Below are 57,460 nucleotides of genomic sequence, written 5' to 3'. Positions count from 1 at the left end.
AGACGTCGACCATCCGTGTGAGCTCGGTGAGATCACGCCCGGTGTCGGCCGGCGCGTACCGGTACAGCAACGCGCGCTCCTGCGCTTTCGCCCACTGCCGCTCGAGGCGGGAGGTCGTGTCTTTCCTCGTGCGAGGAGTCCGGGGGCCACCGGAGGGGTTGTGCTTCGTGCGGTAGTACTCCATGCCGGGGTAGGCCTGTGCAGCGTGGGTGACGTCGCGCAGCGTCCATCCGGCGACCGCGGCCGCCAACAGGCACATGTACCCATTCCGGGACGGGTCAGGGCCACCACCTGGCGCTGCCATGTGCTTCTCGCCCCATGCCGGCAGCGGGCGATGCGTCCGCAGAGACGCCGGCGCCGCGATCGCGGCTGCCTCGTCGACGGCGCTCCACATCGGGGAGGGTGTGTTGGGGTCGACGGCGGGGCGTAGCTGTCGGAACCCCGCGATCACCCGCAACAGGTCAGCGGCGGTGACCGTGGGGGAGAGGAGCAGGGTCGGGTCCCCTTCCATCACGATCGACTGACCTCCGGCCGCGTGAGGTGCCCCCGGGGGGCGAATCGCGCCCTTCGCGGCATTGCGCAGCAGACCGTGGTCAAGGCTCGGCAACACCGCCTTCGCCGCATCCGCGAGCTGCTCCATCACCGACAGCTCCACGCCGTCAAGTGGTACGAAGACATGGAACCCACCCGCCGGCTTCGGGCTCGACTTACACACCACATACGGGACACCCGCGTCCCGCAGCACCCTCACCACCACGCCGAGATCCTCGACCGCCTGCTCAAAGTCCTCCGGCTGCTTCGCATCCAGATCAAACGGGGCCAACCAGAACCGGCCCTCAGCGTCCGCGATGTCAATACACCACGGCGTCGACGGCGGGACAGGTGATGCCACCGGATAGTTCACCGGGTACCGGTTCGAACGGACCACCCCATCCGCCTCCGCCACCATCCGGTGCACGAACGGCCTCCGAGCAAGAGCCCGAGCCAACCACCACGCATCCGCCACAGACAACACCGGAACATCACGATCACCAGACGACGACCCGCGGGCGCCAACAGGAGCATCCGAGGCCCGGGAAAGGACCTCCGCAGCCGGGCTACCAGGCTCCAACCACACCGCCCACCCAGGCGCGCCACCATCGTCAGAAACACCCGTATCGGGCGCGACACGCCGAGAAATCATCGCAGCTGACTGGAAAACCGCATCATCGCGTCGTATGATGACATCACCTCCTCCTCACAGAGTGGGTACACCGAAGCCCCGGTACCACCGGTTCTTCACTTACTCGATCCGACGCGACTGGCATCTCAGCGGATCGAGAGACTTGGGAGAAGCCCGCCGCACACGCGGCGGGCTCTTTCGTTAAGCGGCTGCTGTTCTGCGGCCCTCCTCTGGGATCGGAAGTTCGTTCCCACGGTCACGCGACGGAGTCGGGGCATACTCGAGCATGTCGAGTCGCTCAGCCGCGAGCAGTACTAGATACTCCCCGTACGACAGACCCACACTCTTCGCGTTCTCTCTGAGGATTGCGCCGAAGGGCATAGGGGGTTTTGCCGTGACAGCATCACGGATTCCCTTACTTGGCCGTCCAACCTTGCTCATAGTCCGATCATCCCTGGAAATTCGTTTTATCAAAGGAAATTGGGGGGGTGTGTCGGCATGGATCCCCTCTCCGAAAATCCATGACAAGAGTTCATTTACACCATCGGCGCTAGAGTAGCACCTGATATAAACAGTCGCGGGTGGCGCGCGCGTCCCGTCCAGCTTGTCGGTGCCGCAACAGCTCGACCACTCGACTAGTTTTGAGTCGTGGGTAAACGGGCAAGCGGGGCTGCAGGCGGGCTGAGCCAGAGCGTTGCAGCGGCTGTAGCACAAGCCCGCAAAGAACGCGGGTGGGACAACCAGAGGTTGTACAGCGCGGCCGACATGTCGGAAAGCTATTACTACGTCCGCATGAGGGGCGACCAGCCCTTTAACCTGAACGATCTCGAAAAGCTCGCCAATGCTCTCGGAGTGCACTGGTTTGAGATCTGCCGTCGTGCTGTGATGCTAGGAGGTCTCGACGGTGGGGACATCGCGCCGTCGCTCGACGTTGATCCTGGCGAACTGTCGACGCGCATTCAGCGTGTGATCGCAGGCCTCAGAAGCAACGGAGCCGCATACAGCTGGGGTGATCTGTTGGCGCTGGCCGAGCTGGAAGGCGTCCCTCTGAGCTCTGAGCAGTTCGCTGCTCTTCAGGGCGGCACTGTTTCAAGCGAAGTGTCCGCACGGGTACCCGCACTTCTGGCGAAGTTCTGGGATGTGCCCGTCGAGTACTTCACTGACTTTGACAATGCAGAAGCGAACGAAATGACAGATGCCCTGCTGGAGTTCCGTCAGGCGATGCAGGATACCGGGGCGCTCTCTATTGCCGCTCGCACACTAGGCGATATCACGCCGGCCGCATTGCGAGCGCTCACACGCACCCTGCGTAGCATCAGCTGACGAGCCGTCGCACCCACTCCAGGGCTGCCGCCCGGAAGCCTTCGGGGTCGACGTTGTATTCCCGCGTATGGGGTGCGCGACGCAGCTCGACCAATTCAACCCACGGATCGTTTGCCTGCAGGAATCGCCTCGTCGCCTCCAGCGGTGATGTCATGTCGCCGGCCGAGTGAATCACAAGTGTGGGAACGCCAACCCGAGCCGCGCGAGTCCAGTCGATTGAGGGAAAGTTGATTGGGGCTCGTACACCAGCAAGGCGGCATCCGATGCGTGAGCTCAGCAACAGCACGCATAGCGCGGTGAGGGCGCGTGGCGCGGGAATCCCCATTCGCCGAGCACTGGTAGTCATGATGGCTCGCCAGTCCGTGGCCGGGCCCACAAAGACGTTTCCGATAATCATGCTTCTATGACGGCTGCGTTCCTCAAGAAGTAGCGCGATGCTCGCTCCCATCGACCAGCCCACCATCACAACACGCTCAGCACCGTGGTCAACTGCAAACTCCAGAGCCGCATCCACATCGCGCCATTCGTCCAGCCCCAAGCGGGTTGTGTTGTTCGGAGAGGCCGGAGCGTCTCCGTCACCTCGGTAGGAGACCACCAGATGCGTTGAGGGGATCTCGTGCAGCACGGAAACCGTTCGTAGCGCATTGAGTCGGTTGGCTTGGTAGCCGTGGACATGGATGATCCACAGCCGGCTCTCCCCCCCGCGATCGAATCGCCAGGCAGGCGCCGGTCCGTGTTCCGTAGGAATCTGGACGTCGACATACGCACCTAGCACGCTCGGGCTTGCGATGACATCACCATCAAACGTGACATCGGTCGCGGCGTAGACGTCACCCGTGACTTCCAACAGCTCACGGGTGACTGTGCGATCGGTGACTTCCAGAATCTTGCCTGCGCGCGCATAGCCTCCGGACGATCGCAGGGCATACTCCCCGTCATAGCGGGTTAGCGGCGTCGAAGGCAGAGTCACTCGATCCCGTTGCATCGATAGAACCCGGACTAGTGGAGGCCTTGGCCACCGAACAAGCATCCTGGACGCGTAAGTCCCTAGCCCTACGATTGTGACCGTCAGAATGATCCCGCTGAGGATGAGTCCGACGATCACCGATGCTCCTCGTCAAGAAGTCGGTCAAACTCAACGACTTGAGGAAGAACGTCGCGAACCCAATCTGCGGCCTCTCGCAACTCGACCTCTTCTTCCTTCGTGATGGTCACCATGCCGCGCTGGTACGCGTCACGGACCTTGACCAGGAGCTCAATAAGTTGGTCGATAGGATCCGTGGCCATGTGACTCGCGTCGATGCTGTGCCTCTCGAGGATTTGACGGGGGGTCCGAGCTCGACTTCGCGCGCCGTTCTGTCGAACTCGCCGAGTCGCAGCGAACAGCAGCAGCCCAACCGCCATGAGCACCACGCCGGGGTAGAACAGGACGTCGAACCCCAAGTACATCCACAGAATCGCAGCCCGTCGGAGGTCAAGCGCATGATGGATCACGATTGCCACGGACCAGAGGGTGCTTCCTCCGGCGACGGCGGCTGCTCCGAGCTTCAGCGCCCAGTGTCCTACTGTCCTTCTTCCTCGCAATCGGTGAAGGAGAGTTAGACAAATTCCAATGACCCCGGCCATGTAGAGCACGCCACAGAGCACGGCCGCAAGATCATCGACATGAGCATCAATGAAGAAGAGTTCAGTTGGGGTTCTCTCTGCAATGAAGAAGAACGGGATCGTATACCCAGCAGACCACAGCAGCGGGACGCGGAAGTCTAGCTTGACGGGATCGCGACTCCCAAGGTCGTTATCGCGGTTGCCCGGAAGCAGACGAGCTGCTTCGCCGATAGCCCAGAACGCGAAAGTTGCGCACCAGCATTGGATGAGGAAAATGATGTTCTGGCCGCCGACCCAAGCATCGAGAGTGTCGATCGGGATCAGGGCCCCGCGGGAGAGCAGAGCCGGGATGGCGATGACAGTCGCGAGCCAGGCAGGGAAGGCTTCTGCGTTCTGGAAAGCAGAGTGAGCCCGAACAACCACCGCAACAATCAACACAAGGGTGATCGGCATGTACAGCTGATCCATGGTCATCCGAACACCACCTCATCACGTCGCCACCGCGACTTGAGAAGGTGTCTCCCAACCAACAATGCCAGGGCCTCTGCTTCCAGCTCCTGGAAGCCTTTCCCAAAGTGAGCGTGGCGGTTCCTACGGACGAATTGTCTCCAGTCGTCGTCTTCAGCGTTGGGGCTCCTGTACAGCGCCGAAAGTGCCGAGCATCTGTGCCCAAAGATGAGGTGTCCCACTTCGTGAAACAGGCCCCAGAGCTGGTAGAAGGAGTGGTCGCTCTCACGGACAACGATGACCGATCTATCCGGGAAATTGTAAGTGAACGCTGAGCCGTAGTTGTCGTACGTCTCCTCCCGTTGGACAGCCCTCACCGGCCTCCCCGCGGCGGCGGAAGCGATCTCGACCACATCTGCAACCGTCGTCGCAGAAGCGAGTCCGTGCTTCCGGAAGAGTGCCCGTGCACGAAAGAGGGCCACCGCAAATTGGGGGCCGTTGCGGTCTGGCGAGGGACGACGTTGGGCATGGCTGGCGAACTGCACGATCAATGAGACTCCTGAGACCATGCACGATCACGCCCACAGCTTGAGCCAGAGGAATGCCTGGCTGCTGAGCAACATCGGCACCCTGACCTCACTCCGTAATTGAATAGTCGTCCAGATTCCCCTAGTGTGGTGATGACTGTTGAAATAGACAGTTAGCTGTCGAAGGCTCCTCCTCCGACAGAAACCCCATCGGAATGAGGAATGGATGAAGACCGGCATGAGAATCCGCAAGCCGTCGGAGGCGCGCGGCAGGAGCGCGTTCGGCAGTTCGCCTGGCGCACACATGGGTAAAGGGCTGGCCGTTGGTGTCGGGATGCTGTTGATGCTTCCGTCGCTGACGGCGATGGCTAGCGTCCCGGATTCGCCCTCGGATGAGGCCGGGGATGAGGTGGTTATTCAGCCTCGTTTCGCACCTGGTGGCCCTGGGTACGGGACGACCGACGAGAGCATCGGCATGCAGGGAGGATTCCTGGCTGAGGACGGCTCGATCGTGTACTGCATCGATCCGGGCACGGATAACCCGTGGGGGACGAGTACCGATGGGGGATGGCAAGACGGGGTTACGTCGAACTCGCCTTACGGCGATCGGACGTTGACCGCGAATGACCAGGCTCGTATTGGTCGGATCGTCACCGAGTACGGGCAGACCTGGGACAACCGGGAAGCGTCCGCTGTGAGCTTCGCGGTGAAGGTGGTCGCGAACGCTGAGGCGATGTACCGATCGCACTCCTACACCGGCGACCACAACCTGCGGGACTACGTGAACTGGGTCCTCTACAGCTCCGTAGGCGGTGCGGAGGCTCGCGCTGTTGCCGATCGCGCTCAGGCAATCCTCGATGCGACCGCCGGCACTACCGCGGGCCCGACTATCAGCTCTGGGTCGGTGAATTTCACCGTCAACCCTTCGAACAACTACAACGGCACTGTCTCCGTGACGGTCCCCGGGAACCCCGCGGGTGCCATCGCGACCATCACCCTCACGAATGGTGTGTTCGTGACCACGGGTACGAACACGCTCGCTGGGGCGTCGCTGGGTACCGAGTACGAGGTGAAGGGTGTTGCTCCTGATGATGGGGCGGACTGGAAGATCAGCGGCACGTCGCAGATCAGCTCCGGGTATTCGGGTCAGCTGCATGTGTGGCTGACCGGCGACAAGCAGAAGACTGCTGGTCCCGGTAAGGCTTCGTCGTACACGGCGACCGGTGAGGACCCTGCCCTGCGCTCACCGGACTTCCAGCCGGAAGCGATTTCGAACGCGCCCCGCTTCGTGAAGCCGGGGACGCCCCTGAGCGACACGGCAACGTTCCGGCTCGCCGCGGACGAGAATGGCCGCGTCAACGAGTGGAAGAAGAACTCGAAGGGAGAGTTCGCGCCGACGGAGTGGACGATCGACGCGTACGCGGTTGACAAGGCACCGGAGAAGCCGACCAACAAGGTCCCCGCCGGTGCTGAGTTGATCGCGTCGACGACGTACAACACCGGCACCGCGGGTGCTGCTGCCAAGGGTGTGGCGACGTTCGGAGATGCTGTGATGCCCGCTGATGGGCGCGCCGTTGTCTACGTGTGGAAGTTCGAGGCCGCAGCGCAGCCTGAGCGGCTCCGCTCCGTGTTCCCGGAGGGATACCTGTGGACGGACCTGTTCGGTCTGTACGAGGAGACCACGTTCGGCGTCGACGTCACCACGAAGGCTCAGGTCGGCACGAAGAAGGGTGCGACGAGCCAGGACACGGCGATCGTGACCGGTGTGCTGCCCAATGAGGGTCTCGAGCTCACGTTCGAGAAGTACCTCGTTCCGACGGTCCAGGACGAGTCCGGCAAGTGGGTGCCAAACGCTCCCGCCGGCACCGAGCCTGGGGACCTGTCCTGGGTGTGCACGGCCGACAATCTGATCAGTGACAACCTTGACGACCCGCAGCACATCACGAAGGCGGGGGAGTACAAGTCGCCGGAGTTCGCGGCTGATGAGTATGGCACCGAGCTGTGGGTTGAGCAGCTGCTTTCCGTCCCCGGCGACGACGGAAAGCAGGAAGTCGTTGACCGTGGTGAATGCGGGGAGCCGTCGGAGACGTCGCACGTCATCGATGTGAAGACGCAGGCGCACTCGGACTCGGGCGCGGGGACCTCCAAGCGTGGTGACCAGTTGTGGGACACCGCAGAGATCCGCGGTTCCGTCCCTAAGGGTGCAACGGTCACGTTCCGTGCCTACCAGGTACCTACCGGGTCCGATCTGGTGTGCACGGAGAAGACCCTGGTGTGGACGTCGCAGCCGGTTGCGCTCGAGGAAGGTCTGTACAAGGACGACGCGCAGCTGGTGTCCAGTGGCAAGTTCACCCCGCCGTCGAAGCCCGCAGGGATGACGACGACGTTCGTGGAGACCACGAACACGGAAGACGGTGGCGAACTGTCCAAGGGCGAGTGCGGCGAGCCGTCTGAGACCCTCACCACGCCGGCCGCCGGCAATCTGGCCCAGACCGGTGGGGACCTGAACCCCGCCTGGTTCTTTGCTGGCGGCGCCCTCCTCGCAGGAGGCCTCGCGGCCTACCTGCGCCCGATTCTTCGTCGCCGACGGGCGACGGAGACGGTCGACGCACCCGCCGTCGACTAACCCCACGGGGGTGGGCCTGGTTCTCCATTGCCAGGCCCACCCCCCTGATCAATGGAGAACATCATGGACAACACCCCCAACTTTCCCCCCGTCGACGATGTCGACGAGACGATGACCGCACCGGCAGCACCTACCCGGAAGAAGCGGCCCGGTCGTCGCACCTGGACCCTCCTCACGGCCGCCGTGCTCGTGACCGGTGGCGCCGCATACGGCATCCCCACCGCCGTCCGCGCGGTCGAGCACCAAGCCGCAGCCGACGCCTTCGAGATCGCCGTCGCGCAACGCGAAGGCACGTACACGTCGATGGATAAGGCCGTTGACGGTCTGCACGCAGCCGAAGACGCTCTGACCGCCGATTACCCGTCGTATCTGGCGATTGCCACCACGCTCACGGACAGCACTGTCGCTGACCCCGCCACCCGCGCTGACCTTCTGGCTAAGACCGCCGCGTACGCAACCACTGACCTCGCGTTGGACAGCACGGGCGCGTTTGTCGTTGATCGCCCGCACGCCTTTAAGACGTTCACGCACAAACCTGTTGTCCCCGCCGAGACGCGACCTGTGGGGGACTTCACGGCGGACGAGCTCCGAGCTCAGACCGAACGCCTGGAGTCGGACACGAACCAGAAGCGCTACTACATCGACCTGGTCGAGAAGGTTGAGCACGAAATCACCCAAGCAGCGGTCGCTGCCGCAGGGAGCGCGGATGTCGCGATCGCGTCCGCAGCGGAGAAGGGCGCGACGCTGACATGGGAGAAGGCCCCTACAGAGACGGCAGCGGTCACTGCTGCCGCGGCCTCACTCGCGGCTGACGGCGCCGCAGACATCCTCCTCGAGGAGCGCGCGGCACTCGTCGGTGCGTACATCACCTCCGTGAACGCTGCAGGGACAGCCCACCAGGCGGTCCTCGACCAGGAAGCAGCAGAGGCCGCCCGCCAGGCCGAAGAACAACAGCGCTCCAACAGCGGCACATCGAACGGATCCCGCGACTCGTCGAACGGTTCCCGTGGCAACACCAACCCCGGCGGCGGGACGAACCCCGGCACTGGCACGAACCCAGGCACTGGCACGAGCCCGGGTACTGGTGGCAGCACCCCGGGCGGCTCGCAGAGCAACTGGCAGCCGTACAAGCAGGCAGCGATGGGCTCCTGCTCTGACCCCGGCCGGAGCGCCGAGGGCGGTTCCCGGGTGACATATGGCTCGACCAACACGTATCCGCAGGGAGCCCATGGGGTGACTCATTGGGAAATCCCCGGATACGGCTGGGGCATCTCCTGGAAGTGCGACCTGTGGTGACGCGCCACGCTCCGCACCGAGGGCAGCGGCGGCGAGTCGGGAAGTGGTCTCCCACGCAAGCCATCAACTTGCGTCACCCGCAATCGCACCAGCCCCTCTGAACCGAACCGATCTGCTGACAGGAGCCCACTCGTGGCCACCACACTCCCATCCGTCTCCGCTATCGACGACTTCCTCGATCGGCTCCTCGACATCATTCTCACCACCGAGGATCACGTCGACCGGGACTGGGCGATTCTCACTGTGCAGGGTGGAAACTGATGACGATCCGGCACAGGGACAAGGCTCATCAGTTGCTGAGCTTCAACGTCGCGGTGGGCCGCGGAGCGAGTTTCTGCATCTCCGATGTCATGGATGAGGCCCAGTGGGTTGACGCGGTCGTCGCGGGCGACGGTCCCCTGATTCTCGGTGGTGCGCTTTCTGGTGCTCTTGAAGGTTTGCGGCGCCGCGAGGCGACACCCGTTGATGTCCTGCCCTGCTCCGTTGCACCTTTCGGGACTGTGATGACGGTCGACGATATGGAGACGGCCGGGAGGTGGTTGTCGACGGGCCTCCTGCAGGAGGCCGATTCGATGCTCGAGCAGAGCCTGGTCACGACGGAGCTCCGGCACCGCGGTTGGGCCGCGGATCCCGCCCGGGTCACCTCCCTTGTCCTGGCGATCGCGATGGTCGCTGGTCACGCGGGAGATCACGACCGTGGCTAGGGGCGTGGCGGCCCACCCAGCCGGGACCTGGGCACGTCTCACCGCCGATGCCATCGGGGTGCACTTGAAGCGCTCCGGGCTGACCGCGAAAGCTCTCTACGAGTCGGCGGGAATGAGTCCCGCCATGTACCACTCCCGCACGTCGGGACGTGTGTCGTTCACGCTGAACGAGGTCGAAGCGCTCGCTGATGCTTTGGAGGTCACCCCTCTTGAAATCGCGCAGATGGCGGCGAAGCTCGGCGAGCTCACCCCGAACCGTGTGGGGGTGCCGGCGTGAGCGCGGTGATGGTCCCGACGTGCCGACAGCGGGTTGAGCTCATGCCGCCCTGCGTGTCCTGGGCGCGATTGCGGGCCTTCGCACCCGATAGCTCCCGCGTCTAGACGCGGGTACCTACGGGGCCTGCACCGGCCACCGTCCCCCCGGTCGGTGCAGGCCCACTTTCGAATTCGACCTCATTGACCACTGATCCCGTAGAAGGGCTGCTGATGTTCCTGGAAGACGCGCACCGCTCGTTGCCGGCGTGCACCTCTGATGTGGTTCAGGGTCGTGCCGCTGCAGCTGAGCCGTCCATCGCGCCTCGGGTTCCCCTTCCCGTTCAGGTGACTCGCCGGCAGTTGCGTGAGGCCGCTGCTCGGCGGCCGAAAGTGACGGTCGCCGGGGCCGTGGGGGAGGTTGTCTTGACGGCCGGGGTGGTGGTGATGTTGTTCGTCGCGTGGCAGATGTGGGTTGGTGACGTCATCATGGCCGCGGCCGCGAACGATCGGGGCCATCAGGTGACGGAGGCATGGGCTGACGCCCCTGCGCCGGCTCTTCCACCGGTTCTCGATGACACAGTCGGGTCCGTTGAGGTGTTCGAGCCGCCGCAGATGGCGGATCCGGAGAACGGTGTCCCGTGGGGTGCGCAGATGCGCGTTCCTCGGTTCGGTGCGGACTACAACGTCACGATCGCTGGCGGCGTCACCCGCGCGGCGACGCTTGATCAGGGGTGGATCGGGGTCTATCCGAAGTCGGGTATGCCCGGTCAGGTGGGCAACTTCTCGGTGGCTGCGCATCGCACCACCTGGGGGAAGCCGTTCCATCAGATCGATCAGCTGCGCCTGGGGGATGCGATCGTGATTGAGACCGCGGACGGCTGGTACACGTACCGGTTCCGGACCCTTGAGTACGTCACACCCGAGACGGTGAGTGTCCTGGAGCCGACCCCGCAGGCCTCTGAGCGGGGTGGTGCGTCCTCGGATGGTGGGCGGTACATCACGTTGACGGCCTGCTCGCCCCTGTACTCCCTCGCCGAACGCATCGTCGCGTACGGCGTGTTCGACGGATTCCAGCCGCGGGCGCTCGGCGCACCGGCGTCTCTGGAAGCGGTGACCGACTGATGTACGCGGCGTTGTGGAGGGTTCTGCCGGGCCGTTGGTGGGTGCGGGTGTTGCTCGTGCTCGTCGTGGCCTCGGCCGTTGTGTACGGCCTGTTCTGGTGGGTGTTCCCGTGGGTGAGCCCTCTGGTCTTCCCCACTGATGTCGAGATCATCAGCCCGCTGTCTTCGACGGGAGGCGCGTCATGAGCCGGATCTCGATCGACCGGCCCCTGGGTCGGACCGGTGCCATGAGCGTGTTTGCGACGACGTTCGCCACGGTCGCGGTTCTTGTGTCGGGTTGCGCTGCGGGTTTGTCGACGCCTTCTGCGAGTTCGGCGCCGGTGCCGAGCGCGGCACCGGTGTTGCAGCCGGACGGGACCGCGGGGGAGAACCTCGCATACTTCGCCGGGATCGTCGACGAGGTGTGGGGTGGCCCCGCGCATGCGGTGAGCCGGGCGTACGTCGACGCCCTCACGGACGCCGGCTTCAACCGTTCAGACATGCAGATAACCGCGGACCTATCAACGGTGGGGAACCCGGCAGAGAGCATCCAGTTCTCCGTGCGGTGGGGCGAGGGGGAATGCCTGGTGGGTCAGGTCGGTCCGTCGACCGGGACCCCGATCGCCATGGTGCTGCCTCAGCTGGCTGACGGGGCGTGCCTGATCGGTGTAACCCCGGCTCTTGATGGAGACCAGGAATGAGCAAGGAATTGAAGGAGAACTTGGTGCCTCAGATCGTGTGTGCGACGTGCAAGTCGGAGGTGCCCGCTGGGCCCTACTGCGGCCGTTGCGGGGGAGTGCTGCTGGGTGCCGCTGGTGTGTTCACGGAGGCGGCCGCCGTTTCCACATACTCGGAAGCTGATCACGACCAGGACTCGGGCGACGAGGACGTCCTCGCACTCTTGGGCCTCACCGATGCCGTGCCCGCGTCCGACGCAAACTCGCCGACAGTACAGCCGGACTCCGCCGATGCAGAGGGGGAACCCGGGGACGCGCACGAACCCCCGATGGCCGAAGCCAACGCCACGTCACCGGAGCCCCAGGCGTCCATCTCCGAGGCCCTGGCCACAGAGGCGGCGGTGTCCGAGGGGGACGAGCTCGACGCTGCCCTGGCGCGCACCGCGTCCGACCCGCACGTCCCGGCCGATGCGGTACCAGCCGAAGAGACGGCCGCGGTGCGCGCCCGTCCGGGATGGTGGCCGATCGTCGTCCGCTGGTGGTGGGTAGGCGCGGTAGGGGTCCTCCTGCTCCTGGTCGCTGGTGGGCTCGCGATCGTCAGCGCCTCAGCGTCGACGGCATCGCGGGAGCAGCCGCGCCCGTCTGCGGTTCCGTCTGCGCAGGCGGGGACCGTACCGGGTTACGTGTCTGAACCCGGGTGGGAGGCGGCGGCCGAGCGTGCGGTCGTGTCTGCCGATGGTCGCCGTGTGCTGGTCGTGTTCTCGACCACGGACGGCACCACCGCGGTGGTCCGTGACATCAAGAACGGGAAGTCGCTCTCGTCCACGGATGTCGCCGCGGATGCGGCACCGTTCGTGGCCGGCGAGATGCTGTTGGTGCGCTCCGCCGGGACGGTGTTGGCGTGGGGCCCGGACGCGTCGGAGGCGGTTGAGGTTCCAGCCCCTGAGGGGTCGGCTCTGCTGGTGCGGTCGGGTACGGCGTTCCTCGTCGACGGGGGAGCGGTGACCGTGTTCTCCGACAGCGGCGTGGTGAGTGTGACCGCACCCCGGGCGGGCATGGTCCCGCTCGGGTACCGGTCCGAGACGCAGACGGTCGTGTGGGCGTCTGCGACCGGGCACGCGGTGACCGGCGCGGTGACCGGCGCGATCGTGCACGACGTCGCGCTGGCCGCCCCCATCGCAGACGCGGCCCTGTCGGGGTGGATCGCCGCGAATGACACGTTCGCGTTCATCACCTGGACGACCCCAGCCGGAACGGTTCTGGCCGTGCACGACCTCGAGGACGGAGCCGTCACCGGGCACGCACTGATCGCGGGCGATCCGATCGTGTCGCCCAGCGGCACGATGATCGCGGCCGACGGCGTGCTCGTCTCAACCGGTTCGGGCGACCTCGTACCCCAGACGGAGTTCGTGCCGGCTGTGTTCCTCAACGACCAAGACCTCTACGGCACGACGAAAACCGGGCTTCCCGCGTTGTGGCTTGACGGCAAGGCCACCGAGGTGACGGCCGGCATGTGGCAGCCGCTCGCCCTGACGCCCAAGTGGCTGCTCGCCGCTGACACGAACGGCATTGCGCTGTTCCCGAAGATCCAGAACTGACTTTCCTCCCCGGGGGCCGTCAACCGGCGTCCCCTCCACCTCCAGATCAGGAGAACTCATGAGAACCTTTCGACCGCTGACCACGATGGCGGGCACCGCGATCGCCACCGCAATCCTGCTCGCGGGTCCCGCGATCGGCGCGAACGCCAGCACCGATCCCGAGAGCGAACCGGTGACGGTGTCCGTCGCAGACCCTACAGAGCCCACCGATCCCGACCCGGTGGAGCCGACCGACCCGGTAGAGCCCACCGACCCGGTAGACCCGGTGGAGCCGATCGATCCCGTTGATCCGGTGGAGCCGACGGACCCGGTCGCGCCTGTCGGACCGATCGATCAGGGGACGCCGACGGACACGGCCCCAGCCCCGGTTACGCAGCCGGGAAACAGCTCGAACTCAAGCAGGGACAAGCGGGCGTCGTCGACGGGGCAGTCACGCCCGCAGCTGGCGGCGACCGGTGCCGACTCGACCCTGTGGCTCGCGGCGGGTGGCGTGCTGCTCACAGTGGGCGCCGGCCTGGCAGTGACAGGTGCGCGACGGGGTCGTGCGTCGGGTGAGGGGGCACAGCGATGATCGGCGAGCAGATTCTCACGCTGCTGGCTGCCTCGAGCATCACGAACCCGTTCGAGGGGGTCAGCATCAACTTCTCGTGGCTGACGGGGAAGAACGCCGCGGCGTTCGCGATCGGTATCGGCGTCATCTGGGGTGTGCTGCTGGTGTGGGCCGGGATCAAGCTGCTGCCGGCGGTGTTTCATATCCGGGATGCGATCAAGAAGAACATGTCGCACGAGGTCGAGCATGCCCGCAAAGAGCTGATGGGCGCGGCGCTCGTGTTCATCGTGATGGGTTGCATCATGGTCGTGATCTCGTTGCTGTTCATCGTCATCAATCTCGTCGCGGGTGCGGCCGGCTGATGACTGTTCAGCGCAACCCTCGCCGGGTGTGGGCATGGATCGGGGGGATCGCCGCTGCTGCGGTGGTCTCCTCGGTCCTCACCGGTGTTCTCCTCGTCGCCACACAGCCCGCCGACGACACTCCCGTGACGCCGGCTGCGACGTCGACGTCACGGCCGGTGGATCCGGAGGCGTCCGCCTCACCGAGTGATGCGGGTGTGGTCGCGTCTGGGTGCACCGCGGTTCCGATCTCCGTGCGGTCCGTGCTGGCGTTGCGTGCCTCGCGCGACCTCACCCCGAAGGGTGCTGCCGAGTTCGCCGGTGCCGTGGTGCAGCTGGTGGGGCTGACCCCGATGGACGCAGACCTGGGCCGGTTCCTGCAGCAGGCGACGACGGGGAAGGGGACTGAGCAGGTAGGGGTGGTCGTGGAGCGCGGCGGCATGGACTCCGTGGCGGGGTCGGCGAGCCTGTGGGGCGGGTCGTACATCGTCGAGGAGCACACCGCTGCGCAGACGGTCGTACTGCTGGTGTTCACCCCGCTGGAGAACGGTGTCGCGGAGACCAACGATCAGGGGCAGACGCATCAACGTGTCGTCGACGTCGTCCTGCAGCCCTCCGGAGACGGCTGGGTGCTCGCCGAGCTCCGCGGCGCCACCCCCAAGCAGGAGGCCGCGATCTTCGGTGAAGACGCGATCCCGTTCCGGGGGGCGTGCTGATGAACCCCGAAGGGTGGGAGTCGATCCTGGGGGCGGCGGGCTCGGTGTGGAGCACGATCACCGGTGCCTTCAACGCGGCTGGCGACGCCCTGGCGGGTGTCGGCCAGGCGGTGTCGTTCGCCACGGACCCGATCGGCGCTCTCACGAACGCTTTCGCGGAGGCGGCGAAGTTCATCCTCGCAACCGTGATCCCGTGGGCGCTGAAGGCGCTGACACCGGACTTCACCGCGGACTGGTTCTTGAAGCAGTACGCGGTCGTGTTCTCGGTCGCGGTGATCGTGTGGGGCCTGGTCTTCATGATCGGCCTGGTCCGCAAGCGGCTGACCCCCACGCAGATCGCGGACATGATCGTCACCGGCTCACCGGCCTTCTTCCTCGGTTGCCTCGTGGCTCCCTGGGGGATGTTCGTTGTCAGCGGGCTGATCATGACGCTCACCGATGGGTTGGTGGTGTGGGTGACCGGCACCAACCTCGACATCTTCCTGACCCAGCTGGGCGCGCTCGTCACCAACGGGAACTACCTTGCGTTGCTCCCCGCCCCGCTGATCGCCAACTTCCTTGCCCTGTTCCTTCTGCTGTCGGCAGTGACCATGTTCCTTGTCCTGCTGATGGGCCTGGTGATGTCGTACATGACCGGTGGTCTCTTTCCTCTCGCGTGGGTGTGGATCACCCTGCCCGAGACCCGCCGCACGGCCTGGCTGATGGTGATGGCTCTCGTCGCTATCTGGTGCGCACCGCTGCTGATCGTTCTCGCGATCCTGCTGGCCACGCAGATGTCGGCGAGTGTCGCGTTCCAGGCGACCGAGACGCCGGGTGATGCGATGGCCGTGGTGTTGGCGATCGCCGTGCCCGCGATCGGCATGCTGATGGCGTCCCTCGCCCCCATGATGCTCGGTGTGATGGCGGCCTCCCGTGTCAGCCCGGCTGGGGCTGCCGGCATGTCGACAGGTCTAGAGCGCGACACCTTCGGCGGCAAGATCCCCCAGCCGTCCACAAAACAGCAGTCTGCAGGGGATTCGCAGAAGTCTGCGGGCGCGATCGCTGACACCCCCACCCCGGCGGTGAGCTCCACCGCAGCGGCCAAAGCCGCACCGGCTGGTGGACAAGCCGCTGTGGGAGGTCAGGCCGTGTCGACCGCAGCCAGTACCGGTGCCGGTGCTACAGGCGCCGGTGCCGCGGGTGCTGGTGCTGCCGGTGCCGCGGGTGCTGGTGCTGCCGGCGCTGCGGGCGCGGGCGCTGCGGGCGCGGGCGCTGGTGGGGGTGCGGCTGCGGGTGTGGCGGCGGCGGGGGCGGGGGCTACCGCGACCGGTGTGGGTGCAGCGGTCGGTGTTCCGTTGCTGGTGGGTGCGGCATTGGCTGCTGGCGTGAGCGGTGGTGTGAAGAAGGCGCAGTCGTTTGCGTCGGCGTTGGCAGAGATGGGACGGGTGTGATGCGTGAGGCAGTGCTGGGCGGGGAATCCGCCAACAGGAAGGTATTCGGTGGCCGGCGGAAGAGGCTGATTCCCGTCGTGGTCATCGGGGGCGTGTTCCTGCTGATCGGGGTGTTCATCAAGTGGGTGCTGGTGGTCGGTGCGGTGTTCGTCGCGCTGGCGCTTCTGGCCCTGTCACCGGGGGTTTCGGGTTCCCTGTGGGAGCGTGTCGTGAAACGGCGACGGTGGGCGTGGCGGGAGAAGAACGGCCTGACGGTCTACCTTCCGTTCGATCAGGATCTCTGGGACGTCCTCACCGCTGCTGTGGCTGACGCGAAGACACGGAAAGAGCGCAAGGCCGCGGTGCGCAACATGCGTGCGATGCGGGAGACGCCGGACGGATTGGACGGGTTCCGTTGGCTGCATGATGCCCGGCACGAACCGGGCGTCCAGTGGCACCGTCCCCGTGAGGGAGCACAGTATCTGGCGGTCACGTTCGCGACCACCGGGCAAGTTGACGGTGTCGGCGCGGATGCGGTCTATGACAGGGCGTCAGAGTCGTTCGGACGGTTGACGGCTGACCTGGGCGATGCGCTCAGCCTCCCCACCCGGATCCAGACACTGGTGCGCACACTGCCGCCGGACTCCGCCCGGCACGAGGCATGGGTGGAGGAGCAGGCCGACCCGTCGGCGCATGGGGTACTCGCCGTCAGCTACAAGGACATCATCGACACGAATAAAAACTCTGTGCTGATCGCCCGTCACTATCTCGTGGTGTCGTGGCCGATCACGGCACTGTTTGAACGGAAGGCCTCCGCGATCCAGGAAGGTCAGGCCGGGTGGACGGCATTGATGATGCGCGAGATCTCGCGTATGACCGCAGCACTTGCCGGCGCCGGCTACCAGGACGTCGAACCGCTGACCGCCCGCCAGACAGCGGCCGTGATCCGTCACATGCAGGTCCCGTCGTTCCCGATTGACCGGGTATCGGACATCACCCCGATGGGCGGGTTCCTCCCGTCCAAGGATTCCTGGCATGCGACGAGGTACTTCGCGCAGACCGGCCGCGGGCAGGTGTCGCAGACGTTGGTGCGTACTGCGCGGATCGAGGTGGAGCGGATCGAGGGTTCCCGGCGCAACGCGTTGTGGATGCACCCGCTGCTGTCGCATATGGGGGACCAGATCCCCCGCACCCTCACGTTCCATCTGGAGATGTCCCCGCAAGCGATCGCCCGCGCCGCGGCCGCCCGTGACGTGACCTCCGACGATGCTGACCGGCTCGGCCGCGCCAAAGAAGGCCGCCTGGAGGACCTAGAGACAGCAGTGAATCTCTCGACCGCGGTGCGGCGCCACCTCGACCTGGCACCCGACACCGGGCACGCGGGCGCCGCCTGGGTCGGCTACCTGTCCGTGTCTGCGGGGAACCGAGCACAGCTGGGGGAGGCGTGCGAGGCGATGCAAGCCGCAGCGTCGGGTGCCGGGCTCGGACAGTTGGAGTGGATGGGCACCCAGTCCTCCACAGCGGCCGCTTTCTGCTGGCCTACCGGCCGCGGCATCCTGCCGGCGGAGAGCCGCCGCACCGACCAGGTCTTCACCGGCCTGGAATCAATCGCCACAGAGAAGGAAACGCTATGAACACGGTGACGAGCACACCCTCGACGGAGCAGGACCTTTTCGCCCCGGATCCGCTGGCACCCCTGTGGTCGTGGGAACCGGATCGCGGGTACCAGATCACCGTGAACCGGTGGCAGAAGTCGGCAGGGTTCCTGCGCGCGGCGGTGCCCGGGGCGATCTCCACGACCAGGCAGACCGAAATCCTCAACCCGGCCATCATCCGCTCCAGCGCGATAAACGAAGGCGTCATCGACGGGATCGACACGATGACCGGTGAAATGGTGCACCACGACCCAGTCACCGCCTACCGGGCGTTCCGACGACGGGTCGATTCCCCGAACGTGTGCATCTTCGGCGACGTCGGCACCGGGAAGTCGTCCCTGCTGAAGACCGTCTACCTGCTGCGGCAGCTGCTCCTGCTCGGGCGGCGAGCCGTGGTCATCTCGAAGAAGATGCAGGGCGATGACGCCGACGAGTATGCGCCCGCCGCGAAGCTCCTGGGCGTGAAGCCCGTGCGACTCACCTTGGACGGCACCGGGTCCCGGCTGAACATCCTCGACCCGGCCGTCACCGGAACCAAGGGCCCGTACGCGATCCTCGTGGACACGCTCACCCTCATGTCCGGAAAGCGTCCCGACAAGTGGGAGCGGCAGGTCCTGCGGCGTGCCTTGGCTGCCGTGTATAAGAGCGCTGGCGAGGCGACGCCGGTCCTGGACGACCTGATCGCGGAGCTGTACCGGCACCGGGCACCCGGGGTTGCCCCGCAGCTGATCGGTGACCGCGTCCTCACGGCTGCGTGGGGGTTGGCCGCGGAGCTCGAGGAACTCACCGAGGCGTACGGGGGAATCTTCTCCGGTGAGACCAGCGCCGAGGTTACGCTCGGGAAGAAGCTGACCGTGTTCGACATCTCCGACCTTCCCGAGGAAGGACCGGTGTTGTCGGTGGTGATGAGCGTCATCAACACCTGGGTGCTCGAGCAGTTGAAGACGCGTCGTGCCGCCGGGTACCGGGACGTGCTGTTCCTCATCGTAGAAGAAGGCTGGTACCTGGTGCGCGGGCCGATGGGCGCCCGGTTGCGCTCGAACGCCCGCCTGTCCCGCGCCCTTGGACTCGTCCTGGTCGTCGCGATCCACCACCCCTCCGACATCCCCGCCGATGACCCAGCGATCGCGTTCATCCAGGACGCCGGCACCGTGTACGTCTACCGACAGGCGCGACCTGCGGATGCCCTCGCGGCGGTGGAGCTCGCTGGCATGCACCCGGACGCCGTGGAGTACGTGCAGCGCCTACCCAAGGGGGAGCACTACCTGAAGGTCGGTCTCGAACCCGAGCGCCGTGTCCGCCACCTGCGTTCTGCGATCGAAACGAGCATTGCGGACACTGATGGTGGTCTCGGCGGCCATCCGGCTCAGGAGGCAGCATGAAGACCTTCATCGCTGTGTCCGCGCTCGTGATCGCCGTCGTCGTCGCCGTCGGCACGGTCGGGGTGTTCTTCCTCGCCGCGCCGGCCGCCGCTGCCTGTACGGCGGCGGAGGCGGACACAACTGCTGTCGGTGACGGGCCCTTGCGGCTGCCCGCCTCGCAGAAGGCGAACGCGCAGACGATCATCGGGGTCGCGAAGACCGTGTTCCCGGACCCGAACAGCGCGAACGCTGCCGCAACGGTCGCCGTGGCCACCGCCATCCAGGAATCGGGGCTGGAGAACCTCGACCATGGCGACCGAGACTCGGTGGGGCTGTTCCAGCAGCGCCCCTCCTCGGGGTACGTGAACGGCACCGACCCGGTATGGGCAGCGACACAGTTCCTGACCCGGCTGGCCACCAAACCGTCCTGGTCGACGATGAGCATCGGCCAGGCGGCCATGGCCGTCCAGATCGCCGCCGAGTACCCGAACGGGAAGGACCGCCCGTCCTACGTCGACCAGGTGATCGGGCATGCGCCCCGCGCCGCGGCAATCGTGAGCACCCTCACCGCGACAAGCCCGGCGATCCCGCTTCCGGAAGGATCGGTCAGCCGGAACCTGCGCCCCGTCGACGTGAACGCAGGCCCGGGCGCAGCGACCGTGTGCACCGGTGATGCCGCCTTCAGCCAGGCGAGCGCCCAACAGGCCGCGCAGATCCTCGCCGCCGGATGGGAGGCGGGCACCTTGACCAACTTCGACGCCGCGATGATCACCGAAGAGATCCTCCCGATCGCGCAGGGTACGCCCATCCGTCCCGAGTGCGAGATCGACGTCAGGATCCTGCAGGTGATGGCTGGGCTTCTGCAGAAGTACGGGTCCCTCGGCGTCTCCCACATCAACCGTCCCTGCCTGGGCATCACGTTGAACTGTGCGTTCTCGCTGCACTGCGGCAACCCCTCCAGGGCGCTCGACATCGTCAGCGTCGGCGGCCGCCGCGTCAACGGCGGCAACCCCGCATCGATCGAGCTACTCACCTACCTCGACCAGATCATGCCGAAAGGATCCGGCACAGGGCAGATCCACTGCCGCGACAGCCTGCAGCTGACGAACTTCCACCAGTTCAAAGACTCCTGCGACCACGTCCATATCGACCTCGGCAACGCGACCGATCCGCTCGCTGCCCCCGCCGCTTGAGAAAGGCACCACCATGACCGCTTTGACCCAACACGTACCTCCTCTCCTTCCGGCGGTGCCCGCGGGCTCCTATGTGGAAGCTTTCGGCAGTATGGCTGCCGCCGTCGGCGCTGTCGTCGCCGTGGCCGCGGTCGTCTGCGCCGCGGCCGCGGGCCTCATCCACCTGTTCCCGCAGCTGATCGTGCGTGCCCCGGAGGCGCAGGTTGACCTGGAGACCGCCGAAGTTCTGACCGTTTTCCCCGATGCGTCGGACGAGGTGCGGCGCCGCGTGCGGCCGGTGTTGCGTGCAACGCTCATCTGGGCGTGCGGCGGCGCCGTCCTGAGTGTGGTCGGTGCGATCGTCAGCGACCCGTCGCTGATCTACCCGACGTTGAGCATGCTCATCGCCGCCGGGATCCTGCTGGTCATCGTGGCCGCCGGCTACCGGCTCGCCGGAACCCGCACCCTTAGCGGCATCAAGCTCAAGCACCTGATCTACGCCAGCACAATCACCACGATCGTCGCCAGTGCGGCGCTCGTGTTGCTCACCCTGATCGCTTCGTCGCCGGCCGTGGCAGGGGGTGCGTCATGAAGGCGCAGGCGCAAACGCGCGCCACACTCGTGCTGACCGGAGGCGTGCTGATCGTCGTACTGTGCCTGCACGCAGCTCTCGCGTTCACCTCGAGCGGAGTGGACTTCCTCACCCCGGTCGGCATCGCAGTGTCGATTCTCGTTGCCGCAGCCCGCATCGGCGGAGGACCGCTCCCCGACGGGGTGGTCCTCGCCGAGTCGGGTGTGTACTGGGCGGTATTCGCGTTGTGCGCGGCGCTGCTGTTCGCGACCTGGTGGGCGCTTGCCCGCCTGTGGGGGTCCCGCCGCCGCGTGAAGACCATCGATGGGACTCTCGCCCGGGACCGGGTGCGCGCACAGAACGAGAAGACCAATCGTGGCCCGCGTCCCATCGGGTACATCGGAACCGAACCGTTCTACCCGACGTTCGAGGACTCGTTTGCGGTGCTGGCGATGTCCGGCGTAGGCAAGACGATGCGGTTCGTGGTGCAGATGGTCGTGAACGCTGTCGGCGCCGTGGTCACCACCTCCACCCGCATGGATGTGTTCCTGCTCACCGCATGGCAGCGCTCCAAGATCGGTCGCCCGCTGGTGTTCGCCCCCGAGTACAAGATCTTGCAGCGGTGGAAGTGGCTGGCGGGCTGGGACATCGTTGCCGGGTGCGAGTCTCCCGCCGTCGCGATGGAGCGCGCCGACGCCATCGTCGCCGCTCGCCCCCTCGGCAAAGGATCCTCCAACTCCGGGTTCTTCGCCGAGTCGGCTGCGGCGGTACTGCGGTGCATGCTGCACGCCGCGGCGATCGGCAATGTGCAGACCCAGAAGCCGTACACGATGCGCGACGTCGTCGCCTGGATGCGTGACTTCGACGATGACACCCCGTACACGATCCTCGAACGTTCCACCCATCCGATGGTGGAACGCCAGTGGCACAAGGACCTCAAGACCTACTGCCGCGGCGCTGCGCTGGAGACCCGCAACAACACCGCGCAGACGATCGGCATCATGGTGAAATCGCTCGCGCTCCCCGAGATCCTCGACGCGGTTTGCCCTGCTGAGGGGCGGATCATGCTGGATCTCGACGAGTTCCTGGCCAGCACGGACACCCTGTACCTGTTGTCGAAGAAGAAGGGCCTCGCGGCGCCGGTCATCACCGCTCTCGCTGAGTCCCTGCAGGCGAAGGCGATGGATGCTGGCGAGGAAGCCCCGCTGAGCCCGGTGTTCACCATGGTCCTCGACGAGCTCGCGAACGTCTGCCCGATGCCGTCCGCACCCGCATTGATGACCGATGGGCGTGGCCACGGCATCCAGGTCGCGGCGATCCTGCAGGGCCGCAAGCAGGCCATCCAACGTTTTGGAGACGAAGGCGCGGACACGATCATCCACCTCTCCAGCTGCCTGATCGTGTTCGGCGGGTCCCGCGACTACCAGCTGCTCACCGAACTGTCCGGCCTCACCGACGAACGCGAGGTCGAACGCACGTCGACGTCGAGCGGAACAAGCGGGCCTTCGACGTCGACGTCGACAACGAAAGAGCGTGTCCTCACGGTCGGGGAGCTGCGCACCCTCGACGACGGGCACGCGGCGATGTTCTACCGGAACCTGCCCGTCGGGATCCTGCACATGCCGGCCTGGTGGGAATCCGACGAAGCCGGCGACTACACCCACTCCCAGCAGTGGGCGACCGAACAGCTACGCCGATCCGACGTCGCACCCGCCGCATAGCCGACAAGAAGGAGATCAGCATGACCAGCTTCAGCCCCAGCTCTCCCGCAGGTGAGGACGGTGCCGCGCCTCAGCCGTCACCGTTCCCCGTCGGGGATCTCGACTTCGTGCTCAGGAACCATGCACGCCTGATCGACGACCACACCGGTGCGCTGCAGGCGCAAGGTGAGAGTCTCGATGCGATCATCGCCCATCTGTCCGGTCAGCCAGGAGGGCCCTGGCAGTGGGAGCACCTCGACAGGGTCCAGGCGCAGAGACTCTGGGGCGAGCTCGTCGCGTTCATGGACTTCCTCGACCGCCGCTACCTGTGCTACCTCGGCGGCCAGGGAGCCAAAATCGTCACCGACTGGTACAAGCACCCCGTTCTCGTCGAACTGTTCACCGCACTCATGGTCGCGTACCAGTCGGTGTATTCGACGTCGTCCCGAGTGCCAAGTTTCGGTCTCGTCGAATGGCACGAACGGTGCCTGTGGCCGACCTTCGACCGGATCGAACGCCTCCGACTCTTCCAAGGCAGCACCGATCAGGACGCATGGGACGGCCCCGGTGCCTTGCCCCTCCACAACAAGGCTCCCGAACGCTTCGCGACGTTCCTCGACGAAGACCTCGCCTGGAGAGACAAGCCCAAACCCGCCCCCTCGAAAGCGTCGCCGGCTACACCTCCGCCACGCGCCGCACGCCCTGCACCCTCCAGCACCGGCGCAGACCATCCGGCATCATCAACGATCTCGAACACCGTCGACGACGACAGGGCGTTCCTGCCCTCAGACGACGATGCACCCCCGATCGACGACGCACCTCCGCCACCGGTCGACCGGGAGTGATGACCGGATCGACGCCATCGTCGGGCGCGAACCGTAAGCCACCCACACCCAGCCGTCTCGTTGAACAGTGTGTGGGCCGTCCGATCCTTCGGCGGCCCCACACCGCGGCTTGCACAGATCACACCTGCATCTTGGTGTCGCCACGTGCAGGGACAGTGATTGAAGCTTGCGCAGGAGGCATCCAGTTGTAAATGTGACGTTCACAACTGGATGTGATAGAAATGTCGTGTTGTTCCCCGCCGTCTACGGATTGGCGGGGATTTTTTTATCTGGAGGTGCAGTGCTTCGGACAGCCGTCATCGTCGACTACCAGAACGTTCATCTCACTGCTCATGACGTGTTCAACCCGCGGGGCGAACGCCACGATTCACTCATCCACCCGATGCAGTTTGCGCGCCGTCTGCTGGTGGACCGGAATTCCCGCCAGAGGGAAGGGTACCCGCAGGCGGAGCTGGCGTGTGTGCGGGTGTTCCGCGGCCTTCCCCACGTTGACCATGACTGGGAACAGAATCGGCGTTGCCTCGACCAGCAGGCGCAATGGATGCGGGATGGTGCGACGGTCGAGCTGCGCGATCTGAAGTACCGGTATCGCACCGGCGCGAACGGACGGCCTGTGATGGACGTCCACGGTAAGAAGGAGCCAGAGGGACGAGGACAGGAGAAGGGTATCGACGTGCTCTGCGCGTTGGCTGCTATCCACGAGTCCGAACGATCCGACATCGACCTGGTGGTTCTTGCCTCGCGGGACACTGATCTCGTTCCCGTGCTTGACGAGCTGTATGACCGGCGTGGTCGCGACCCGGAGCGCTTCAGTCGGGTTGAGACCGTCGCCTGGTTCAACCCGCGGTGGGAAGAGGAACGAACCAGGTCAGGCGGGAACCTTCACCCCAGCGGGGAACGGAAGATCTGGAACACAAACCTGGGACGTGGCGCGTACGAAGCGTCCATCGACCGAACCGACTACCGCTGACCACCACCGCTTACAGGCTTGGCCCGGGGCTCGGGCCAAACGTGAGACCGGGTGCGCCGGGAGCGATGGTTCGTTCAGGGGCATAGTTCTTCACGTCTCGGGGTATCTCCGTGACGCGCTGGAGCCGTGCTTCGGCGCTTTGAGCGAGGTCCGGGATTGTGCTGTGCGCGGGGGAGCGCCGGTCGGTGCCTTGGCGCAGTTGTCGCATACGTGCGGTGTTCTCTTCGAGCGCGTGGACCGCGGCCACTGTTTCGGGCGCATGGGGGAGTTCTCGTTGCAGGTACGTGACGACGTCGTTTCGTCGGAGTTCCCACTCGTGGAACTCTGCCGCCGCTGGTGCGGTGAGGTGCAGGGCTCGAAGGACGTCCGCCGCGTGGGTGAGGTCGGTCGGTCGCGTCTGGTCGAAGAGAGCGTGGCCGGCGCGGGTCACGACGGTGATCCGGTCGATCGCGGGGGAGGTCGCGGCTGCGGTGAGCGTGCGGGGCGTGCCGTGGACGCCGGCGTCGTGTGCGGCGGGGTCGGTCCAGCGGGCGGTGAGGCCGGCTTCGTGGTCGAGTTGGAATCGTTCGATGGAGGAGAGCTGGCTTTCCCAGGGTGGGACGGCGATCGCGACCAGGTGCGTGCGATAGCCGCCGTCGTGGAACTGCGCGGCGGTGCCGAGGGTGATTTCGGGGCGGCGGAAGGTGCCTTCGACGAGCACGTTGTACTGGTGTTCTCGGGCGTATTCGAGGGCGAGTTCGACCCAGCGGGCGGATGCGGCCGCGGTGGCGGCCGGCATGGCGAGTGGGTCTTCGCGGGTGAGGCGTTGGTAGTCGGGGTGGAAGGGGCGGAGGTCGTCGCCGATGATCGCGGTCACGGGGATGCCGCCGTTGAGGCGCAGCGCGCGGTCGCGGCCGTGCGTCTTCCCGGCGCCGGGCTGTCCGCCGATTCCGATCCAGAGCGGATCTGTGACGGGGCGTGCGCGGGCGAAGATGCGCGGCACGATCATGTCGTGGAAGCGGGCGTGGATCCACGCCTCGTTGATGCTCACGCAGCGCTGAGCTGGTCGTACATTGCCCGGAGGGTTTCGGTGGTGCGGACGATGTTGTCGCGGTCGTCCGGGTCGACGGCAGCGACTTGGTCCATGAGTGCGATGTCTGCGCGCAGGTAGGTGTCCGCGTTCGCAGGGTGCTTGTCGGTCAGTGTGACGAGGGCGCCGCGGACGCGTGTTGCCGCTTCGCTCATGATGTCGTAGAGGACGACGGTGGGCACTCGCGTCTGGCTGCTGGTGGGCGTCATGGCGGGCTCCTCTTCTTGTTCGCAGTGTACGCCGGGGCTCTGACATGCCCGGCAGGGGCGGGGCGTCTCTGCACGCGTCGGGCGGCGTGGCGGAGGCTGCCTGACGCCTAGGTGACAGTGCCGCCGAGGGCGGCTGCGATCGTGATCGCTGTTCCGAGCAGAATGCCCGCTGCGATCCCGACGCTGACCCACAGCAGCGTGTACCACGCCGACTCAGAGGCGGGGGAGGCAGGAAGGGTGAGTTCCTGCGTTGACGGGAAGGGCATGTCTCGACCGTAGCTTGCACAGATGTTCACAGGCTGGGACCGCGGTGGCGTTGTTCGTCGGCGGTCGCGGCAGCGTCATTCCAGCCGGGGGTGTGCTGCGGTTCACCGGTGAGCCCTCTGATGCGTGTCAGGAGCGCTTCGGCGTTGGCGGTCTGGCTGGCATGTTCGGGTTCGGGGACCTCGTCGACGCCGATCTGCTCCAGGTCGTGGCGGAGCTCATCGACGGTGTGATCGGCTGCGTGTTGAGAGATCGCGGCACGATCGGGCGCGTCGGGGAGGCGGCGGTGGCGGCGCGCGATGGCCTCCGCGGCTGCGGCGCGCAGCTGCTCACTGTCTGCGACCGGGGCGTCCCAGTGACCGGTGCGGAACCGGTTGATGTGGTCGGTGAGGAGCTTCGCCGGTGAGCCTTCTGTGGTGTGTTCGGCGGGCACGGGGGCGGTTTCCGTGTCGGGAACGTGGTAGCGGGTGCGGTAGGCGTCGGTGATGCCGGCGAGCTTGACCCATTCGGCGTGGGCTGTCGGGTCGGCGGGGACAGGGCCGAGCGGTGTGGTCCAGTCGGGGCGGGTGTGGGCGAGGACCTGTCCGTTGTCGGTGAGTTCTTCTCGGATGCGCGCCCACCGGTCGCGGAGGTTCGTAGCGGCATCGGCGGGGTATTTCGCGGCGGGACCGGTGGCGGTGAGGGGGGAGAGGTCGGCGATGAACCGGGGCACCTCGGGAAGGTGTTCGAGGACGACGGGGGCGCGGTAGCGCTTGTCGTTCTCGCGGGTGATCGCACGGATGGTTTTGGCGGTGATGCGGGCGGCGTCGAACTTGCTCTTCTGCGCATCGGTGGTGCGACCGGCTCGGTTCGTTTCCATCGCGGAGAGTGCGGCGGTGGTGATGGTCTCGGTGTTCATGCCGGCGGTGTCGGCTTCGTCGAGCGCGCGTAGCAGCGACGGCCAGTGCGCGGACGTGGTGAGTTCGCGCCACTTCTGTTCGGGGATGGTATCGGCAAGGTAGTACGCCGCGACGGTGTCGCCGAGCATCTTCATCCGTGCGCCACGCGCCTGGCGGCGCGCGAGACGTGCAGCGTTGGATCGCAGCTGGGTCGCGAGACGTACCGCAGGGGTGACCTCATCCTCTGTGGCCTCAGCGGATGCGTTCTCAACAACCGGGGTATCGACGTCGACCGGAGTACCGGGGAGGGGGGAGGGGGACGCCTCGGCAGCGTCCGTGTCAGCCGCATCCTCTGGGTGGGTGTCGTGGAGCGCGGCCGCGAGGTCGACACCTGTGCGTTCGAGGTTGAGGAGGGTGCGGGTGAGGGTCGGCAGTCCATCGGTGTCGGCGAGGATCGCGGCGGCGTCGTCGTCGCTGAGGACGTCGGCGAGGAGGGTGCGCAGACGGGTGTCGTTGATGCCGTCGGTGATGTCGTTGAATTCGCCGAGCAGTTGGGGGAGTCCGCCGACGCGCTCGCGTTCGGCGCGCAGCATGTCGTGGGCGGCGGCGTTCGTGGAGACATTGCTGGCGATCCGGTCGAGGACGTCGTCCATGGCGACCTTGTTCGGCTGGTCGGTGAGGTTGTCGATGCCGGTGGTGTCGGTGTCGTCGACGGCGACGTAGAGGTAGTTCCCGTCGACGGCGCGGGTGGCCATGACGTACGCGTTGTTGCGGCTGACGGAGCCATCGAGGAGGACGTGTCCGCGTCCTTCGAACTGGAATCCGTCGCCGCTGTCGCCTTCGATCGTTGCACCTTGGGCGCGGTTGCCGGTGATCGCGTAGCCGAGCTCGGTGGCCGCTGTGATGTAGTCGGCGGGCAGGCGGAGGGTGCCGTGGTTGGCGGTGTGGGTGACCTGCAGCGACCCGTCACGGTAGACCTTCGTGATTCGCCACTGGTCGCCGTTGCGGACGAAGTCGGCGCCGCCGTTGTAGCGGAGGCCGGTCTTGTTCTTGCGGGTGAGGATGAGGTCGCCGACGTGTCCGGTGTTCCCGTCACGGAGTCTCGTGGTGCGGCCGCGGGTGAGTTCGCCGGTCGCGGCACGGTAGGCCTGTGCGCGCTTGTTGAGCTGGTCGACCTGGGTGTTGGTCGAGGCGACCATGATCGCGCTGTGCCCTTCTTCGACGTCGGACTGCCACGCTTCGTAGACCTTCTGCACCATCTGTTCTTCGGTGCCGGCGACGACGCGACCCTGTTCCTTGTACCAGGCGAAGGGGTCGGCACCGTTGTCGGGGTCGCGGAGAAGGATCGATGCGGCGGCTTCTTCTTTGCTCTTGAAGCGGAACACCTGGTCGAGTTCGGCGGCGCCGTGGTGGCGGACGAACAGGGGGAACATTCCGCCGGCGTCGACGGCGGATAGCTGCCGGTGATCGCCCATGAGGCGCACGTGCACGCCGAGGTCGGCGGCCACTTTGACGAGGGAGGCGAGCAGGGCGGTGCCCGCCATACCTGCTTCGTCGACCACGATGATGTCGCCGGGGCGGACGGGAAGGGGCGTGCTGGGAAGGTAGCCGATCCCGTCGGGGCCCAGGGGGAGTGCGTCGTGTCCGTTGAGGAACTGGTGGATGGTCTGGGCGGGGACACCGACCGCGTCACGGAACACGGCGGCCGCTGCCGCGGAGGGGGCGAGGCCGATGAGGCCGACGCCACCGGCTTCGGCGGCGCGGGCGGCGAGCTTCATGCTGGTGGTCTTGCCGGTGCCGGCAGGTCCGATTCCGGCGGAGACGGCGGACGGGTTGGTGACGAAATCGCAGGCGAGTTCTTTCTGCTTCTCGCTGATCTTCCCGCTGAACGTGGCGAGAGTGTTTTGGAACTCGGCGGGTTCGAGGGGCCGGCTGAGGGTGCGTGATCCGGCGGCGAGGACCTCGGATTCCGCGTCGAGGATCGCGGTGGAGGTGTAGCGGATGCGGCCGCGGCGCTCGTAGGCGTTCTCCCCGTCGAGGGTGCGGTAGGTGGCCCCGGTGGGCACGTCGTGGACGGGTGCGGGGGTGATGCGGATGCTGCCATCGACGGCGGCGCGGGTGACGAGCTCGACGAGTTCGGTGCCAGTCGCGTGGGGGAGTGATGCCCCGTCGCGCAGAGCGGCGTGGTGGGTCTTCACATACCGGTTCGCTTCGGCGCGGAGGTTCTCCACACCCCACGTCGCACGTCCCATGGCGACGACGGCGGTGACGTATTCGGCGGCACCGGCGATGGTGATGGGCTCGGTGTCGGGCGCGTCGGGGGAGGGGTCCTTCTTCGCGGCGGCGGCGACCTTGCGATCGATGGTGCGGGCCGTGGTGGGGTCAGCGCGCGCCCAGTCGGACATCATCTGCACCACGGTGCGGTGGGTCTTCCGCTCGCGGGTGGAGAGGGTTGCGGTCTGGGAAAGTTGGGTTGTCGCAGCGGTGTCGGGTTGGCGGCCGTGCTCTTTCACGTAGTCGGCGACGAGCTTCTTCATCACGGGGAGGATGTCGCGCATGCGGCGCCCGGAGTGGCGTTCGATGGTCTCGTCGTCGATTCCGGCGATCTCGGTGACCGTGGGCTTGCCCTCCTGGACGACGCGCTGGCGGGTGGCGAGGCCGAGGTCTTGCTCGAGGTACTCGGTGAGGAGTCGGTTGTAGTTCTCGCTCATCGAGACGACGGCGTTGTACATCAGCTGCGCGTCGATGGAGCGCCAGGTGCCGTCGGCGCAGAGCACCTTGTTGGAGATCACGGCGTGGTCGTGGAGCTGCGGGTCGCCGGTTCGGGAGTCGTAGTGGCGGAAGCGGGTGACGATGACGCCGCCGTCGACGTCGACCTGGCGGACGCCGGCTTGCCCTGCTCGGGAGTAGAGGGCGGTGTCTTCGAACGCGGCGATCGTCTCCGCGATCGCCTTCTCATGTACACGCTCGATACCCGCCCGCATCTCCTGATCCTGGGTTAACGCCCACAGGATGGAGACGGACTTGGGCGGACTGAAGGTGCAGTCCATCCCGGCGACTGCTTTCCGTGCAGGCTTCATTTGGGCGGCGAGGAATCGCTGCAGTTCTTCTCCGTCGACGGCGTCACGGCCGCGTGCGTCGCGGAACGCGATCGCGGCGACCTTGGTGCGCAGCGCCCGCATTTCATCCTTCGTGGGCTCCCGGTACTCGGTCCGCTCGAACCGTTCGAACTCCGCCTGGATTTTCCCGGTCAGGGTCTCGTGAGGGGCGTAGACCGGGTACGCGCGACCGAGACGAGTGGCCGTGAGCATCTCTTTTTCGCTCGCCCCTGCGGCGGCCATCTGCTCCATGATGGCGTCGGTGTCGGGGTGTCGTCCTTCTCCGAACAGCGCGCGCATCTGGGTCTCGGTGACGATGCCGGCGACGCCGAGGTGGGTCGTTCCGCGGCCCATCCAGATGCCAGGAGGGTTGCCTTCGACGGTGTAGTAGTCGGTGAGCTCTTCACCGCGGGTGCGGCGTGCGTCGGCGGAGGCGGTCTCTTTGATGTAGTACTCGTAGCCGTCGCCCGCGGACAGCTTGTGGAACGACATCATGATCAGGAACCGTCCGCCGGGGGCATCCGGCGTCCCGTGAACGGCCATTTTTCGGCGCCCCGTGCCGCGCGCGGCTGGGCGGGGGCGAAGGCGGTCATGGTGCCGATTTTACCCGCCGAAGGCGGATCATCACTATTAGTGCAAGAGGTGTGAACTCTTATCCTCCTCCTTCTATGGTTCTGGTGCTGTGCGGGTGGTTCGTTGCTTTGGGTGTTGTGCTGCTGAGAGGGAGGAGGATAAGTGGGCTCTGAACCTTCGGTTCAGCGTTCTGCCATCCTTGGATGTGCAGAACGGCGCTCTGACGGCTTGCCGGCAGAGCCATAGGCCGGCCGAAGGCATGGAGGCTCGCCGACAGGCCGGACGGACGAGTGAGCCCTCGGGCGAACTCCGAATCACCGAGCCGCGGGGGTAGCGGAGCTCGGGTGACCGTTAGGTGCCCTGTGGGGAACGTGACGGGTGCAGGAAGCCTGGGCGGGACCGCGTCGGGCCGTCCGGTGCGCGAGGGGACCCTCGCAAGAGCGCCCGCCGGGTGCTCTTGCCACGTCCGAAGGACATAGTGTTGCGCCGCCCGAAGGGTGGCGTCTGTTTGGCGCAGCTGTCCATCATGTGGTCAGGACAGCCAGGGGTTCGCTGTGCTGTCCACATGTGGGCAGGTGCGCCCCGTCGGCGTTGTCCACGGCACGCACTTCCGCGGTGGTCAACGCCGACGGTTTCTGGGGTGGGGGAGTCTGAGGGGGAGGGCTCGCCCTCACCCTCAGCGGCGCCGCCGGCGCCGTGCCCATCTCGTCGACCGCAGCGGCCAGGCTCGGAGGTGGGGGCACGGTAAAGTCGTGCTCAAGGGGACAACTGAACACGATGGGTTGGAGTACCCCTATGTCGAAGACCAAGACGACACGTTCTGCGCAGACGGTTATCCGCGAGCGGGTCCGAGCGGCTCGCGCAGCGCAGCTGGCGGAGCAGCGGCTTCGGGAGCAACGGATCGAGGATGCGGCGACAGCATTCTTTCTGAGCGCGGACAGTATCGATCGGCTCGCCGCGGAACGCGAGCGCGTACTCGAAGAGTTCGCGCAGAAGCATGCACTGCTCGAGCAGGAGCAGGGCCGTGCTGTCGGCCTGCTGCGGGAGTTGGAGACGGTCGCGACAATCGCGGATCTCGTTGGCATTTCTACGGCCGACGTGTCCCGGCTGTCGAAGCTCGTCGAGCCCGCCGCGCCGACCCGGTCGCGGGCCGAGGAAACATCCGTGGCTGATGCCGTGACGGAGATCTCCGAAACGGTGTCCGCGCACGAGTCGGCTGCCGAGGCTGCTGCGTGATCCGCAGTGAAGGCTAGCGAACACGCCCGCTTCATCACCAAGGTCATCCAAGGCCCGGGAGAGAAAGACTGCTGGCTGTGGGTCGGCGCGATCGCGGATGACGGATATGGGAGGTTCTCTATCCGTCGCGATGGGCGAGAGCGGATGGTGCGCCCGCACCGGTTCCTGTACGAGCACGTCACCGGGCGGGAGCTGACGCCTGACGTCGAGCTCCTCCACACTTGTGACGTGCCGATCTGTGTGCGTGTCACGTCTGCAGCTGACACGCACCTGCTCGCGGCGGATCACAGTACGAACATGCGTGATCGCGAACGGAAGGGTCGAGCTGGCCGCCACCAGGTCGGGATGCGCGGCCTGTCACGCCGACAGCTCGCCGCGCGGTCCCGCACCCTCCGCGACGTCGTGCTCACTATGGGCTGGAATCGGGAAGCGATCGCCGCGGTGATCGCTGGTGCCGGCCCCGACCAGCCCACGCTCTTCGACTGGTCGTGCTGAGCAAACACGCACCGCCCGACCCACCGAATGATCTGATCATCGTCGACGTGCCGCCCCGGATGCCTGGGGCGGCACGTCGACGTCCGAGGGTCCGATTACAGGCCGGCCCCGGCGGAGTCGATCGGCGGTGCCGGGGGCGCAGCGCGTCCAGGTGCACCGAGGCTGTTGGTGAGGGCGACCAAGGCGGCGCGGATCCTCGCGTTCTCCTGGCGCGCGGCGTCGAGGTCGCGGGTCGTATCTCGCAGTTGCGTCGTGAGCCGCCGCACGTCCTGCGCCGTGGCGGCGGCTGCGCTCAAGGCCCGGCGCATCCGCCGATCAAGCGCGGCCTCTCGTGGCGTCAGGATCTCGGGACGGGTCGCGATGGCGTCGCTGCGAAAGGTTCGAAGGTGGACGCGAATCTCATCGACGGTCAATGGCACGGTGTTGTCGGTGGAGATCCCAGTGACGTCGACCCAGGTTGACCCGGTCCACACTTCTTCCTGCCAGGAGTATCCGCGGGTGCTGCCCATCAGGTCTGCTTCGTCCCAGATGAGGAGGCGGCGGTGCTCGGCGAACTCGAACACCTGCGCGTAGACGTCGTTCTCGTAGATGATCCACTCACCCTGATTGGGGCTCTCGTGCCGGACTCGCTCGGCAAGCTCGACGGCCGCAGGGGTATCGGTGTGCTCGGTCATGGGGTTCCGTTCGGGTCGGTCTATCGGTTCGAGACGGCGATGTCGTATCCGCCGTAGGGGCTGTACCCGGGGACGCAGCGGCCAGGTCGGTCGGTGAGGATGGGTGCGCCATCGACACGGAACTCGGGAGGGTAGTTCGCGTCGAGCCAGGCGTCGAGTCTGGGGGTCATGGTGCGGGTGCCGGCTCGTCCGCGGAGTTTGGCGGGGAGGGTGGGGAGGTCTCGCCAGCCGGGCCAGGCGTGGTCGCGCCAGGCGATGACGGCCCCGCTTTCGTTGGCGCTGATGTGGTGCCAGAAGCAGTCGGGACAGTTGGCTTGGTAGAGAAGGTCGCCGACGCAGGAGCAGGGGCCGATCTTCTCCCACTGAGCGACGGTGTAGGGGAAGCGGCACCGGCACCACAGGTCGGTCTGCAGGAGGCAGAGGCGGTGCCCGGGGGCAATCGCGCACCAGCCGGTGGTGATGCCGAGCATCCAGGCCCCAAGCGTGGGGTGATCCTTCGACCATTGGCCGCGGATTCTGGCAAGTTCGGCCCTCGCCTCGAGCAGCTGCTCGGGTGTGAAGTAGCGGCCGGTGAATCCGAGTGGTGCGGGGCCGGTGTAGGCGGGCCGGGTGATGTCTTCGAGGAGGTCGAGGAGGTCATACATGGCGTGCGACCTCCGTGGGGCAGGGGTTGACCGGGTGGGATGCGTGGCACCCGGTGGCGCAGTTGTCGTTGCGGCAGGGCCAGGTGCCGAAGGTGGGCCAGTGGCAGGTGGTGCAGGAGGCGACGCGTTCGAACATCCAGTGCTGGGGCCAACAGGTGCCGAAGCGTGTGATGGCGTCGTCGTCGAGGGCGCCGTGTTCGATGACGAGGGCGTAGGCGTTGCGGACGGTGATGCCGCAGAGCGGGCAGGTGAGGGCGAGGCACTGTTCGGCGTGGACGTAGTTGTCCATGGGGATGAGGTGTCCGCAGTCGCGGCGGGGTGCGTCGATCTCTGCGAGGAGGTCGAGGAGGTCGGTTGGCCGCTCCCGACCTGCGCGGCGCTCGACCGCCACCTGGTGCCGGGAACTCGTGGTGTTGTTCATGGTCCTCCTCCTCGTTCTTTTTGCCTTGAAGGCACGTTTCGTGCCGTCAGGGAGAAGGACGGAGCGCAACCCGAAGGGCGGGGGAGGAGAGAATTTCGCCGCGGAATAAGCGCAGCGCGTGGCGAAAATCTCGGGGGAGCCGGCCCCACGCAGTGGGGCTTGCGTGGAGGAACGCCGACCGTAGGATGCCGCAGGCTTCAAGGCAAAAAGAAAAGGGGTGTCGCGCTGTGCGCGACTCCATCGGGCCGCTCCGTCGGCCCGCCGCGCCCCGCGGGCGCTATCCCGATCGGTAAGAACGCCGTTGACGTTGCTAGTCGTCCGGGCTCACGTCGAACTCACCGGAGGCCAGCGACAGCTGACGTGCGGTCTCGAGGCTATCCATCACCCGTGCTCGAGGTACCCCGCGTCTCCACGATGCGATCGCACCAGCGAGAACCCCGCAGGCTGTGGCTACGTTGTCGAGTGGTGCGTGCGCGACCGCGTCCCATGTGCGACCGATTTCGTCCGCGATCTCCGCGTCGTCCCCTGACGTGCGGACGCGGAGCATCTCAACTTCGATGGATACTCCGGCAGGGTGAGGCATGGTGCGCTGTGGCTTCTGGCCTTGCCGCCAGTCGATCAGAGCAAACTCTCGCCGGTATGCCTCCGCCGCCACAACATAGTCACCGATGCGCTGCATCAGTGACTCAGCTACCCGTTCGACGTCGTTCTGACGCTCCGCCCCCTGCTCCCAGTTGAAGGCGAGGCGGGCGGCGTACACAGCCAACAATCCACCAACGACAGTGGCGAGCAGCTGCGGGACGAACGCCGCGAGAAACTCCAGAAACGTCATCCCGATACTCTCGCACGCGAGTCACGAAGAAGACTCTGGCAACCGGCGGGGCCTGGTGCACTCAGATCAGTCGATGACGGTCATACCCGATGAGTGGGGAGTGCTCACTGTCCAGCCGAGCGCTCTGCATGCGGCGGCGCCGCTCATGAAGCGCGTCTCAATGTAGCCCGCGTCTGAGGCCGGGGCACCGGCCGGCCCGAAGAGGGCGTAAGCGCTCGGGTCGCCGGTCGTGTATGCGCTGCCGTAGAAGACTCCGTCGAATCCGGCACCATCGAGGGCGGCCGCCCACCCCTGAGGTACGGCGTAGTCATGCATGGATACGAGCTCGCGAACGACGCCGTGGTTGGCGGCATCGTCATGGCTAACCGCAGCGCATTCAAATGGAACCGGTGCGACGACCGTGGAGACCACGAACTCATCCGCGAACACGGTGTCAACAACCTTGTCCCGTGTTACGTTCTCACGCACTCGCTCGCGCACCGCTGTGGCAAGCGAGGTAGCGGTGCAGCACGTGCCGCGGTCATCACGAAGGTTGAACCGTCCCCCCGGCCCGTTGTCGAACCACCATGCGTCGCGCGAGGCGTGATGCGCCCGGAACATGGCCTGCCCCGCAGAGAGCGTCACAACTGGAAAGGTGCGTAGTTCAGCGGAAGCGGGAGCGGGGCCTTGCACGGCGCTCATGCAGCCCACGCCGCAGCATCGTGCTCGGCGTCGCGTACGACTCCCTCGATGTCGCCGGCGATCAGACGGTCGATGTTGCGGGAGAGAGGCGTACCGTCATCATCATTGCCCGCGCCGTTCAGCCATTGGCCCCACGTCCACGTGCTGTTGGTGCCGACCGCGAGGACACGCAGAACTCGGTCCAGTCCCGGAACGATGGCGTTCCCGTGAATCTGAAATGCGGGGTAAAGGTTCACGCCATCGGACGTCGTCACACGAAGGATCCGTAGCTCTTTGACCGCCTTCGAAACGGCCGCGCGCGAGACGCCGAGTTCGCGCTGCAACGCGCCGCTCGTGTAGCAAGGACCAACGATGTCGGCCCACGGATTCTTTGCCGTAGCGAGCCGCCCGACCATGGTTCGGGCAACGTCCGTTGTGGGACCAAGTGCACTGAGGTTCGTTCCATGGTTGGCCATATTGACCAGCTGGTCGTACACGTCGGCCGCGATCTTCCGCGCACGTTCCTGCTGCTGCCTCTGAGGGTCTTCCGGTGCGAGCAAGGACATCACAACCTCCATGTCAACTATGTCAACCAGTATCCCCCATGGTGTCAACCATGTCAACCGTGCAACCAGCCCTCACGGCACACTCAGTTAATGAGGATTAACCGATAATGATGATTATGTCAACTTAGGTTGACGCAGGGCTCGGGATGTCGGACCCAGAGGGTACTCTCAGCGCCATGTTTGAACCCCTTGTTGCAGAGCGATTTCCGATCGAACACCGGTGGGAACCACCCCGTGTACTCAAGTTGCAGTCGTTGATGGTCGACTATTTCCTCAGCAAGCAGGGATTCGCGATGACTGGTGCCATAGCAGAACCAATTCCCCCGCTCTGGCGCACACCGGTTGCGCAGCAGGCCTTGGACTACGCAGCCCTTTGGGCGCGGTTTGCGCCCATCTGGGTGGACCCGGCGTTTGCGGACATGGCTGTCGGCGCGGCGGTCTTGATTCCTGACGACGCACCGTTTCACCCCGAGGACCTTCTCTCTCCGAGTGGCTGCCTCGTGTTCGCCGAGCCTCTTCAGATTGAAGACCTCCTACCCGCTTGGCGTTTCAGCGAGCATCGACCCGGCGACCCGATCATCGATCACGCGGTGCGGGCCATCACGTGGGAGACGAAGCGTGGCGGGTTCGTACATGTCATGGCCTGGAAGGAGGCGACACCGGGAACCCGTGAGCTTGAGCCGTATCTTGGCTTCCCCCGACATGTGTATGTCCGGTTCGCGCCCAATGACACCGTCATTCTTCGGCTTCTGCAGTCGATTGCGGCTGTCACGCGAACAGACCGGACAGCAACCGATAGGGCGTCGCTTCCCTCCGGCCTGGAACGTCGCGCGATCTCCCGTGGGATCGCCTCCCCTAGTGTGCGGCGGTTTTATCTTCTCCGCCCGGAGGAAGGACAGTACGAACGTGACGCCGCTGCGAATAGGCGGGACGCGCGCCTCCACTGGGTCTCGGGTCACTGGCGAAATCAGCCATATCCGTCCGAAGGAATCACCCGAGCAATCTTCATCGCCGGGCACCTGCGCGGATCCGCTGAACTCGGCGTGGTGTCGGGCACACGCCTTGGCATCGCTCAGGGGACGCACTACCCGCAGGAAGACCAGAGCCCCACACCTCTCCCCGCTGCTACGTCCTGAGCATCCCGATGAGCGCCCTGCCCTTCATAGGGGACGTCGTAGGTGTACTCGTAGCCGGCACCGGCGGCGATCGCAAGCTCTGCGGCGCTGCGCCCGTCGATGAGGACATGGCGGAGCAGTCGGCCGTACCTGTCGACGTCGGCCTGGGTGGGGTCGGGGACGAGGTAAACCTGGTTTCTGTAGAGCAGGTCGTCGAGGAAGCTGCGGGCTTCTTCGGCGCAGCATTCGCTGGCCTCTCCCCCGCGTCCGATCTCTGGGGTATCGATCCCGATCAGACGCACCCGGGCGGTCCCTTCACCGGTTGCGACGTCGATGGTATCGCCGTCGACGGCCGCGATAACTTCGACCGTCTCGGTGACAGGCTCGGTAGTTGAGGCGAGCACGGTGGGCGTGCAGCCCGTAAGGGCAACGACGGCGACGAGGGCTACTGCTCCCCCGTGACGATGGCTCATGCGACCGCGCTCTGCTGTGCGGCGGGCTGCCATTCGCCCGTGAGCTCGTCGGCGCCGCGGGAGCGCCGGCGGTACATGAGCTGCCGTTCGACGTCGGTGTAGTTGGCCTTCAGATACCAGTGGTTGGTCTGTTGTTCCCAGTGGGTCACGTCGGCCTGCAGCTGGATGTTGGTGGCTTCGAGCTCGGCGATCCTCTGGCGCATGAAGTTCCAGGTTTCCCAGGAGATGTGGGGGCGTTCGATAATCGGTGCCGGCGCCGTGGTGGTTGAGGTGTTCATAATCGCGCTCAGCCGATGCGGGAGGCGAGTTCGGCGATCTTGTCGGGACGGAATCCAGACCAGTGGCCAGCGTCGGCGATGACGACCGGGGCCTGCAGGTAACCGAGGGCTTTGACCTGCTCGAGCGCTGTGGGGTCTTCGGTGAGATCACGGATCTCATAGGTGAGGCCTTGGGCGTCGAGGGCCCGGTAGGTGGCGTTGCACTGGACGCAGCTGGGCTTTGTGTAGACCGTGATGCTCATGATGTTTTCCCTAGTTCCGTATGTCTGTTTCCGTATCCCTATTCTACCCGGATTGACCCGCTCAAATCAACCCGTTTTTGTGTTCTGGTCTGGTGTTTTCTGGACCGTTAGCGCCGGGGCCGCTGGGTGTTGGGTGGGCTGGGAATCCCCGTGGCGCAACGCTGGCGTGCGCTTCCGGGACCGCATGCACTCATGCCCTCACCTGTGGGGTGCGGACGTTTCACGGGCTCTCGGGAGGCTGGCCTGGTACTTGATGCTCGCCCTGCTCCCCCATTCCTCCGTCATTAGCTGGCAAGCCCCGACCATCTCGATGACGACGGTCGCCCCCACCCCAATAGATCGGCGCGTGGTGGGCGCGCTCGCACCGTCCGCGGGCGAGGCGGTCCACGGGGCGCACGAGAGGCGGGGGTGAGGTGTTCGCGTGGGTGGGGGTGCGCCCGGTGGTCCGGCGGTGGGGTGGGGTCCCGCTGTCCACCTGTGGGCAGGACGAGCCCGAAGGAGAGAGCTCGTGCTGTCCCCAGGTGGTCAGGGGGTAGGCGGCGGCGTCCTGGTCGTGGCCTGGGGGAGCGCGAGGGGATCACCCCTCGCCCACCGCGTGATCGCGGGAGCCAATCCGCAACGGGCGAGCACAGCCCTGGGGCCAAGAATCTTGAGTAGCTCGGGGTCCTTGCCGCAGGGGTGGTGGGGTATGAGCTACTTCGAGGAAGTCATGTTCGAGCTGGTGAAGGATCTGATCGTGGTGCTTGTCGTCTGGGCTGTTGAGCGGTGGCGGGATGGCCGCGATGGGGGCCCGCCGCCGCGCCTGTGAGCGCCCCCTTCAGCAAGCGTTCATGGCTGGTCTTCGGCGTTGAGTTGAACCGCGCTCCCCCAGACCCAGCATCGGAACGTTTGGTCTTCGCCTCTGAACTCAATTCCTGCGGCGAGAGGGGTGGAGCGGACCAGCTTTGCGTCTACGCGGATCGGCTCTTCACCGAACCGCACCCATGCGCGCACGCGACGCTGGAGAGCGTGCGGGTAGATCGTCATCGGCTGCTCCCGTACGGCGAGCTCACGATCAGTCAGCGACTGCAGAGGCCCGCGCTTCGCAGCGGCAGATACGGACTGGGCCTGTGAGCGCATGTCGTTGTATGCCGAGAGCGTTGCCCCGGGATTGCCCATGCCGGCTCCTTCCTCCGGCCGCACACCAGGCTAACAAGGATCGAACATTCGTTCTAGTTCGCGCTCGGTTGAGATGAGCGGCTCGTCCCGGCGGCGTTCCATTGGTCCTCGCGTGCGGCTGGGTAGCCGACACTCTCAGGGTCTCGGTCCTCGTGGCTGTTGCGCGAGTGTCGCCTGTGGGTCGAAGGTGGGTGCGGGGTTGTGGGCTGTTTCGAACGCTGTGACGGAGGCGCGAACTTTGGCGAGCAGCTGCTCTGCCCTTTCCGCGAGGGCAACGGCTGATCCCGTCGTCGGCGCATCGACGTTGCTCTGTACGGCACCGTGCGTGTCGTCAGGCGCGACGATGGAGGAGGGTTCCGGCGCGGGCGCATCGTCGGCGGCCAGCGCGGCGAGTTGTTCGTCTATGTGGTGCAGGTCGCTGCGCGCCTGGTCGAGGGCTTCGGTGTGGGTGAAGGGTTTCATGAGGCCGCGTTCGGCGTCCGCGCGGGCAGTGGCGAGTGCGTCGAGGTCGTCGCGGGCGGTGGTGATCATCTGGGGGATGTCGGTGACGCGGTTTTCGAGCATGCGGATGAGGCCGATGTCGTCGGATTCGACGGCGCGGCTTGCAGCGATGCGGACTCGGGCGCCGGGGATCCCTTCGAGGTCGAGCTGCAGATGCACGATGCCGAGGTCGGTGTGGGTGCGGGCGCGAATGGGGAATCCGGAGATCTCGCCGACGATGCCGCGTGGCCGGTCGTCGACGAGGGGGCGCGCCCAGCGGATTCCGGCGCGGTCGGCCCAGGACCGTACTGCGGCTGCGGCGTCGGCCCGGCTGGTGTGCTGGCGATCGCCGACGGTGATCCGGAACCGATCGCCACTGAGGTCTTGTGCTCGGCCTCGGGCGTCTTCGAGGGTGGTGATCCTGGTGGTCAGGTCGCTCTCGCGGGCGTCGATTCCGCGGACGGTGGCGTGGAGGGTGCGCTGGTTGCGGTGCCAGGCACGTTCGAGGCGTTCCAGGCGCGTCATCTCGTTCAGGGCGACGGATCGTTCCAGCAGCAGCGGGTTTCCGCTGGCCAGGGCCTTCGCCTCGGCGGCGGAGAGGGTGTCGGAGCCGAGGTCGTCGAGTTCGCGGACGTCGAGGCGTCCGCGCATGATCTGGTTGATGAACCGGCTCTTGCGTTCGATCGCCTGCCACATGTAGGCCCCGAAGGTGCCGGTGACGACGTACTGGTAGATCTCGACTTCCGGGTTCTGGTTGCCCTGGCGAATGATGCGGCCGTGGCGCTGGTGGACCTCGGCGGGCTTCCAGGGCGCGTCGACGTCGTGGAGGGCGACGGCGCGGGCCTGGACGTTGGTGCCGACGCCCATCTTCATCGTGGAGCCGATGAGGACGGCGACGCCGCCGTCGCGGGCGGCGGCGAACAGGCGTGCTTTCTCGTGGTCGTTCTTCGCTTCGTGGACGAAGCGGATTCCGCCGGCGGGAACACCACGGTCAACGAGCTTCGCGCGCAGCTCGTCGTAGGCGTTCCACCGGGCCGGGTTCGGAGTTCCCAGATCGCAGAACACGATCTGCAGGGCACCCGGGAGCGGACTGGGCTGACCGGTGCGAGTGTCGGTGAACGTGTCGCCGGCGTGCTCGTGGTGGATGCGGGCGATGTTGTCAGCCACCGTGTCGAGCGGACTGTGGGCGGGGTGCGCGTGCCGGTCGACCATACGGATGTCCAGAGCCGCCTTGCGGCCGTCCGTGGAGATCTTCAGCATGTTGTCCTCTTCCGGGGACACCTCCCGAGCGGCCACGGCATCGGCACGCTCTCCCAGGGCGCGGACGTAGTCGAGGACCTCAGGGGTCGGGTCGATCGCGATCGTCTCCGGGATCCGCTTCCCATCCGCGCGGGCGCGCAACGGCGGGGTGGGCAGGTCGAGGTCGTCGGCGGTCTTCACGTCCGCGAACACGTGCCACATGCGCAGCATCTCGGGGACGTTCTGGAACTTCGCGAACCGGGTCTTCATCCGGAACGCTCCCCCACCCTGGGGAGCCATTTCGATCTCGTCGACGGTGCGGCCGAAGGTCGCCGCCCACGCGTCGAACTGTTCGACGCCGGCGGCGCGGAGCAGATCGGGGCGCAGATAGCGCATCATGACGTGCGCTTCGGTGATGCTGTTCGCGATCGGGGTGGCCGTCGCGCCGGTGACGACGCGGTGGCCGTGGGTGGCGCGCAAGTACTCCAGCTTCACGGCGAGGTCAGTGGAACGGGCGGCGCCGTCGATGTTCGCGTCGGGGATGCGGGAGACGGTGGACAGGTTCTTGTAGTCGTGGAGCTCGTCGATGATGAGGTAGTCGATCCCGGTGGCTTCGAATGTGATCCCTGGGTCGCGGTCGACGTCGAGGAGGGCCTTCTGCTTCTCCTCGAGACGGGCGACCTTCTTCTCGATCCGCTTGATGGTCTGCCGGTCCATGCTGGTGTCGGAGTCCAGCGCCTGGCGCATGAGGTCGATCTCGCGGTTGAGGTAGGTGGTTGATGTCTCCGGTTCGACAGGGAGACGGCGGAACGCCTCGCGGGTCATGATGATCGCGTCCCAGTCGTTCGCCGCGGCACGGGCGACGAACAGTCGGCGCTTGTCGCCGGCGAGGGTGTCGGTGCTCGCGGCGAGGACCTTGGCGTCCGGGTAGATCTGCATCCACTCGCGGGTGAACTGCTCGAGCATGTGGTTCGGGATGACGACGGCGGGCTTGGTGATCATGCCCATCCGCTTGAGCTCCATCGCCCCGGCTACCATCTCGGCCGTTTTTCCTGAGCCGACTTCGTGGAACAGGCCGACGGCGGGTTCGGAGATCATGCGGGCGACGGCGGCGCGTTGGTGGGAGCGCAGCTCGAACTTCTCGGCCATGCCGGGGAAGGTGAGCCAGTTCCCTTCGGCGGTGTAGTCGCGCAGCGCGATGGAGTTGAAGGTGCGGTTGTAGATCGCGGTCAATGCCCGCGCGCGGTCGGGGTCTTCCCACACCCATTCCTCGAACCGCTGCTGGATGAGGTCAGCTTTCTCCTGCGCGGCGGTCGTCTCGGCCGCGTTGAACACGAGCCGTTCGCGGCCGTCGACGTCCTTGATCTTGTCGTCGACACGGACCCGCGCCTGGTTCGCGAGCGCCTCGAACAAGTCCGATGCTGGGCGCCGTTCGGTGCCCCATTCGCTGGTGGCGAGCACCGTGTATCGTTGCGCGCCGCGCACCTGCCACTCGGCCGGGAGCGGGTTCGTGACGGTGAGGTTCCGGTCACGCAGCAGCTCCTGCAAGAACTCCTCGTGAATGTCCGGGCTGATCCAGACCGCACCGATCTTCGCGGAGATCTCCTCCGGTGTCAGTGGCTCCGGGAGAACCTTCTCCAGCGCCTCCACGTTCGCCCGGTACCGGTCGTCGGCGGCGGCCGCTGTGCGGGCGACGTCGAGACGGTCCGCGATGTTCCCCGACAGGTACGCGGCGGCAGGAAGGATCGCATCGGTCGCGGGGTCGTCGTAGACCAGGTCGGCGAGCAGCTGCCGCGCCTGGTGTGGTTCTTCGCCGAGAAGGTCGGCGATCAGCTGGAGGTCGGCGGTGCCGGTGCGGTCCAGGCTGAGGTTCAGCGCTTCCAGGGGGCTGTCGGCACCCTGCTTCTCCGGGCGAGGGACGATGACGCGGCGCTCGAGGAGCGCCGCCGGCTGTGCGGTCTGCTGTTCCTCGTCGAATACCTCGAGGGCGAACACGAGCGGCCCGAACGGGTCGTCGCGAAGCAGCCGGGGTGCGGTCGGGGTGCGGCGGGCGAGGATCACCTCACCGGCCTCGTTCGTGCGTCCCGTCGACGTCGACGTGTACCGGTTGACCGGGCCGTACCGGTGCACGTACCGATCCCACGCGGCGCGTAGCGCCGCACGTCCGTCCTGCAGCTCTGTGGTGTCGTCGACGGCGATGCGTTCGGTGGCCAGCTGACGTTTCGCGTGGTCACGCAGCTCGAGCAGCGTTCGCAGCTCGACGGCCGCGGACTTCGGCACCTTCAACGGGACACGCCCCTCCCGGGTTGTCGTCTCGAACTTCCCGTTGGGCAGCGCGTGGATCGTCCCACCCCACTCGGCTTCTGCCGCTTGAGCGAGGACAGGGGCAGGGGCAGTGTCTGTGCGGGGTGTCATGCGGTGTCCGGCGTGCTCGGCGTCGGCGAGGACGCTCGACAGGGCGTCGCGCAGCTGCGCGGGCACGTCCTGGAGGTCCCCGAGGGCGCGCACGTGCGTGGTCTCGGATCCGTACATGCCCTGCCCGACGTGAAGCGTGCCGAGGATGTGCTCGGGCCGACGGTCGAAGTACGAGTTCACGCGAGTCTTCACCCCGTCGACCATGCGCGCTGTCACGCCCTCCCAGAGGCGGTCGGCGGGCGGTGTGCCGGGCTCGCGGCGGCGGAAGATCAGCAAGTCGGTGACGGCCTCGGTGCCGGCGGTGCGCCGGTGCGCGCCCGAGGGGAGACGGACCGCGCCGACCAAGTCCGCCATCGCGTTCATCTCACGGCGGGCACCGGGGTTACCGGCGTCGAGGGTGTAGTGGCTAGTGAGGACAGCGACAAGACCGCCCGGGCGGGTCAGGCGCAGGCTCTTCAGGATGAAGTAGTTGTGCAGCGAGTGCCCGTTCGCGTTATCGACCCGGTCGTGCGGGACGACGTTAGCGAACGGCACGTTCCCGATCGTCGCGTCGAAGTACCCGGTGGGGTACGCCGTGTCGACGAACGACTCTGCACGGACTGTCGCGGCCGGGTACAGGGCCTGAGAGATCCGGGCTGTCGTGGTGTCCAACTCCACACCCGTCATGCGGGCGGTCGACGGCGCCATCCCCAGGAACGTCCCGGACCCAGACCCCGGCTCCAGCACCTCTCCCCCATCGAACCCCAGGGCCGCCACAGCCTCCCAGACGGCCTCCACGTAGTCGGGTGAGGTGTAGTGGGCCGAGAGCGTCGTGCGGCGCGCCTGACGCCACTCGTCGGCGCTGAGGAGGGCCAGAAGCTCACTCCGCTGGGTGCTCCACTCGGTCTTCGACTCGTCGAACACTTCCGGGACCGCTCCCCAGCTCGACCAGCCGGCCAGGACGCGCTGCTCATCCGCCGTCGCGGGGCGCTGCATGTCCTCGAGCATGCGCAGCACGCGGATCGCGTCGACATTCGCCGCATACCGGGCACGGGCCCCCGACGGGGCAAGATCGACCCCGCCTGCAGGCCGGAACCTCAGGGAGTGGTGCTGTCCCTCACCCAGCGCATCTCGATGCTGTCCAGCCACACCGCCCAGTGCTCCGGTTCCTTCAAGAACGCGCGAGGTGAGGTCGCTTCTGCCATCTCCTGCAGGAACGTCGGCGGCAGCAGGAACCTGGACGCTGCGGCCTCGATCGTCAGATCGTGGTTCGCCTCCCCCTCCAGCTGCTCCGCCATCAGCCACGCCCAGTCGATCAACGCCTCCACGTGATCCTGCGTCGATCCCTCCCACTCCTCGCGCGAGATCTCCGGATCCGTCCACAACCCGGAGTCCATCAAGGCCATCTCCGTGGCTTGGGCCCGGGCGTTCGCCAACCGGGCTACCTTCGCCAGAGCTTCCTCGCCAGGCAGATCCGCTCCGGCGAGAGTCGGCGTCAGCTCCGCGATCGCCAACGAGATCTCCTCCCCCGCCCGAGTGAAGAACGACTCCGGATCCGGAATCTCCGCGTACGCCTTCGGTCGATGGGACTTCCAGAAGTCCCTCAGAAGCAGCCCGAACTGGTTCATGTGCCCTCGATTCGCTGTGAGCGCCGCCATAAAGCTGGCCATCCACGTCGCGGCCGTCCGCGACGTTTCCGTGTCCAGCAACCATGCCGGATGTGGTGTCCACACCATCCGTCGTCCTCGATTCACTCTTGGTCGCCGCGGTCGCAGTTTCCTCCTCACCGCTCCCCCACAGGTCGAACTCGAGCTGCGTCGACGGGACGTAGGGCTTACGGTGCCGTGCCATGGTGTTCCTCGCATCAGATGGTGGTCTGTGCGATGAACGTTAACAACTTGAAGTCTCCCGAATTTGCGGATGACTTGCGGTTTTCTGCTTGATCTGCCGTTAGCTTTCAGCCTCGGCGTGCGAGTCTCGACTCCTTCCGCGCCGCCTGGCAAGCAACTTCACTACCTGGCGGGTCCGCTCCCCCGTTTTTCGGGTAGTCATCGGGCCGTACCGTTAGCTCAATATTGCGTTTCATGGCCATGCGTCCCGCGCGTGTCGGATACCGCCCGGCGATTCGTCAGCGGAGGCCGCCGATCACCGATCCCCTGAAAACTCTGCGAGCTTCGCACGCAGGGCTTCGTCGAGCAGGTCGACGAATGTCATGTCATGCTGCAGCAGATAGGCGTCGACTTCGTCACGGAGCTCGATGTCGATCTTTGTCGAGAGCGGTTCCATTCGGCGACGTGATCGTGGCCTTCCAGGTCCTCTTCGGACGGACGAAGGACTGATCTCACCCTTGGGCTTCGCCTCCCGTTGCGTGTTGGGAACGACGGAAGAGGAAGCCTCCGTGTCGCGCTGAGCCGCTGGGCTTGAGCTTGTTTCGCGCTGTTCCAATGCTGCTGGGGTTTCCACAGCCGGCGCTGGGGCGGTGAGCGCCTCGACGACATCGATCGTCGGAGCCTTCGCGAGCGCCGACTTCCTTTCCACGGGTGCCATCAGAGCGCCTCCTTCTGCGTTCGGGCGAGTTCAACGAACGTCTCGTGCAATCGTGCTCCACGCCGCCCTAGCCTGGTCAACGGGACATGACTTGAACTCGAGTCCTGCATTGATGTGGCTACGGGAATGTACGGCTGAAGGACTGCTTCACCATAGGCAGCTTCAATCTCGGCGAGCTGGAACTTGTGTTCCAATGTGATAGGCGAGCTGCTCACTCGGTTCACAACGATTCCACCGAACCGCAGAGCTGGGTTCAGAGTTGGCATCGATCGAACTTTTTGGATGACATCGAGAAAGTCACTCAAGCCACTCACGGAGAACGACTGAGGCTCGGTCACTGCGATCGCAGCGTCTGCGAAGACCAGACCGTTCAAGGTCAGCCTGCCCAAAGACGGTGGCAGATCGATGAGGATGACGTCGTAAGCATCGAGAGCTTCCACCCCATGCGCAGCGGTCTTCAGCCTCATCTCGGCAGCCATCAACGACTCTGACTCGATCCGGGCGACATCACGTGAACCTGGTACGGCGTCGAGCCCTGGCCAGGCCGTGGAGACGATGGCATCGCCAAGTGTCCCCACTTGTCCCGAGTACAGCACGTCGAAGATGTTGAACTCGCCCGCTGCTTCGAGTGTGGTCGTCGCGTTCATCTGAGAGTCAAGGTCGATGATCAGCACCTTCTTCCCCATCAGCACGTACGCCCACCCCAGGTTCAGCGTCACCGTGGTTTTTCCGACGCCACCTTTTCGGTTCCCTACCGCGATCACATGCATCTTGGATGCGTTCCTTCCAGTTCTCGCCACCAACATCAGGATGGACGGGTGTCCGTCCATCCATCCTGGCAGACGTCTGTACGTCAATCAATACTGCATTCCATACAACCCGACGGGCGTACGTACATCCGTCATTATTTATGTCTTGACAAAATTACGGATGGACAGAAAGTATTGGTGATTGATACTCGTCATAGGCTCGTGGCTGATCGGGAGTGCAGTCCTCCGTGGCTGCCTCTCGGTCAGATGATCTGGGGGGGGGCTCCGGTACACGTTGCTGTCTATACCTTGGGGGTCACTATCGTGGGGGGATGGCTGAAAAACGCCATCACGGATTAGGCCAGGAGGTTTGTGATGAGAGCGTGGAACTGGCGTTCGGCCCTGCTGAGTCTCGCCGTGTACCTCGTATCGCTAGCGGTCCTCCTGCTACTCGGCGTGACGCTGGGGCTAAACGAGTACCTCGTGGTCGCCGCGACAGTAGTCATCGCCCTACCCGTGGTTATGGCTGTGATTCGAAGCTCACGGAAGAGAGCGCGACAAGCTGCTACCCACGAGAGCTGAAGCTTCTCCCAGTGGCCCTGTTGGCTATGACAACCTTGCTTCCAGGCGCAAGGAGCAAGAAACAGAAGCTTGAGACTAGCTGAGGGGCAGTCCTCGCTCACGCGCTGCGGCCGTGCGTGTTCCAAGGCCTACAAACGAGCCTCTTCCTCCGCGGCTTGATCAAGGGCCCTCTGGACCAGAACAGTGACAGCAGAAGTGTGTGGTTGTCTCACCATCCCTAGGGGAGGGGAAAAGACGCCAAGACAACCACACACATTCGCATGCCCCGTCCCCACACCGGAGCTTCCCCCAACCCCTGTCCCCAATGATCCACCTGGAACAGGCGTCTCACAACTGCGCCTGCAGGCTACGCCCACACCCCCGATCCCCGGCGTAATCTAGAGGCTCCCGTGCTAGGAACGGAGCCCCGGATGGTCCTTGGAAACAATGGTGAAGTTCTCACCTACGCGCTCACAGCAGCTCTTGCGATCAGTGCGGGCCTGACACTGGGGTCTGCACGCTCCAGCCGTCACAAAGCGGCCAGCCTGATCGCGGGACTGCTCATCGTTGCATCGGTCGTTGTCGCGAGCGTGGCTCTTGGCGCTCAGGCTCCGTGGATGGGACCCATCTTTGCAATCGTCGCGGTCCTGACCACGACTCTCGCCGCAGCAGAAGCAAGCGCAGATAACCCCGCGTTGAAGGACGAAAGCTTCGGACGTCGCCTCGCCCTGGTGTTGTCCAGACGAGATCAACGGCTCGTCGTCGACGAGGAGAACTAGAGCCAGTCAGTCGCCCGCGGTCGTAGCACGGAACAGCTCGGGGACGAAGTTAGGCTTCCCCGCCTCGGATCCACCGGGCGTCCGCGCGACGGACACGTCCGCTTCCCGATCGCGATCAACCGTTGATTCGAGGGAAGACATTGCTCCATCATCGCGGACCGTGAACCACGGAACCAGTCGCACACACCCGCTACGCGGCGAGTTCGGTGTCGCGCAGTTGTTGCAGGAGTCCGGCGACCACGTATCGCCAGGCGGTGTGGTGGTCCCCTTGCCCGTCCGGATATGTGGGGTAGGAGGGGTAGGCCTCGGGGCCGCCGTGCGTGTCGGTGAGTTGGAAGATGAGGGTTTGGCCGGGGCCGGCACGGTTCTTCCCGGATCTGCCGCCCTTGCGGGTGAGGTGGTTCTGCCACCACGCCCACAGCTCCCGCTCCCGCTCATGCCGCCGCGCCCTGCGCGCGAGGACACCATCCGTGCCCAGCTGTTTCGCTGCCCGGGCACGCTGATCACGCAACGGCCGACGCCACAGGCCCGCTTTCGTCCGAGCCAACACGTACCGTCGCAACCGCTGCAGCACCGCCCGCCCCCGCCCCACCGGCAGGCCCGCCCGCTCCGCAACCAGCTCCACATCCGCGTCTTCCGCACGCAACGCCTCGTAGACGCGTCGCGCTGTCGGGCCCAGCCCTGCCCGGGTGAACACGTCATGCCGGCCCGCAACGACACGCTCCTCCAACTCGGCCAGGAGAACCGCACGGGCGTCATAGACCTGGCCCGGGGGGCGGGCGGTCATGTTGTGGTGTGGCCCAACGTGTTCGGGGGATGTGGAGAACGTGTCTTGGACCCTCCACACCGCAGCATCCGGCCCGTCGCTTTCCCGGGTGCAGGCCACCAGCCCGGCCTTCTGCAGGCGCTTCAACGACCGGTGAACGCTGCTGGAAGGAAGCCCCGTGGTGTCGGCGATCGTGCGCAGCGCTGCCGCGACGTCGCGCTTCCCGGAGCGCAGGGACAGCCAGGCGAGGCCGGTCATGACGGTGCTGTCGGTGAACGCGCGTTCGTCACGAGACCAGCGGCCAGGGGAGACCCGGAACGCGGTCAGCATGCCGTCAAAGACGTCGACCATCCGTGTGAGCTCGGTGAGATCACGCCCGGTGTCGGCCGGCGCGTACCGGTACAGCAACGCGCGCTCCTGCGCTTTCGCCCACTGCCGCTCGAGGCGGGAGGTCGTGTCTTTCCTCGAGCGAGGAGTCCGGGGGCCCCCGGAGGGGTTGTGCTTCGTGCGGTAGTACTCCATGCCAGGGTAGGCCTGTGCCGCATGGGTGACATCGCGCAACGTCCATCCGGCGACCGCGGCCGCCAACAAGCACATGTACCCATTCCGGGACGGGTCGCGGCCACCGCCTGGCGCCGCCATGTGCGCCTCGCCCCATGCCGGCAGCGGGCGATGCGTCCGCAGAGACACGGGCGCCGCGATCGCGGCTGTCTCGTCGGCGGCGCTCGACATCGAGACGGGCGTGGTGGGGTCGACGGCGGGTCGCAACTGCCGGAACCCCGCGATCACCCGCAACAGGTCGCCGGCGGTGACCGTGGGGGACAGGAGCAGGTTCGGGTCCCCTTCCATCACGATCGACTGACCGCCGGCCGCGTGAGGTGCCCCCGGGGGACGAATCGCACCCTTCGCGGCATTGCGCAGCAGACCGTGGTCAAGGCTCGGCAACACCGCCTTCGCCGCATCCGCGAGCTGCTCCATCACCGGCAACTCCACGCCGTCGAGCGGAACGAAGACATGGAAACCACCCGCCGGCTTCGGGCTCGACTTACACACCACATACGGGACACCCGCGTCCCGCAGCACCCGCACCACCACGCCGAGATCCTCGACGGCCTGCTCGAAATCCTCCGGCTGCTTCGCATCCAGATCAAACGGGGCCAACCAGAACCGGCCCTCGCCATCCGCGATATCGATGCAATAGGGCGTCGACGGCGGGACAGGAGATGCCACCGGATAGTTCACCGGGTACCGGTTCGAACGGACCACCCCGTCCGCTTCCGCGACCATCCGGTGCACGAACGGCCTCCGAGCAAGCGCACGCGTCAATTCCCACGCATCTGCGACAGACAACACCGGAACATCGCGGTCACCAGACGACGACTCGCCGGCGCCAACAGGAGCATCCGAGGCCCGTGAAAGGACCTCCGCAGCCGGGCTACCAGGCTCCAACCACACAGCCCACCCAGGCGCGCCACCACCGTCAGAAACACCCGTATCGGGCGCGACACGCCGAGAAATCAGCGCAGCTGACTGGAAAACCGCATCATCGCGTCGTATGATTGCATCACCTTCTCACTAGCGTTGGTAGGTACAACGAAGCCCCGGTTGGTCCCGGTACTTCACATACGATCCGAAGAGTCTCCAGCTCAGAGGATCGAAAACTTGGAAGAATCCCGCCGGTCGTCACCGGCGGGATCTTTCGTTAAGCGGCTTCGATAGGCAGCTCCCCATCCTGCGCGTCCTGCTCGGGCCACCATTCTGGAAGCCCCCGGTTGGTCTTGTTCTCGTAGAGGTGAGCGATCACACGCTCGACAAAAACCGCGCCGGAGACTCCGGCAGCCTCCACCATCTCTTCGAGCTGCTGCTTCCTTGGTCCCGCGATGAAGTAACCGAGTTTCTTCGGCTGTTCACGGGTTCCCCACGGGAGGCGTTCGACTGACATGCACTCACCCTATAGACCTAGAACCACAGGAGTCGCACGGACACGCCGCCCTCCCTGACGCGCGTTGACGACGTGATCTCCGAAGGCGTAGTTCGGTGGTCAACGGGCAGAGGCGAACTTCGCAGCCTGCCGCAACTGCGATCGGTGGTTCGGCCGTCCGCGACGGCGTAGACGATGGTCCACATGCTTCGCGAGTGATGAAAACAGGTGGTGGCTCCTCTGTCTTCAGGAGAGATGCTAATCCTGGAGGTAGTTGGTGAACGTACTAGCGCTGTTGCTGTGCATGGCCGTGCTCGGCTTGAAGTTTCGAGGTGTACTCAAAGGTCAAGGCCTGCTCTCCGCTGCCGCGTTGGCGGTGTTCACGGTCGCGACGTTGTTCACGATTCCTTGGGTGCACCTGACCGTTGACAGCTGGCTGGGCGGGCACAACTTCGCAAACCTGATAGTCCGACTGCTCATCTTCGGAACAGCAGCGCTCTTCGCGATTGGTCTGGCGCGAATCCTTGATGCGCCACGAGTGGAAGGTTTCGTGCGGAGCAGGAGAGGGATCCTCGCGGGCGCGGTCAGCTTGGTCCTGCTGGCGGTAGTACTGTTCCCGATGGGGGCAACGGACTACAGTTCGACCGGCCTAGTGGATTTCAACGACTCCCACTGGTTCCGGGTGTATTCATTCCTCGGGCACCTGTATCCGTCGATCCTCGCGGGGATGCTTCTAGTCCCGTTGTGGCGGTACATCTCCTCACCCTCCCGCGCGGGGTTCTCACGGATCGCATACGGATTCATCAGTGTCGGCATGGTCGGGTTGGTTGTCTTGAGCGCCGTGTACCTGCTATCGATCCTGGGCATCTTGCAGGTTGTGCAGACCTCGTTGGATGCAGCGGCTTGGCTTTCTCCGCTCGGATTCGTTGTCGGGGCGCTCGCGCTGACAGTCGAAGGCTGGTACATACGCCGTCGCCGCAACCTTCACGAACTCGTCAGCTGAGGGCGCGTGTCGCTATCGCATAGGCAATAACGAGAAGAACGCCCAATGCGTTGCCTGCGAACAGCTGGGCGATGGTGTGAGCTCGCTCCGCATATCGTGCCCATGAAACAGCGAGGGGGATGAGCAATGCGATGATGCCGACAGGCCCGTAAAGGGCGATCTGTAGCCCGGCGAAGAACATCGCGATTGTCGCGTGGATCGAGATCTTCCAGATCAGGGTGATGCCAGTGACGATGAGCAGAGCGACCACGGCTGTCACCGAGATCAGGATCAGTGCGGCTGGCGAGCGGATCAAAAGCAAGGTCACGAGTCCGGCGAGGACGATCAGCAAAGTACCGACAAGAATCGGAAGGCGTTGACGACGGTTCCCCACGAAACGGTCCGAGACGCGACCAGCGCGTGAGAGCAGGATTGTTCCGAGATACGGCACGATTGCCAGAGTAAACAGCGCAACGATCGTTGGGAACAGGGCCTGTTCCGAGATTCCAACCTCCAGGATTCCAAGAGCAAGCAGAGGCGCCGGGCCTCCGACTTCCGAGATGACGTTCGCGACGCGGTTGCTACCGCGACTGACTGCGATGCTCACCCGAATTCCTCTCGTGTTCTGTGTTCGATGGCCTCCAGGCGAGCCTCTTCCTCCGCTGCTCGGTCAAGAGCCCGCTGCACCAGCACTGAGGAGGGAATCCTCAAGACCTCCCCGAGTCGCAAAAGCTCGTACACAGTGACTTCGCGATCGCCCGAGAGCGCCCGACGAAGGGTCTGGTGGTTCATGTCGATGAGCGCGGACACCTCCCCCGGGCGAAGCTCGTGTATAGCGAGCTCTGCTCGCAGAATGCTCGCCAACGAGTGTCGGAACAAGCGAGCGTGAGGGAGCACGGACAAAAGCCTACAGATTGACCCTGAACTCAACTCGGGGATGCACAGATTTGTGAAATTCGATAGAAACTGTGATGATCTACGAGGTATCAATAATTTGAACGCCCGCGGAGGTGTTCTTGCTTCACCTCCGACGGGCGGTGGGGGTCGACGCGATCGACGTTGACAGCATTGGGTGGCCCGGTTGCTCCAGGGCCGGGCCACCCCTGACCTGGAGAAGCACATGACTAATCTCTCGACTTACGAGATCGCAGAGGACACGACGTCGCCTGGTACTCCCGCCCCCCGATGGAAGCGGTGGCTCATCGCGGCTGCCTGCGGCGCCGCGATTGCGGCCGTCGCCGTGGTGCTTGTTGTTCTGCACGTTGAGCGTCAGAGTGCCGTTGAGGCGTTCGAGGCGGCCGCGGCCGATCGTGTCGCCGTCTATGACGCGCAGGGCGAGGCGGTTGAGCAATTGCACGCTGCGGAGGCGGCTCTCACGGATGATTATCCTTCTCTGTTGGCGATAGCGTCGACGCTCACCGATAGCACTGTGGCCGATCCTGCTACTCGTGCCGATCTGTTGTCGAAGGTGACCGCGTATGCGGAGACTGACCTGGCGTTGGACGAGTCGGGTGTGTTCATTGTTGACCGTCCGGCGCTACATGACGCGCTCAAGCGCGAACGGAAGGTGTCGGCTGAGGCTCGCCCTGTGTCGGAGTTCACGGCGGAGGAGCTCCGGTCTCAGGCGGCAGTTCTCGCATCGGACACGAAGAAGACACGCTCCCACATCGACCTGGTGCAGAAGGCCACGACGAGAATCATGGAGGCTGCTGTCGCTGCGGCGGACAGTGCGGATGCGGTGATCGCGTCGGCCGCGGAGAAGGGCGCCACGTTGTCCTGGGCGAAGGCTCCTGCAGAAACGGCGGCCGTTGTTGCCACCGCGGCCGCTCTCACTACGGACGACGCACAGTCTCTGCCACTGGCCGACCGTGCGGGGCTTGTGAGCGCGTACATCGCTGCTGTGAAGGCGGCAGGGGCCGCGCACCAGGCAGTCATTGACCGGGAAGCAGAAGCCGCCCGTCGGGCGGCCGCTGAGGAAGCCGAGCGTCAAGCTGCCGCACAACGCCAACAGCAGCAGCAGAACAGCAACGGGGGCGGTGGAAACCCGTCCTCCCGCGGATCCAACGGCGGCGGGTCCCCGTCGACCGGCGGCGGCAGCCCGGGCGGAGGAATGGGTGCACCCCGAAACACCAGCTCATGCGGCTGTCTCGGCGACAAGAACGTGTGGGAGTAGCAGCACCTAATGCGTCAGGGCGCTCTCCTGGGATGAGCTTCGCGCCCCACCGGGGTGTGGCGACGGGGGTTGAGGTTGCACCCTCAACCCCCGTCTATCCAAGAAAACGAGAAAGGGAATTCTCAAATGCGTTCATCTCGGACGTTTCATATTGTAGGGACGAGGGGCCGTTCAGGTCCCTCAAGTCAGGGAAAAGTTGAGGGTCGAGCGAGACGCGCGACCCGTGGTCTGACAGCTGGGGCGTTGGCGGCGACACTCCTCGGCGTGGGAATGCTCGCGACCGCACTCCCCGCCAGCGCAGCAAGCGGCGGCGCAAACGTGCCCGGCAGCGGAGGCACTGATGGGAACGTCCGTACCTATGGATGGATCTTTGACGACATCAACCCCGACCGCTCTTTTGTCCAGGGCCAAGGCGAGGACTCGCAGAACTGGTTCTTCGCGAACAACCCGGTTGGGCCAGCCCCGGACACATCGTTCACGCCTAATGCCTTCCAGGCGATGCAGCAGGCCTGCTCGGTCGCTCTCGACCGCGCGGATGCTCGTAAGGGGGGCGCACCTGGAACATCACGCGTGGTTGCGATGTTCTGGGCTACGTCGGCAACCCCTGATGTCAAGTGGGGTTCGGGTGTCATCAACCCCTCGGTCCCTGAGGGCATGTATGACGCGTGGGTGGGCGCCGGCCGTCAGGGCATTCTCACCGATGCCTCCGGAATCTCGGACCTTGGCGCATACCATGCAGCCATCGACCGAGCGATGGCTGAGGCGGTGGCTGAGGCGCAGGCGGCGGGTAACTCGACGCGTGCGATGTGTCTGGCTTTGAATGAGTCTGAGCCGCCGATGCAGTACTCGCTGAGTATCACGACGGATGCGAAGGATGCGTTCGCGATCGCGGGCGGTAAGGAGCCGGTGTACGACACGGTCCACGCGTCCAACGGCGGGTCTTCGATCGTCGAGAACGTGAACGCGGACGTGATCCTGAACTGGACCGGCGAGGACGGATCCACGAAGCAGGTCACGAAGTCGAAGGCGATTGCTAACAACGGCGATACCGTCTCCGATGCTTTCGTGCCGGGTGACTTCGGCTGGGAGAGCTGGCAGGGCGGCGAGTACTGGTTCGACATCCACGTCGCCCAGCAGGGCAGCATGGCGGCCGCGGTGGATACCCCGGATCGGGATCCGCGGGAGACGTGGGACGCGTGGCTGCCGAATCCGAACAAGGAGGTTGTCGGTTCGGGGGAGGAGTCCGGCGACAAGACCTACGAGAACATCAACGGGTTGTCGGTGTTCCCGGGTCAGAAGCTGGAGTATTCCGTCGGTCTGGATCTCGTGATTCCGGAGAATGTGCGGGAGAAGATCACGTCGTTTGCGGTGCAGGATTCGTTCGATTCGAACTTCATCCCGAACAAGACCTCGGTCGAGTTCTGGGACTCTCGGGATGCGGGTAACCCGAAGCCGGTGTCGAAGAAGGCGTACGAGCTGACCTGGGATGCCGCGTCGAACTCGTTCACGGCGACGTTCACGGACGACTGGGTGAAGGACAACATCCTCGGCAACACCGCGCAGGGGTGGTTGACGATGCGTTTCACCGGTCAGGTGAAGGACACCACGCCGGCGGGGTCCACGGTCAAGAACCAGGCGTTCCAGATCGTGAACGGTGTGAAGATCGCGACGAAGGTTCCGGTGGTGGAGATCCCCTCGTTCACCCCGGACAAGGAGGTCTTGGACATCGACCTGATCGACATCGACGGGAAGACGCTCGTTAAGGGCGACAAGGTTCGGTACCAGGTGACGATGGATGCCACTCCGGGTCCTGACAAGCTCGCATATAACGTCCATAAGCTGGGAGTCGTTGATGACTACGATGAGGAGTATCTCGCGGTTGATCCGGCCACCGGTATCCGTCTGACGAACAAGGCCACCGGTGTGGACGTCACGGATCAGTTCAACATTCAGATCCTCGATGGTGTCGTGTACGCGTTCGCGAAGACGATCGACACGACCCTCCCCAACGGGGAGACGGTCTCGGGTGACCCGCAGCCGGCGAACCTGAAGGCGTACGACGAGGCTCCGATCAACCCGGAGACGGACCCGATCATCAACCAGGACCTGATGGGCACGGTCTACAACGTGGACATCATGGCGACGGTGACCAAAGAGGTCGACGGGTATGTGATCGAGAATATCGCTCGCCAGAATCTGGAGAACTCGCACCGGCAGACGAAGATCGTCTCGAACCCGCTGAAGGCGATCAACCCGGACAAGGACGTTGTCATTGCCCCCGGTGGTGACTCCATTGACGGGGCGGAGATCCCGCTGAACTCGGTGTTCAACTATGAGCTGAACAGCTCGGAGCTTCCCGCGGACCGTGCGTACGGTTCGTCGCAGTGGTCGTTTGCGGACACGTTCGACCGGGTCCGCGATTCGTACACGGGCATCTGGGCGGTGTACGCGAACACCGACGTCTACGACGGCGAGGAGCGGGTGTTCAAGAAGGGTGACCTGGTCGCGGACAGTGCCGGTTCCATGAAGGACGCGCACGGGGACCTGTTCACCGTCGCGTTCGATGAGGCGTCGTACACGCTGACGGCGTCGGCCACGCAGGCGTACTTCGACCTGATCAACACTCGCCTGGACCTGGCCCAGTCGTTCTCCGTGTACTCGAAGATGGTTCGTATTGCCCCGGCGGAGAAGGTCGAGAACGTCGCCACGGAGACGTACAACAACGTTGACCGTCAGACCGACGTCGTGTGGACGAAGACGCCGGGGAACCCGGCGATCGATATCGAGAAGTTCACGCTCGACGAGGGTCTTACCAAGGGTGACCGCGACACGGCCGACCAGGCGTACAGCATCCCGAAGAAGGACCTCAAGGACGGCACTCGGATCGGTCTTCACGTCACCAACACCGGTGACGTGAACCTGAAGAATGTCGTAGTCACGGATAGGACCCACCCGGGTCTTGCCGGCAGGGTGAAGGACATCGTGTGCGTCGACGGGATCTCCGAGATCGCCCCGAACGTGATTGGTGACTTCGCTGTGGGGGAGTCGATCGACTGCCAGGGCACCCTCACCGGTGTGAAGGACGGCCAGTTGCACGGTGACACCGCCACCGCAACCGGTGAGTCGATCTACACGGGCAAGAAGGTCACTGACGAGGATCCGTGGTTCTCGACGACACCTGGCGCGCTCGCGCAGACCGGCGGTACCGGCATCGGCATCGGGGCGCTCGTCGCCGGCATCGGCGCGCTCGTCGCAGGCACCGTCCTCACGGTGCGTCGGCGCCGGGGTCTGACCAGCACCGCCACCGGCGAGTCTGCGGACAACTAACCCGCCCACGGGGGTGGTGTTCCCGGCCTGTCTGGGCCGGGAACACC

At 65.5% G+C, this 57,460-nt stretch carries 50 protein-coding genes and 1 pseudogene; 27 read left to right on the top strand and 24 right to left on the bottom strand.

What is annotated here, in order from left to right:
• A pseudogene (locus tag ACWGO6_RS17060) lies at positions 1–757 on the bottom strand (helix-turn-helix domain-containing protein); the annotation flags it as partial.
• 1,053 nt (positions 758–1,810) lie between these two features.
• Here ACWGO6_RS17060 and ACWGO6_RS17055 point away from each other — a divergent pair.
• Positions 1,811–2,485 carry a helix-turn-helix domain-containing protein gene (locus ACWGO6_RS17055; protein ID WP_452327395.1) on the top strand — a complete coding sequence of 225 codons (675 nt, stop codon included), beginning with the start codon at positions 1,811–1,813 and terminating at the stop codon, positions 2,483–2,485.
• Here ACWGO6_RS17055 and ACWGO6_RS17050 read toward each other — a convergent pair.
• From ACWGO6_RS17050 to ACWGO6_RS17040, 3 genes are all read right to left on the bottom strand, one after another.
• Positions 2,478–3,455 carry an alpha/beta hydrolase family protein gene (locus ACWGO6_RS17050; RefSeq protein WP_452327394.1) on the bottom strand — a complete coding sequence of 326 codons (978 nt, stop codon included), beginning with the start codon at positions 3,453–3,455 and terminating at the stop codon, positions 2,478–2,480. The genes ACWGO6_RS17055 and ACWGO6_RS17050 overlap by 8 nt on opposite strands.
• Positions 3,456–3,586: 131 nt before the next feature.
• Positions 3,587–4,564, bottom strand: a complete 978-nt coding sequence (locus ACWGO6_RS17045) for a hypothetical protein (RefSeq protein ID WP_452327393.1) — start codon at positions 4,562–4,564, stop codon at positions 3,587–3,589.
• Positions 4,561–4,950, bottom strand: coding sequence for an ImmA/IrrE family metallo-endopeptidase (locus tag ACWGO6_RS17040; protein ID WP_452327392.1), 390 nt, complete (start codon positions 4,948–4,950; stop codon positions 4,561–4,563). The genes ACWGO6_RS17045 and ACWGO6_RS17040 overlap by 4 nt, the downstream gene beginning before the upstream one ends.
• A 727-nt stretch (positions 4,951–5,677) precedes the next feature.
• Between ACWGO6_RS17040 and ACWGO6_RS17035 the strand changes: the two genes are divergently transcribed.
• The 19 genes from ACWGO6_RS17035 (at position 5,678) to ACWGO6_RS16945 (ending at position 24,610) form a co-directional block, all read left to right on the top strand.
• On the top strand, positions 5,678–7,690 hold the full coding sequence (locus tag ACWGO6_RS17035; protein WP_452327391.1) for a hypothetical protein: 2,013 nt from the start codon (positions 5,678–5,680) through the stop codon (positions 7,688–7,690).
• Between the two features lie 63 nt (positions 7,691–7,753).
• Positions 7,754–8,986, top strand: a complete 1,233-nt coding sequence (locus ACWGO6_RS17030) for a hypothetical protein (protein WP_452327390.1) — start codon at positions 7,754–7,756, stop codon at positions 8,984–8,986.
• Between the two features lie 132 nt (positions 8,987–9,118).
• A complete protein-coding gene (locus tag ACWGO6_RS17025; RefSeq protein WP_452327389.1) occupies positions 9,119–9,247 on the top strand; it encodes a hypothetical protein in 129 nt (42 codons plus the stop codon).
• Positions 9,247–9,690 (top strand): hypothetical protein, encoded by a 444-nt coding sequence (locus tag ACWGO6_RS17020; RefSeq protein WP_452327388.1) that lies wholly within the window; start codon positions 9,247–9,249, stop codon positions 9,688–9,690. The genes ACWGO6_RS17025 and ACWGO6_RS17020 overlap by 1 nt, the downstream gene beginning before the upstream one ends.
• Positions 9,691–9,694: 4 nt before the next feature.
• The gene (locus tag ACWGO6_RS17015; protein WP_452327387.1) at positions 9,695–9,967 is read left to right on the top strand and encodes a helix-turn-helix domain-containing protein; all 273 of its coding nucleotides are present in this window, start codon (positions 9,695–9,697) and stop codon (positions 9,965–9,967) included.
• A 323-nt stretch (positions 9,968–10,290) separates the two neighbouring features.
• A complete protein-coding gene (locus ACWGO6_RS17010) occupies positions 10,291–11,067 on the top strand; it encodes a class E sortase (RefSeq protein WP_452327427.1) in 777 nt (258 codons plus the stop codon).
• Between the two features lie 226 nt (positions 11,068–11,293).
• Entirely contained in the window at positions 11,294–11,746 is a 453-nt protein-coding gene (locus ACWGO6_RS17005) for a DUF6993 domain-containing protein (RefSeq protein ID WP_452327386.1), read from the top strand.
• Between the two features lie 305 nt (positions 11,747–12,051).
• Entirely contained in the window at positions 12,052–13,320 is a 1,269-nt protein-coding gene (locus tag ACWGO6_RS17000; protein WP_452327385.1) for a hypothetical protein, read from the top strand.
• Positions 13,321–13,378: 58 nt separating this feature from the next.
• Entirely contained in the window at positions 13,379–13,891 is a 513-nt protein-coding gene (locus tag ACWGO6_RS16995) for an LPXTG cell wall anchor domain-containing protein (RefSeq protein WP_452327384.1), read from the top strand.
• A complete protein-coding gene (locus ACWGO6_RS16990; RefSeq protein ID WP_452327383.1) occupies positions 13,888–14,232 on the top strand; it encodes a DUF5362 family protein in 345 nt (114 codons plus the stop codon). The genes ACWGO6_RS16995 and ACWGO6_RS16990 overlap by 4 nt, the downstream gene beginning before the upstream one ends.
• On the top strand, positions 14,232–14,927 hold the full coding sequence (locus ACWGO6_RS16985; protein WP_452327382.1) for a hypothetical protein: 696 nt from the start codon (positions 14,232–14,234) through the stop codon (positions 14,925–14,927). Before ACWGO6_RS16990 ends, ACWGO6_RS16985 begins: the two co-directional genes overlap by 1 nt.
• Positions 14,927–16,357, top strand: a complete 1,431-nt coding sequence (locus ACWGO6_RS16980) for a hypothetical protein (RefSeq protein ID WP_452327381.1) — start codon at positions 14,927–14,929, stop codon at positions 16,355–16,357. Before ACWGO6_RS16985 ends, ACWGO6_RS16980 begins: the two co-directional genes overlap by 1 nt.
• Positions 16,357–17,970 carry a hypothetical protein gene (locus ACWGO6_RS16975; protein WP_452327380.1) on the top strand — a complete coding sequence of 538 codons (1,614 nt, stop codon included), beginning with the start codon at positions 16,357–16,359 and terminating at the stop codon, positions 17,968–17,970. Before ACWGO6_RS16980 ends, ACWGO6_RS16975 begins: the two co-directional genes overlap by 1 nt.
• On the top strand, positions 17,967–19,373 hold the full coding sequence (locus tag ACWGO6_RS16970; protein WP_452327379.1) for an ATP-binding protein: 1,407 nt from the start codon (positions 17,967–17,969) through the stop codon (positions 19,371–19,373). Before ACWGO6_RS16975 ends, ACWGO6_RS16970 begins: the two co-directional genes overlap by 4 nt.
• On the top strand, positions 19,370–20,545 hold the full coding sequence (locus tag ACWGO6_RS16965; protein ID WP_452327378.1) for a hypothetical protein: 1,176 nt from the start codon (positions 19,370–19,372) through the stop codon (positions 20,543–20,545). The genes ACWGO6_RS16970 and ACWGO6_RS16965 overlap by 4 nt, the downstream gene beginning before the upstream one ends.
• Positions 20,546–20,558: 13 nt before the next feature.
• Positions 20,559–21,116, top strand: coding sequence for a hypothetical protein (locus tag ACWGO6_RS16960; RefSeq protein WP_452327377.1), 558 nt, complete (start codon positions 20,559–20,561; stop codon positions 21,114–21,116).
• Complete coding sequence (locus tag ACWGO6_RS16955) at positions 21,113–22,816, top strand: type IV secretory system conjugative DNA transfer family protein (RefSeq protein ID WP_452327376.1); 1,704 nt, start codon at positions 21,113–21,115, stop codon at positions 22,814–22,816. The genes ACWGO6_RS16960 and ACWGO6_RS16955 overlap by 4 nt, the downstream gene beginning before the upstream one ends.
• A 20-nt stretch (positions 22,817–22,836) precedes the next feature.
• A complete protein-coding gene (locus ACWGO6_RS16950) occupies positions 22,837–23,640 on the top strand; it encodes a hypothetical protein (RefSeq protein ID WP_452327375.1) in 804 nt (267 codons plus the stop codon).
• A 226-nt stretch (positions 23,641–23,866) separates the two neighbouring features.
• Positions 23,867–24,610, top strand: coding sequence for a hypothetical protein (locus ACWGO6_RS16945; protein ID WP_452327374.1), 744 nt, complete (start codon positions 23,867–23,869; stop codon positions 24,608–24,610).
• Between the two features lie 10 nt (positions 24,611–24,620).
• Here the strand turns inward: ACWGO6_RS16945 and ACWGO6_RS16940 are convergent, their stop codons facing one another.
• From ACWGO6_RS16940 to mobF, 4 genes are all read right to left on the bottom strand, one after another.
• Positions 24,621–25,640 carry a zeta toxin family protein gene (locus ACWGO6_RS16940; RefSeq protein WP_452327373.1) on the bottom strand — a complete coding sequence of 340 codons (1,020 nt, stop codon included), beginning with the start codon at positions 25,638–25,640 and terminating at the stop codon, positions 24,621–24,623.
• Positions 25,637–25,888 (bottom strand): hypothetical protein, encoded by a 252-nt coding sequence (locus tag ACWGO6_RS16935; RefSeq protein WP_452327372.1) that lies wholly within the window; start codon positions 25,886–25,888, stop codon positions 25,637–25,639. The genes ACWGO6_RS16940 and ACWGO6_RS16935 overlap by 4 nt, the downstream gene beginning before the upstream one ends.
• A 107-nt stretch (positions 25,889–25,995) precedes the next feature.
• Positions 25,996–26,154: a hypothetical protein gene (locus ACWGO6_RS16930; protein WP_452327371.1), complete on the bottom strand. Its 159-nt coding sequence runs from the start codon at positions 26,152–26,154 to the stop codon at positions 25,996–25,998.
• Between the two features lie 26 nt (positions 26,155–26,180).
• A complete protein-coding gene (gene mobF, locus ACWGO6_RS16925) occupies positions 26,181–30,671 on the bottom strand; it encodes a MobF family relaxase (protein ID WP_452327370.1) in 4,491 nt (1,496 codons plus the stop codon).
• An 825-nt stretch (positions 30,672–31,496) separates the two neighbouring features.
• Here mobF and ACWGO6_RS16920 point away from each other — a divergent pair.
• Positions 31,497–31,937 carry a hypothetical protein gene (locus ACWGO6_RS16920; RefSeq protein ID WP_452327369.1) on the top strand — a complete coding sequence of 147 codons (441 nt, stop codon included), beginning with the start codon at positions 31,497–31,499 and terminating at the stop codon, positions 31,935–31,937.
• Between the two features lie 297 nt (positions 31,938–32,234).
• A complete protein-coding gene (locus ACWGO6_RS16915; protein WP_452327368.1) occupies positions 32,235–32,432 on the top strand; it encodes a hypothetical protein in 198 nt (65 codons plus the stop codon).
• Between the two features lie 95 nt (positions 32,433–32,527).
• On the opposite strand, the gene ACWGO6_RS16910 is transcribed toward ACWGO6_RS16915, so the two are convergent.
• The 6 genes from ACWGO6_RS16910 to ACWGO6_RS16885 form a co-directional block, all read right to left on the bottom strand.
• Positions 32,528–33,106, bottom strand: coding sequence for a hypothetical protein (locus ACWGO6_RS16910; RefSeq protein ID WP_452327367.1), 579 nt, complete (start codon positions 33,104–33,106; stop codon positions 32,528–32,530).
• Positions 33,107–33,126: 20 nt separating this feature from the next.
• A complete protein-coding gene (locus ACWGO6_RS16905; protein ID WP_452327366.1) occupies positions 33,127–33,750 on the bottom strand; it encodes a DUF6349 family protein in 624 nt (207 codons plus the stop codon).
• Positions 33,743–34,171, bottom strand: coding sequence for a hypothetical protein (locus ACWGO6_RS16900; RefSeq protein WP_452327365.1), 429 nt, complete (start codon positions 34,169–34,171; stop codon positions 33,743–33,745). Before ACWGO6_RS16900 ends, ACWGO6_RS16905 begins: the two co-directional genes overlap by 8 nt.
• A 310-nt stretch (positions 34,172–34,481) precedes the next feature.
• Positions 34,482–35,003, bottom strand: coding sequence for a hypothetical protein (locus tag ACWGO6_RS16895; RefSeq protein ID WP_452327364.1), 522 nt, complete (start codon positions 35,001–35,003; stop codon positions 34,482–34,484).
• Between the two features lie 66 nt (positions 35,004–35,069).
• Positions 35,070–35,684: an RES family NAD+ phosphorylase gene (locus tag ACWGO6_RS16890; protein WP_452327363.1), complete on the bottom strand. Its 615-nt coding sequence runs from the start codon at positions 35,682–35,684 to the stop codon at positions 35,070–35,072.
• A complete protein-coding gene (locus ACWGO6_RS16885; RefSeq protein ID WP_452327362.1) occupies positions 35,681–36,229 on the bottom strand; it encodes a hypothetical protein in 549 nt (182 codons plus the stop codon). Before ACWGO6_RS16885 ends, ACWGO6_RS16890 begins: the two co-directional genes overlap by 4 nt.
• A gap of 176 nt (positions 36,230–36,405) precedes the next feature.
• Here ACWGO6_RS16885 and ACWGO6_RS16880 point away from each other — a divergent pair, with 176 nt between their 5' ends.
• Positions 36,406–37,365: a hypothetical protein gene (locus ACWGO6_RS16880; protein WP_452327361.1), complete on the top strand. Its 960-nt coding sequence runs from the start codon at positions 36,406–36,408 to the stop codon at positions 37,363–37,365.
• Here ACWGO6_RS16880 and ACWGO6_RS16875 read toward each other — a convergent pair.
• The 7 genes from ACWGO6_RS16875 to ACWGO6_RS16845 all read right to left on the bottom strand — a co-directional run bounded on the left by ACWGO6_RS16875 (position 37,314) and on the right by ACWGO6_RS16845 (position 46,985).
• Entirely contained in the window at positions 37,314–37,817 is a 504-nt protein-coding gene (locus ACWGO6_RS16875) for a thermonuclease family protein (RefSeq protein ID WP_452327360.1), read from the bottom strand. The two genes, ACWGO6_RS16880 and ACWGO6_RS16875, sit on opposite strands and share 52 nt — an antisense overlap.
• Positions 37,814–38,020 carry a hypothetical protein gene (locus tag ACWGO6_RS16870; protein WP_452327359.1) on the bottom strand — a complete coding sequence of 69 codons (207 nt, stop codon included), beginning with the start codon at positions 38,018–38,020 and terminating at the stop codon, positions 37,814–37,816. Before ACWGO6_RS16870 ends, ACWGO6_RS16875 begins: the two co-directional genes overlap by 4 nt.
• Before the next feature lie 83 nt (positions 38,021–38,103).
• Positions 38,104–38,337, bottom strand: a complete 234-nt coding sequence (gene nrdH, locus ACWGO6_RS16865) for a glutaredoxin-like protein NrdH (protein WP_452327358.1) — start codon at positions 38,335–38,337, stop codon at positions 38,104–38,106.
• A gap of 1,293 nt (positions 38,338–39,630) precedes the next feature.
• Entirely contained in the window at positions 39,631–44,616 is a 4,986-nt protein-coding gene (locus ACWGO6_RS16860; protein ID WP_452327426.1) for a DEAD/DEAH box helicase family protein, read from the bottom strand.
• Between the two features lie 89 nt (positions 44,617–44,705).
• Positions 44,706–45,236, bottom strand: coding sequence for a hypothetical protein (locus tag ACWGO6_RS16855; protein ID WP_452327357.1), 531 nt, complete (start codon positions 45,234–45,236; stop codon positions 44,706–44,708).
• A 517-nt stretch (positions 45,237–45,753) separates the two neighbouring features.
• On the bottom strand, positions 45,754–46,155 hold the full coding sequence (locus tag ACWGO6_RS16850) for a hypothetical protein (protein WP_452327356.1): 402 nt from the start codon (positions 46,153–46,155) through the stop codon (positions 45,754–45,756).
• On the bottom strand, positions 46,155–46,985 hold the full coding sequence (locus ACWGO6_RS16845) for a ParA family protein (RefSeq protein WP_452327355.1): 831 nt from the start codon (positions 46,983–46,985) through the stop codon (positions 46,155–46,157). The genes ACWGO6_RS16850 and ACWGO6_RS16845 overlap by 1 nt, the downstream gene beginning before the upstream one ends.
• Positions 46,986–47,896: 911 nt before the next feature.
• On the opposite strand from ACWGO6_RS16845, the gene ACWGO6_RS16840 reads away from it, so the two are divergent.
• Positions 47,897–48,244 (top strand): hypothetical protein, encoded by a 348-nt coding sequence (locus ACWGO6_RS16840; protein ID WP_452327354.1) that lies wholly within the window; start codon positions 47,897–47,899, stop codon positions 48,242–48,244.
• Between the two features lie 190 nt (positions 48,245–48,434).
• On the opposite strand, the gene ACWGO6_RS16835 is transcribed toward ACWGO6_RS16840, so the two are convergent.
• On the bottom strand, positions 48,435–50,240 hold the full coding sequence (locus tag ACWGO6_RS16835) for a MarR family transcriptional regulator (RefSeq protein ID WP_452327353.1): 1,806 nt from the start codon (positions 50,238–50,240) through the stop codon (positions 48,435–48,437).
• A gap of 472 nt (positions 50,241–50,712) precedes the next feature.
• A complete protein-coding gene (locus ACWGO6_RS16830; protein WP_452327352.1) occupies positions 50,713–50,952 on the bottom strand; it encodes a hypothetical protein in 240 nt (79 codons plus the stop codon).
• Between the two features lie 256 nt (positions 50,953–51,208).
• Between ACWGO6_RS16830 and ACWGO6_RS16825 the strand changes: the two genes are divergently transcribed.
• A complete protein-coding gene (locus ACWGO6_RS16825) occupies positions 51,209–51,934 on the top strand; it encodes a hypothetical protein (RefSeq protein ID WP_452327351.1) in 726 nt (241 codons plus the stop codon).
• On the opposite strand, the gene ACWGO6_RS16820 is transcribed toward ACWGO6_RS16825, so the two are convergent.
• Positions 51,927–52,520: a hypothetical protein gene (locus tag ACWGO6_RS16820; RefSeq protein ID WP_452327350.1), complete on the bottom strand. Its 594-nt coding sequence runs from the start codon at positions 52,518–52,520 to the stop codon at positions 51,927–51,929. The two genes, ACWGO6_RS16825 and ACWGO6_RS16820, sit on opposite strands and share 8 nt — an antisense overlap.
• Positions 52,521–53,033: 513 nt before the next feature.
• Here ACWGO6_RS16820 and ACWGO6_RS16815 point away from each other — a divergent pair.
• Positions 53,034–54,086 (top strand): hypothetical protein, encoded by a 1,053-nt coding sequence (locus ACWGO6_RS16815; protein WP_452327349.1) that lies wholly within the window; start codon positions 53,034–53,036, stop codon positions 54,084–54,086.
• Positions 54,087–54,923: 837 nt separating this feature from the next.
• Entirely contained in the window at positions 54,924–57,413 is a 2,490-nt protein-coding gene (locus ACWGO6_RS16810) for an LPXTG cell wall anchor domain-containing protein (protein ID WP_452327348.1), read from the top strand.
• The last annotated feature ends 47 nt before the right edge of the window (positions 57,414–57,460 follow it).

The sequence above is a fragment of the Microbacterium sp. NPDC055665 genome (assembly GCF_053618035.1).
The sequence above is the reverse complement of the archived record's forward strand: the minus strand, read 5'-3'. Positions and strand labels throughout refer to the sequence as shown.

Bases quoted from the DNA above. Each gene is read 5' to 3' on its own strand.
- ACWGO6_RS16950 (WP_452327375.1), top strand. From the start codon at position 22,837: ATGACCAGCTTCAGCCCCAGCTCTCCCGCAGGTGAGGACGGTGCCGCG.
- ACWGO6_RS16830 (WP_452327352.1), bottom strand. From the start codon at position 50,952: ATGTCAGTCGAACGCCTCCCGTGGGGAACCCGTGAACAGCCGAAGAAA.
- ACWGO6_RS16930 (WP_452327371.1), bottom strand. From the start codon at position 26,154: ATGCCCTTCCCGTCAACGCAGGAACTCACCCTTCCTGCCTCCCCCGCC.
- ACWGO6_RS16855 (WP_452327357.1), bottom strand. From the start codon at position 45,236: ATGAACCAGTTCGGGCTGCTTCTGAGGGACTTCTGGAAGTCCCATCGA.
- ACWGO6_RS16955 (WP_452327376.1), top strand. From the start codon at position 21,113: ATGAAGGCGCAGGCGCAAACGCGCGCCACACTCGTGCTGACCGGAGGC.
- ACWGO6_RS16810 (WP_452327348.1), top strand. From the start codon at position 54,924: ATGCAGTACTCGCTGAGTATCACGACGGATGCGAAGGATGCGTTCGCG.
- ACWGO6_RS16985 (WP_452327382.1), top strand. From the start codon at position 14,232: ATGACTGTTCAGCGCAACCCTCGCCGGGTGTGGGCATGGATCGGGGGG.
- ACWGO6_RS16815 (WP_452327349.1), top strand. From the start codon at position 53,034: ATGACTAATCTCTCGACTTACGAGATCGCAGAGGACACGACGTCGCCT.
- ACWGO6_RS16920 (WP_452327369.1), top strand. From the start codon at position 31,497: ATGTCGAAGACCAAGACGACACGTTCTGCGCAGACGGTTATCCGCGAG.
- ACWGO6_RS16960 (WP_452327377.1), top strand. From the start codon at position 20,559: ATGACCGCTTTGACCCAACACGTACCTCCTCTCCTTCCGGCGGTGCCC.
- ACWGO6_RS16905 (WP_452327366.1), bottom strand. From the start codon at position 33,750: ATGTATGACCTCCTCGACCTCCTCGAAGACATCACCCGGCCCGCCTAC.
- mobF (WP_452327370.1), bottom strand. From the start codon at position 30,671: ATGGCCGTTCACGGGACGCCGGATGCCCCCGGCGGACGGTTCCTGATC.
- ACWGO6_RS16970 (WP_452327379.1), top strand. From the start codon at position 17,967: ATGAACACGGTGACGAGCACACCCTCGACGGAGCAGGACCTTTTCGCC.
- ACWGO6_RS16840 (WP_452327354.1), top strand. From the start codon at position 47,897: ATGGTCCTTGGAAACAATGGTGAAGTTCTCACCTACGCGCTCACAGCA.
- ACWGO6_RS16990 (WP_452327383.1), top strand. From the start codon at position 13,888: ATGATCGGCGAGCAGATTCTCACGCTGCTGGCTGCCTCGAGCATCACG.
- ACWGO6_RS16870 (WP_452327359.1), bottom strand. From the start codon at position 38,020: ATGCGCCAGAGGATCGCCGAGCTCGAAGCCACCAACATCCAGCTGCAG.
- ACWGO6_RS16845 (WP_452327355.1), bottom strand. From the start codon at position 46,985: ATGGACGGACACCCGTCCATCCTGATGTTGGTGGCGAGAACTGGAAGG.
- ACWGO6_RS16850 (WP_452327356.1), bottom strand. From the start codon at position 46,155: ATGGCACCCGTGGAAAGGAAGTCGGCGCTCGCGAAGGCTCCGACGATC.
- ACWGO6_RS16980 (WP_452327381.1), top strand. From the start codon at position 14,927: ATGAACCCCGAAGGGTGGGAGTCGATCCTGGGGGCGGCGGGCTCGGTG.
- ACWGO6_RS16900 (WP_452327365.1), bottom strand. From the start codon at position 34,171: ATGAACAACACCACGAGTTCCCGGCACCAGGTGGCGGTCGAGCGCCGC.
- ACWGO6_RS17020 (WP_452327388.1), top strand. From the start codon at position 9,247: ATGACGATCCGGCACAGGGACAAGGCTCATCAGTTGCTGAGCTTCAAC.
- ACWGO6_RS16880 (WP_452327361.1), top strand. From the start codon at position 36,406: ATGTTTGAACCCCTTGTTGCAGAGCGATTTCCGATCGAACACCGGTGG.
- ACWGO6_RS16975 (WP_452327380.1), top strand. From the start codon at position 16,357: ATGCGTGAGGCAGTGCTGGGCGGGGAATCCGCCAACAGGAAGGTATTC.
- ACWGO6_RS17030 (WP_452327390.1), top strand. From the start codon at position 7,754: ATGGACAACACCCCCAACTTTCCCCCCGTCGACGATGTCGACGAGACG.
- ACWGO6_RS16935 (WP_452327372.1), bottom strand. From the start codon at position 25,888: ATGACGCCCACCAGCAGCCAGACGCGAGTGCCCACCGTCGTCCTCTAC.
- ACWGO6_RS16875 (WP_452327360.1), bottom strand. From the start codon at position 37,817: ATGAGCCATCGTCACGGGGGAGCAGTAGCCCTCGTCGCCGTCGTTGCC.
- ACWGO6_RS16895 (WP_452327364.1), bottom strand. From the start codon at position 35,003: ATGACGTTTCTGGAGTTTCTCGCGGCGTTCGTCCCGCAGCTGCTCGCC.
- nrdH (WP_452327358.1), bottom strand. From the start codon at position 38,337: ATGAGCATCACGGTCTACACAAAGCCCAGCTGCGTCCAGTGCAACGCC.
- ACWGO6_RS16965 (WP_452327378.1), top strand. From the start codon at position 19,370: ATGAAGACCTTCATCGCTGTGTCCGCGCTCGTGATCGCCGTCGTCGTC.
- ACWGO6_RS16885 (WP_452327362.1), bottom strand. From the start codon at position 36,229: ATGTCCTTGCTCGCACCGGAAGACCCTCAGAGGCAGCAGCAGGAACGT.
- ACWGO6_RS17045 (WP_452327393.1), bottom strand. From the start codon at position 4,564: ATGACCATGGATCAGCTGTACATGCCGATCACCCTTGTGTTGATTGTT.
- ACWGO6_RS16860 (WP_452327426.1), bottom strand. From the start codon at position 44,616: ATGCTCGAGGACATGCAGCGCCCCGCGACGGCGGATGAGCAGCGCGTC.
- ACWGO6_RS17000 (WP_452327385.1), top strand. From the start codon at position 12,052: ATGGCCGAAGCCAACGCCACGTCACCGGAGCCCCAGGCGTCCATCTCC.
- ACWGO6_RS17005 (WP_452327386.1), top strand. From the start codon at position 11,294: ATGAGCGTGTTTGCGACGACGTTCGCCACGGTCGCGGTTCTTGTGTCG.
- ACWGO6_RS16995 (WP_452327384.1), top strand. From the start codon at position 13,379: ATGAGAACCTTTCGACCGCTGACCACGATGGCGGGCACCGCGATCGCC.
- ACWGO6_RS16890 (WP_452327363.1), bottom strand. From the start codon at position 35,684: ATGAGCGCCGTGCAAGGCCCCGCTCCCGCTTCCGCTGAACTACGCACC.
- ACWGO6_RS16910 (WP_452327367.1), bottom strand. From the start codon at position 33,106: ATGACCGAGCACACCGATACCCCTGCGGCCGTCGAGCTTGCCGAGCGA.
- ACWGO6_RS16915 (WP_452327368.1), top strand. From the start codon at position 32,235: ATGCGTGATCGCGAACGGAAGGGTCGAGCTGGCCGCCACCAGGTCGGG.